45 protein-coding genes and 2 pseudogenes are annotated in these 50640 nt (G+C 63.2%); 31 read left to right on the forward strand and 16 right to left on the reverse strand.

The window, feature by feature from the left end; genetic code table 11:
• The 3 genes and pseudogenes from IVA82_RS37840 to IVA82_RS37850 form a co-directional block, all read right to left on the reverse strand.
• A pseudogene (locus IVA82_RS37840) lies at window positions 1–204 on the reverse strand (hypothetical protein); the annotation flags it as partial.
• Between the two features lie 216 nt (window positions 205–420).
• A complete protein-coding gene (locus IVA82_RS37845; RefSeq protein WP_247385015.1) occupies window positions 421–1560 on the reverse strand; it encodes an acyl-CoA dehydrogenase family protein in 1140 nt (379 codons plus the stop codon).
• A 151-nt stretch (window positions 1561–1711) separates the two neighbouring features.
• Window positions 1712–2926: an acyl-CoA dehydrogenase family protein gene (locus tag IVA82_RS37850; protein ID WP_247385016.1), complete on the reverse strand. Its 1215-nt coding sequence runs from the start codon at window positions 2924–2926 to the stop codon at window positions 1712–1714.
• Between the two features lie 158 nt (window positions 2927–3084).
• Here IVA82_RS37850 and IVA82_RS37855 point away from each other — a divergent pair, with 158 nt between their 5' ends.
• Together IVA82_RS37855 and IVA82_RS37860 are read left to right on the forward strand one after the other, a co-directional pair.
• Window positions 3085–3630 (forward strand): carboxymuconolactone decarboxylase family protein, encoded by a 546-nt coding sequence (locus IVA82_RS37855; RefSeq protein WP_247385017.1) that lies wholly within the window; start codon window positions 3085–3087, stop codon window positions 3628–3630.
• A gap of 109 nt (window positions 3631–3739) precedes the next feature.
• Window positions 3740–4234 (forward strand): VOC family protein, encoded by a 495-nt coding sequence (locus tag IVA82_RS37860; protein ID WP_247385018.1) that lies wholly within the window; start codon window positions 3740–3742, stop codon window positions 4232–4234.
• Window positions 4235–4289: 55 nt separating this feature from the next.
• Here IVA82_RS37860 and IVA82_RS37865 read toward each other — a convergent pair whose 3' ends face one another.
• Together IVA82_RS37865 and IVA82_RS37870 are read right to left on the reverse strand one after the other, a co-directional pair.
• Window positions 4290–5609 carry an MFS transporter gene (locus IVA82_RS37865; RefSeq protein WP_247385019.1) on the reverse strand — a complete coding sequence of 440 codons (1320 nt, stop codon included), beginning with the start codon at window positions 5607–5609 and terminating at the stop codon, window positions 4290–4292.
• A gap of 127 nt (window positions 5610–5736) precedes the next feature.
• Window positions 5737–6981, reverse strand: a complete 1245-nt coding sequence (locus IVA82_RS37870) for an MFS transporter (protein WP_247385020.1) — start codon at window positions 6979–6981, stop codon at window positions 5737–5739.
• Window positions 6982–7195: 214 nt separating this feature from the next.
• Here IVA82_RS37870 and IVA82_RS37875 point away from each other — a divergent pair, with 214 nt between their 5' ends.
• From IVA82_RS37875 to IVA82_RS37920, 10 genes are all read left to right on the forward strand, one after another.
• The gene (locus IVA82_RS37875) at window positions 7196–9265 is read left to right on the forward strand and encodes a prolyl oligopeptidase family serine peptidase (protein ID WP_247385021.1); all 2070 of its coding nucleotides are present in this window, start codon (window positions 7196–7198) and stop codon (window positions 9263–9265) included.
• 230 nt (window positions 9266–9495) lie between these two features.
• Complete coding sequence (locus tag IVA82_RS37880; RefSeq protein ID WP_247385073.1) at window positions 9496–10443, forward strand: aminoglycoside 3'-phosphotransferase/choline kinase family protein; 948 nt, start codon at window positions 9496–9498, stop codon at window positions 10441–10443.
• 345 nt (window positions 10444–10788) lie between these two features.
• Entirely contained in the window at window positions 10789–12411 is a 1623-nt protein-coding gene (locus IVA82_RS37885) for an ABC transporter substrate-binding protein (RefSeq protein ID WP_247385022.1), read from the forward strand.
• Window positions 12412–12639: 228 nt separating this feature from the next.
• Window positions 12640–13653 carry an ABC transporter permease gene (locus IVA82_RS37890; RefSeq protein ID WP_247385024.1) on the forward strand — a complete coding sequence of 338 codons (1014 nt, stop codon included), beginning with the start codon at window positions 12640–12642 and terminating at the stop codon, window positions 13651–13653.
• A 3-nt stretch (window positions 13654–13656) separates the two neighbouring features.
• The gene (locus IVA82_RS37895) at window positions 13657–14556 is read left to right on the forward strand and encodes an ABC transporter permease (RefSeq protein ID WP_247385025.1); all 900 of its coding nucleotides are present in this window, start codon (window positions 13657–13659) and stop codon (window positions 14554–14556) included.
• Window positions 14557–14890: 334 nt separating this feature from the next.
• Window positions 14891–16684 (forward strand): ABC transporter ATP-binding protein, encoded by a 1794-nt coding sequence (locus tag IVA82_RS37900; protein ID WP_247385035.1) that lies wholly within the window; start codon window positions 14891–14893, stop codon window positions 16682–16684.
• 19 nt (window positions 16685–16703) lie between these two features.
• Complete coding sequence (locus IVA82_RS37905) at window positions 16704–16883, forward strand: DUF4089 domain-containing protein (RefSeq protein ID WP_247385036.1); 180 nt, start codon at window positions 16704–16706, stop codon at window positions 16881–16883.
• Window positions 16884–16890: 7 nt separating this feature from the next.
• Entirely contained in the window at window positions 16891–18288 is a 1398-nt protein-coding gene (locus IVA82_RS37910; protein WP_247385038.1) for an AtzE family amidohydrolase, read from the forward strand.
• Between the two features lies 1 nt (window position 18289).
• Window positions 18290–18682: an oxalurate catabolism protein HpxZ gene (hpxZ, locus tag IVA82_RS37915; protein WP_247385039.1), complete on the forward strand. Its 393-nt coding sequence runs from the start codon at window positions 18290–18292 to the stop codon at window positions 18680–18682.
• Window positions 18683–18686: 4 nt separating this feature from the next.
• Window positions 18687–19409 (forward strand): GntR family transcriptional regulator, encoded by a 723-nt coding sequence (locus IVA82_RS37920; protein ID WP_247385041.1) that lies wholly within the window; start codon window positions 18687–18689, stop codon window positions 19407–19409.
• Window positions 19410–19426: 17 nt separating this feature from the next.
• Here the strand turns inward: IVA82_RS37920 and IVA82_RS37925 are convergent, their stop codons facing one another.
• On the reverse strand, window positions 19427–20977 hold the full coding sequence (locus tag IVA82_RS37925; protein ID WP_247385042.1) for an AMP-binding protein: 1551 nt from the start codon (window positions 20975–20977) through the stop codon (window positions 19427–19429).
• A gap of 17 nt (window positions 20978–20994) precedes the next feature.
• Window positions 20995–22149 (reverse strand): iron-containing alcohol dehydrogenase, encoded by a 1155-nt coding sequence (locus IVA82_RS37930; protein WP_247385043.1) that lies wholly within the window; start codon window positions 22147–22149, stop codon window positions 20995–20997.
• Window positions 22150–22683: 534 nt separating this feature from the next.
• Between IVA82_RS37930 and IVA82_RS37935 the strand changes: the two genes are divergently transcribed.
• From IVA82_RS37935 to IVA82_RS37945, 3 genes are all read left to right on the forward strand, one after another.
• Window positions 22684–23901, forward strand: a complete 1218-nt coding sequence (locus IVA82_RS37935; RefSeq protein WP_247385044.1) for an efflux RND transporter periplasmic adaptor subunit — start codon at window positions 22684–22686, stop codon at window positions 23899–23901.
• On the forward strand, window positions 23898–27056 hold the full coding sequence (locus tag IVA82_RS37940) for a multidrug efflux RND transporter permease subunit (RefSeq protein WP_247385045.1): 3159 nt from the start codon (window positions 23898–23900) through the stop codon (window positions 27054–27056). Before IVA82_RS37935 ends, IVA82_RS37940 begins: the two co-directional genes overlap by 4 nt.
• Window positions 27057–27365: 309 nt before the next feature.
• Window positions 27366–28559 carry an ABC transporter substrate-binding protein gene (locus tag IVA82_RS37945; RefSeq protein WP_247385046.1) on the forward strand — a complete coding sequence of 398 codons (1194 nt, stop codon included), beginning with the start codon at window positions 27366–27368 and terminating at the stop codon, window positions 28557–28559.
• Window positions 28560–28695: 136 nt separating this feature from the next.
• Here the strand turns inward: IVA82_RS37945 and atzF are convergent, their stop codons facing one another.
• Complete coding sequence (atzF, locus tag IVA82_RS37950; protein ID WP_247385047.1) at window positions 28696–30504, reverse strand: allophanate hydrolase; 1809 nt, start codon at window positions 30502–30504, stop codon at window positions 28696–28698.
• A gap of 194 nt (window positions 30505–30698) precedes the next feature.
• A complete protein-coding gene (locus IVA82_RS37955; protein WP_346658729.1) occupies window positions 30699–31205 on the reverse strand; it encodes a MarR family transcriptional regulator in 507 nt (168 codons plus the stop codon).
• Window positions 31206–31356: 151 nt separating this feature from the next.
• Between IVA82_RS37955 and IVA82_RS37960 the strand changes: the two genes are divergently transcribed.
• The 9 genes from IVA82_RS37960 to IVA82_RS38000 all read left to right on the forward strand — a co-directional run bounded on the left by IVA82_RS37960 (window position 31357) and on the right by IVA82_RS38000 (window position 40431).
• On the forward strand, window positions 31357–33210 hold the full coding sequence (locus IVA82_RS37960) for a feruloyl-CoA synthase (RefSeq protein WP_247385050.1): 1854 nt from the start codon (window positions 31357–31359) through the stop codon (window positions 33208–33210).
• Window positions 33211–33509: 299 nt separating this feature from the next.
• A complete protein-coding gene (locus IVA82_RS37965; RefSeq protein ID WP_247493808.1) occupies window positions 33510–34688 on the forward strand; it encodes a tyrosine-type recombinase/integrase in 1179 nt (392 codons plus the stop codon).
• Between the two features lie 166 nt (window positions 34689–34854).
• Window positions 34855–35526 (forward strand): hypothetical protein, encoded by a 672-nt coding sequence (locus IVA82_RS37970; RefSeq protein WP_247385053.1) that lies wholly within the window; start codon window positions 34855–34857, stop codon window positions 35524–35526.
• Between the two features lie 75 nt (window positions 35527–35601).
• Window positions 35602–35805, forward strand: coding sequence for a hypothetical protein (locus IVA82_RS37975; protein WP_247385054.1), 204 nt, complete (start codon window positions 35602–35604; stop codon window positions 35803–35805).
• A gap of 105 nt (window positions 35806–35910) precedes the next feature.
• Complete coding sequence (locus IVA82_RS37980; protein ID WP_247385055.1) at window positions 35911–37005, forward strand: RepB family DNA primase; 1095 nt, start codon at window positions 35911–35913, stop codon at window positions 37003–37005.
• Window positions 36920–38710: a DNA primase family protein gene (locus IVA82_RS37985; protein WP_247385056.1), complete on the forward strand. Its 1791-nt coding sequence runs from the start codon at window positions 36920–36922 to the stop codon at window positions 38708–38710. Before IVA82_RS37980 ends, IVA82_RS37985 begins: the two co-directional genes overlap by 86 nt.
• A gap of 414 nt (window positions 38711–39124) precedes the next feature.
• Window positions 39125–39472 carry a hypothetical protein gene (locus tag IVA82_RS37990; protein ID WP_247385057.1) on the forward strand — a complete coding sequence of 116 codons (348 nt, stop codon included), beginning with the start codon at window positions 39125–39127 and terminating at the stop codon, window positions 39470–39472.
• 150 nt (window positions 39473–39622) lie between these two features.
• The gene (locus tag IVA82_RS37995; protein ID WP_247385058.1) at window positions 39623–40078 is read left to right on the forward strand and encodes a hypothetical protein; all 456 of its coding nucleotides are present in this window, start codon (window positions 39623–39625) and stop codon (window positions 40076–40078) included.
• Between the two features lie 29 nt (window positions 40079–40107).
• A complete protein-coding gene (locus IVA82_RS38000) occupies window positions 40108–40431 on the forward strand; it encodes a hypothetical protein (RefSeq protein WP_247385059.1) in 324 nt (107 codons plus the stop codon).
• A gap of 58 nt (window positions 40432–40489) precedes the next feature.
• Here IVA82_RS38000 and IVA82_RS38005 read toward each other — a convergent pair whose 3' ends face one another.
• Window positions 40490–41431 (reverse strand): 2-dehydropantoate 2-reductase, encoded by a 942-nt coding sequence (locus tag IVA82_RS38005; protein WP_247385060.1) that lies wholly within the window; start codon window positions 41429–41431, stop codon window positions 40490–40492.
• Between the two features lie 368 nt (window positions 41432–41799).
• On the opposite strand from IVA82_RS38005, the gene IVA82_RS38010 reads away from it, so the two are divergent.
• The 3 genes from IVA82_RS38010 (at window position 41800) to IVA82_RS38020 (ending at window position 43491) form a co-directional block, all read left to right on the forward strand.
• Complete coding sequence (locus IVA82_RS38010; RefSeq protein WP_247493809.1) at window positions 41800–42456, forward strand: hypothetical protein; 657 nt, start codon at window positions 41800–41802, stop codon at window positions 42454–42456.
• On the forward strand, window positions 42453–42659 hold the full coding sequence (locus IVA82_RS38015) for a hypothetical protein (RefSeq protein WP_247385063.1): 207 nt from the start codon (window positions 42453–42455) through the stop codon (window positions 42657–42659). Before IVA82_RS38010 ends, IVA82_RS38015 begins: the two co-directional genes overlap by 4 nt.
• Before the next feature lie 106 nt (window positions 42660–42765).
• Window positions 42766–43491 (forward strand): hypothetical protein, encoded by a 726-nt coding sequence (locus IVA82_RS38020; protein ID WP_247385064.1) that lies wholly within the window; start codon window positions 42766–42768, stop codon window positions 43489–43491.
• Between the two features lie 240 nt (window positions 43492–43731).
• Here IVA82_RS38020 and IVA82_RS38025 read toward each other — a convergent pair whose 3' ends face one another.
• Window positions 43732–44496, reverse strand: a complete 765-nt coding sequence (locus IVA82_RS38025) for a transporter (RefSeq protein ID WP_247385065.1) — start codon at window positions 44494–44496, stop codon at window positions 43732–43734.
• A gap of 289 nt (window positions 44497–44785) precedes the next feature.
• Entirely contained in the window at window positions 44786–45208 is a 423-nt protein-coding gene (locus IVA82_RS38030; protein WP_346658728.1) for a hypothetical protein, read from the reverse strand.
• A gap of 159 nt (window positions 45209–45367) precedes the next feature.
• Between IVA82_RS38030 and IVA82_RS38035 the strand changes: the two genes are divergently transcribed.
• Window positions 45368–45622: a hypothetical protein gene (locus IVA82_RS38035; RefSeq protein ID WP_247385066.1), complete on the forward strand. Its 255-nt coding sequence runs from the start codon at window positions 45368–45370 to the stop codon at window positions 45620–45622.
• 12 nt (window positions 45623–45634) lie between these two features.
• Here the strand turns inward: IVA82_RS38035 and IVA82_RS38040 are convergent, their stop codons facing one another.
• The 3 genes from IVA82_RS38040 to IVA82_RS38050 all read right to left on the reverse strand — a co-directional run bounded on the left by IVA82_RS38040 (window position 45635) and on the right by IVA82_RS38050 (window position 46917).
• On the reverse strand, window positions 45635–45901 hold the full coding sequence (locus IVA82_RS38040; protein WP_247385067.1) for a hypothetical protein: 267 nt from the start codon (window positions 45899–45901) through the stop codon (window positions 45635–45637).
• A 20-nt stretch (window positions 45902–45921) separates the two neighbouring features.
• Window positions 45922–46104, reverse strand: coding sequence for a hypothetical protein (locus IVA82_RS38045; RefSeq protein WP_247385068.1), 183 nt, complete (start codon window positions 46102–46104; stop codon window positions 45922–45924).
• 285 nt (window positions 46105–46389) lie between these two features.
• A complete protein-coding gene (locus IVA82_RS38050; protein WP_247385069.1) occupies window positions 46390–46917 on the reverse strand; it encodes a hypothetical protein in 528 nt (175 codons plus the stop codon).
• A 1306-nt stretch (window positions 46918–48223) separates the two neighbouring features.
• Here IVA82_RS38050 and IVA82_RS38055 point away from each other — a divergent pair.
• Both IVA82_RS38055 and IVA82_RS38060 read left to right on the forward strand, forming a co-directional pair.
• On the forward strand, window positions 48224–48478 hold the full coding sequence (locus IVA82_RS38055; RefSeq protein ID WP_247385075.1) for a hypothetical protein: 255 nt from the start codon (window positions 48224–48226) through the stop codon (window positions 48476–48478).
• A gap of 156 nt (window positions 48479–48634) precedes the next feature.
• Window positions 48635–48901 carry a hypothetical protein gene (locus IVA82_RS38060; RefSeq protein ID WP_247493810.1) on the forward strand — a complete coding sequence of 89 codons (267 nt, stop codon included), beginning with the start codon at window positions 48635–48637 and terminating at the stop codon, window positions 48899–48901.
• 878 nt (window positions 48902–49779) lie between these two features.
• Here the strand turns inward: IVA82_RS38060 and IVA82_RS38065 are convergent.
• Window positions 49780–50145 (reverse strand): nuclear transport factor 2 family protein, encoded by a 366-nt coding sequence (locus tag IVA82_RS38065; RefSeq protein WP_247385071.1) that lies wholly within the window; start codon window positions 50143–50145, stop codon window positions 49780–49782.
• A 141-nt stretch (window positions 50146–50286) separates the two neighbouring features.
• Here IVA82_RS38065 and IVA82_RS38070 point away from each other — a divergent pair.
• Window positions 50287–50544, forward strand: a pseudogene (locus IVA82_RS38070) (transposase); the annotation flags it as partial.
• Window positions 50545–50640: the final 96 nt, after the last annotated feature.

Here is a 50640-nt window from a genome sequence, read left to right on the forward strand (position 1 = left end):
GCCCTCCTGCGCGGCCTTCCCTCGAGCCCGCAAAAGCACGCCAGATAGCGCCGCCATGTCCCCGCCATCGATCCGGTAACGACGCATCTTCTCGGCGCCGGGCATCATTATCCCCAGCTGCCACTTCGCTTTGCTCAGTTCGAAAGCCAAGTAAATCGTGGCATACTCGCTTCCGGCGGGTGCGTCAGTGTGATCAGTACGCATCGTTGATCCTCCAGGGTGAGTTGGTGGTCACAAACTCAATTTACCCCTGACCACCTGCCACCCCATAGGATCTACGGCTACGCTTTCATGCCTCATCCTGAGGAGCGCGCCCTCAGCGCGCGTCTCGAAGGACGAAAGGCCGAGGATGCAGCAGCGGGGGCCTTCATGGTTCGAGACGCCGCGAAGGCGCGGCTCCTCACCATGAGGGGTGAGAGCTCAATACCCCCGCGCCCTTGCCAGCTGCTCGGTGTGGTAGTTCGCATCGCCGAACAATTCCTCGCACACCCGCGCGCGCTTCATGAAGAAGCCGATGTCGAACTGGTCGGTCATGCCCATGCCGCCATGCATCTGCACGCCTTCCTGCACCGCGCGCGTGGCGGTGGTGCCGGCACGGGCTTTTGCCACCGCAACGGCCGACGCTGCCTTGGCAACATCGGCGTCCAGCGCCTGGAGCGCTTTCATCACGGCGGCGCGGGTGATCTCGATGTCGACATAGAGCTCGGCGGCGCGGTGCTGGAGCGCCTGGAATTCGCCGATCAGCTTGCCGAACTGCTTGCGGCTCTTCAGGTACTCGACGGTGCGGCCGAACACCTCTTCGCTCAAGCCCACCATCTCGGAGGCCACCGCGCCGCGGCCAATGTCGAGCACGCCATCGAGCAGGCCGGCGCCCTGATCGACCTCGCCGAGCACGCTGTCGGCGTCGACCTCGACATTCGCGAACTCGATCCGCGCGGCGTTGTGCGCGTCGACCATGATAGTGCGCTCGACGGCGACGCCCTTGGCTTTCGGATTGACCAGGAACAGCGTCAGGCCCTCGCGCTCTCCAGGAGAGCCCGCGGTGCGCGCCGCGACGATCAGGAGGTCGGCGACATGGCCGTCGACAACCAGCGCCTTGGCACCGCTCAGCTTGAAACCGTTGCCGGCGCGCACCGCCTGAAGACTGGTCTGGAGCGGGCGATGCTTGGCGCCCTCGTCGATCGCAAGCGTCGCGAGCAGCGAGCCGTTGGAGATCTTCGGCAAAAATTCCGACTTCTGCGCGGCATTGCCGCCGCGATTCAGCGCCGAGGCCGCGACCACGCTGGTGGCGAGGAACGGCGACGGCATCAGGGTGCGGCCGATCTCCTCCATCACCACGCCGGCCTCGACGAAGCCGAGACCGCTGCCGCCGAACTCTTCCGGCACCAGCAGCCCGGCAAAGCCCATCACGGCGAAGGAATGCCAAAATTCCTTGGAGAAACCAGTCGGATCCTTAGCGTCGCGCAAGTGCCGCAGATGCGACACCGGCGCCTTGTCGCTGATCAGCCCGCGGGCGGAGTCGCGGAGCATCGATTGTTCTTCGGTGAAGACGAGGGCCATGGTGGTGTTTCCGATTTGAAATCTAAGTTCGTCATTCCGGGATGCGCCGAAGGCGCAGGCCTGGAATCCATCGTGCGTCAGTGTTGGCGGAGGAACGGATTCCGGGCTCGCGACTTCGTCGCGCCCGGAATGACGGGTGGTAGCGTACGCCTCACGCCCCCGGCAGATCGAGGATGCGCTTGGCGACGATGCCGAGCATCACCTCGCTGGTGCCGCCCTCGATTGAGTTGGCCTTGGTGCGCAGCCAGGCGCGCGGACGGGCGCCTTGCCTCGAGCGCTCGTTCTCCCATTCCAACGCGTCGATGCCGCCGGCCGACATCAAGATCTCATAGCGGCGCTTGTTGAGCTCGGTGCCGTAATATTTCATCGCCGATGAGAACGCCGGATGCGCCTGTCCGGTCTTGGCGAGATCGACGGCGCGCTCGGCGCAGGCGGCGAGCGCGGCTTCGTCGACATCGAAGCTGGCGATCCGGCCGCGCAGCATTGCATCGTCCAGGCGGCCGACTGCGTCGGTGCCGACCGAGTCGGCCGCGATCTGGCCGAGCGGACGGCCGACGCCGCGTTCGCCCATGCCCGAGATCATCGCGCGCTCGTGCTGCAGCAGGTATTTCGCAACGTCCCAGCCGCGGTTGACGGTGCCGACGACATGCGACTTCGGCACGCGGACATTGTCAAAGAAGGTCTCGCAGAACGGGGAATAGCCGGAGATCAGGAGGATCGGCTTGGTCGTGACGCCCTTCGAGGCCATGTCGAACAGGATGAAGCTGATGCCGTCATGCTTCTTCGCGGTTGGATCGGTGCGCACCAGGCAGAAGATCCAGTCAGCGTAGTTGGCGTAGCTCGTCCAGATCTTCTGGCCGGTGATGACGAAATCGTCGCCGTCGCTCTCGGCGCGGGTCTGGAGCGAGGCGAGATCGGAGCCGGCATTCGGTTCGGAATAGCCCTGGCACCAGCGGATCAGGCCCGCCGCGATCTTCGGCAGATGCTCCTTCTTCTGCGCCTCGTTGCCGTATTTGAGCAGCGCCGGCCCGAGCATCCAGATGCCGAAGCTCGACAGCGGCGGCCGTGCGCCAATTCTTCCCATCTCGGCGCGCAGCACCTTGTGCTCGGCGGCGCTCAAGCCGCCGCCGCCATATTCCTTCGGCCAGTCCGGCACGGTCCAGCCCTTGTCGCGCATGTGCTCGAACCAGATGCGCTGCGGCTCGGAGGAGAATTTTGCATTGCGGCCGCCCCAGAAGACGTCGGAATCCGACGTTGCGGGCTTGCGCATTTCCGGCGGGCAGTTGGCCTCGAGCCAGGCGCGGGTCTCAACGCGGAAGGTTTCGAGATCGGCCGTCTCAGAGTCGCCCGCTCTAGAGTCTGTCATGGGTCGTTTCCATCGTTCGAAATCGGCTTGTTGCAGGAGACTCTGAGCCATCGCCCCGTGGAATTCAACCATTTCCATCACGCGCCGCCGCGCATGCCACGCCGCATTCGGCTATACTGGCCGGCACGGCGACGCTTGAAAATAAAGAGGAAACAACGATGCGCCTGAAACTACTTTCGCCTGGCGAAATGAGCGACAGCCAGCGGCAGACCTACGACGAGTCGATTGCCGGCAAACGCGGCAAGCCGCCGCCGCCGATGATGGCCTGGCTGAGCAGCCCGGAGATGGCCCGTCATGCCACACGACTCGGCGAGGTCCTGCGCTTCGACACGATCTTCCCCGCCAAGCTCTCTGAGATCGCGATCCTGGTGACGGCGCGGCACTGGACCGCACACTACGAATGGTACGCGCACAAGCGCCTGGCACTTGCCGGCGGCATGGATTCTGAAATCATCGACGCGATCCGCGACCGTCGCACGCCGGAGTTCGACGATCCCAAGGCTAAGGTGATCTACGATGTGGCGAAGTCGCTGCATGAGGGCCATGGCGTCGAGAAGGGCCTCTATGATGATGCGGTCAGGATGCTCGGCGAACGCGGCGTCGTCGAAGTGATCGGCCTGTGCGGCTACTACACGCTGGTGTCGATGACACTGAACACGTTCGAATTCGGCCTGCCGGAGGGCGAGGTGTCGGAGCTCGCTTGATCGCCGATCGGATGCACAGTTTCGCATCCGGAAACGCTGGGTTTCGGGATCGGCCAGTAGCACTGTCCCGGGGCTCGAATTAAGTGGAGTTGGTCAACGGAGCAACCGCATGCCGCAGAACCCCGCCGTCCACGCCGGCACCAGGATCGGCCACGTCCACCTCAAGGTCGCCGATCTCGATCGCGCGCTTGGGTTCTATTGCGGCGTGCTCGGCTTCGAGCTGATGCAGCGCATAGGCTCCGGTGCGGCCTTCATCTCGGCCGGCGGCTATCATCACCACATCGGGCTCAACACCTGGGAGAGCAAGGGCGGCTCGCCGCCGCCGCCGGGCACGACCGGGCTGTATCACACCGCGATCCTTTATCCGACGCGGCCGGCGCTGGCCGATGCGCTGCACCGCGTGCTCTCGGCCGGCATTGCGCTCGACGGCGCCAGCGACCATGGTGTCAGCGAGGCGCTCTATTTGCGCGATCCCGACGAGAACGGCGTCGAACTGTACTGGGACCGGCCTCGGGAGCGATGGCCGTTCGGGCCGGACGGCAAGCTTGCGATGGTCACCAAGCGGCTGGACGTCGAGGAGTTGTTGCGGCAGCGGGAGGCGTGAACTCCGCTGTCGCCCCACACTCGTCATTGCGAGCGGAGCGAAGCAATCCAGACTGTCACCGCGGAGGCAGCCTGGATTGCTTCGTCGCAAGGGCTCCTCGCAATGATGGAGGATGTGGAAGCGACGCCGCGCCTCTACAAAGTCTTAACGTGGGGGCACCCCCCCGCACCATGATCATCGCCGCGGCTACGACCTCCAGCGCGATGCAGAGGTAGAACGGCAGCGAATAGTCGCCGGAGAGATCGCGCAGGAAGCCGACCACGGCGGGGCCAAATGCATAGGTCACCTGGTTGATCGCGGTGTTGAGGCTGATCAGCACGCCGAACGAGGCGGAATCGAACTCCCGCTGCACGATCAGCGACGGCAGCGTGATGAGGTTGCCGACCGAGAAGCCGAACACCGCGCAAGCCGCAATCAGCACGTAGTCATTGTGCAAATTGATGACGACGAGGAGCGCCGCTGCCTGGCTCAGGAACGACAGCGCGGAGGCGAGGCGCTGGTTGAGGCGGTCGATCACCATCGAGAACAGCACGCGGCCGACCACCGCCATCGCGGTCAGCACCGCCACCGCGACCGCCGCGCGCTCGCGCCCGATCACGGGATCGAGGAACGAGATCAGGTGCACGATGAAGCCGACCTGCGCGAACAGCACCAGCGCGAACGCGATCGTCACGGTCAGGAAGCCGACGTCGCGCATTGCGTGCTTGCGGATCTGCGCCGACGATTGAGGCTTCGCTTTCTCGCTCCCACGCCAACCGTGGAGATCGGGCGGCCGGCCGACGACGATCAGGATCACCGGCACGAGCAACAGCAGCATGGCAGCGGCGACGGTAAACATCGCGCTGGCAAAGCCGATCTGGCCGATCAAGGTCACCAGCAGCGGCACGCCGACGATGCCGCCGAAACTCGCGCCGTTGAGCGCCAGGCTGATCGCCATGCCGCGCTTCCGGTCGAACCACAGGCTGATCGTGTTGGTGATCATGGCAAGGCTGGTGCCGGCCCAGCCGAAGGCGAGCACGGCGTTGGCCAGATAAAGCTGCCAGGGCTCCTGCACCGCGCCGATCGCAACCGCGGCCGCCGCCATCGCCAACGTGCCGGCGATCAGGCAGATGCGCGGACCGTATTTCCTGACGGCTTCGCCGACGAAGACGACGAGCAGCGCGCCGAACAGATAGAAGAACGTGGTGCCCGAGGAGATCAGCGAGGCCGACCAGCCGTGCGCGCGCTGGAGCTCGGCGACATAGACGCTCTGGCCGTAGAAGCCGAGGCCCCAGCCAAAGGTCGCGAGCAGGAAGCAGACCGCAACGATGCGCCAGCCTTCATAGCGGAGGGAGGATTCGTCGATGGATGGGTCGTGCCGGGGATTGTCGAGCATTTGCGCTTCTCCTCGTTTCCCCTGCGTTGGGCCGTCCGCTAATGACGACCATCATGTAACGATGCCGGGCCAGAAAAGCACTTCGACAGCGATCGAAGCATCAACGCTGCTGCCAGCCTCCCGCCAGTCAGATCGCGTCCGGGAACTCGCCCATCGCCGCTTCCAGCCGCGCCCTGCGGCGGCGAGCCCAGGAGACGAGCGAAAGCACGGCGAGGCCGAGCAGCACCGGCGGAAACACCACCATGTTCACGGCGGACCAGCCGAAATTGGCGAGCAGCTGGCCCGACGAGAACGAGCCGATCGCCATCATGCCGAACACCAGGAAATCGTTGAAGGCCTGCACCTTGTTGCGCTCCTGCGGGCGGTGCGTCTCCAGCACCAGCGCGGAGGCGCCGATGAAGGAGAAATTCCAGCCGACACCGAGCACGATCAGCGTGGCCCAGAAATGCATCGCGGTGATGCCGGAGAGACCGATCGTGGCGGCACCAGCCTCAAGCAGCAGGCCGGCCGCGACGATTCTGGGCGCGCCGAAGCGGGCGATCAGCGCGCCGGTGAAGAAGCTCGGCCCATACATGGCGACGATGTGCCATTGAATGCCGAAATTGGAATCGCTGAGACTGAGGCCGCACAGCTTCATGGCGAGCGGCGCCGAGGTCATCACCAGGTTCATCATGGGGTACGAGATGACGCCGCACAGCGCTGCTGCGACGAAGCGCGGCTGGGTCACGATCGAGAGCAGCGGCCGTCCGCCATGGAGATCAGCCGGAGCTGGCCTCGGCATGTCGACGCCGGCGACGATGCCCATCGCGACCAGCGCGACCGCAGCCTGCACCAGGAAGCTGAACGCGAACAGATAAGGCGACCAGACGTCCATGGTCCATTGCACGAGCTGCGGACCGAGCACGCCGGCGAACACGCCGCCGGCCATCACCCAGGACACTGCTTTGGGCCGGTACGCCGCGCTGGCGCCGTCGGCGGCGGCGAAGCGATAGGATTGCGCCACCGCGCCATAGAGGCCGCCGAGAAACGTCGCGACGCAGAACAGCGCAAACGAAGCATGCAGGATCGCGAACGAGCCGAGCAGGCCGGTGAGCGTACCGCAACCGGTGCCGATGACGAAGGCTGCGCGGCGGCCGAAGCGACGCGAGATCGCGCCGGTCGGCAGCGTGCCGGCAGCAAGCCCCGCCACATACATCGATATCGGCACGGTCGCGAACGACATGTCGGGTGCCAGCGTGGCGCCGACGATCGCGCCGGTGGCGAAGATCACCGCCGAATTGGCGCCGGTCAGCGCCTGTGCCGCGGCAAGGCGCACCACATTGGTCCGCACGCGGGCGGCGGCGATTTCGTCGGTTGCAGTCACGTCAAGCATTGGCATTTCCGCCCCAAGGGAGATCACAAGCGAGCTCGCAAGGGCATTGTTGATTCTCGGCACTATGGAGGGGCGCAGGAGGGTGAGCAACCGGCGCAAACGGGCGCAGGCCATGCCTCTGACGCAATCGGACGGATGATACCGGGCCGCGCTCTTGACGGCTTGCGCTCGATCAAATCCTATCCCGCCGCCCTTTGTTTGCGGAGTTTGCATCATGTCCATCGACGACAGGCCTACGCTTGGCAAGCCCGACGACGATCCCTGGCTCTGGCTGGAGGAGATCGAAGGCCCGCGTGCGCTCGATTTCGTCGAACGGCAGAACAGACTGACGCTCGACAAATTCGGCGGCAAGGCTTTCGAACGCGACCGTGACACGCTCGCGGCGATCTACGACCGGCCCGACAACATTCCCTATGTGGGACGTCGCGGCACGCATCTTCACAATCTCTGGAAGGACGCCGCCAATCCGCGCGGCCTGTGGCGGCGGACCACTCTGGCGGAGTTTCGCAAAGCCAGCCCGGCGTGGGAGATCATGCTGGACATCGACCAGCTTGCGGCGCGCGAAGGCGAAGACTGGCTGCTGAGCTCGATCAACTCGCAGCCGGGACAGCCGCGAGTCATCTTGAGTCTGTCGCGCGGTGGCAGCGACGCCGTCACCTTGCGGGAATTCGACGTCGATACGAAGAGCTTTGTCGCCGACGGCTTTACGCTGCCGGAAGCCAAGGGCGGCGTCGACTGGCTCGATCCGGACACGCTGCTGCTGTCTAGCGCTTATGGCGAGGGCATGACAACGAGCTCTGGATATTCAAGGACCGTTCGGTTGTGGCGGCGCGGCCAGCCTGTCGATCAGGCGCAAGTGATCTTCGAGACCACGGCCGATCATATGATGGTCTATGGCAGCGCCGACGACACCGGAGCTCGGCCGCGCACCTGGATCACCGACCAGATCGACTTCTTCAACTACGCCATCTGGCTGCGCGACGAAGCCGGCACCACGAAAAAGCTCGACCTGCCGACCGGAATCTGGCTACAGGCGCATAGCGACTGGTTTGCGATCAAGCTGCGCGAGGCCTGGTCGAGCGAAGGACGAACCTATGCCGCTGACGCCGTGCTCGGCATTTCGCTCCCGGCGTTCATGGCCGGCAGCCGCGACTTCACGCTGCTGTTCGAGCCCGGCCCGCGGCGCGCCTTACAAGGCTTCTTCTGGACCGCGGGCAAACTGGTGCTCTCGATCCTCGACGAGCTCAGGCCGCGATTCGAGATCTGCACGCCGTCCGCCACCGGCTGGAGCCGCGAGACGCTCGGCGGCCTTCCCGGCATCGGCGTCGTCGACATCTGGCCGCTCGATCGTCATCCGTCCGAGAGCAACGGCGATTTGCTCGCCAATGTGCAGGACCCGCTCGCGCCGCCGTCGCTGCTGTTGATCGAGCGCGGCGTGACAGGCCCGACCGTGCTGAAGCAGGCGCCGAAGACGTTCACCGCCGACGGCCTCGTCGTCACACAGCATGAGGCGATCTCGATCGACGGAGAGCGCATTCCCTATGTGCAGACCGGCCCTGCCGGCGAGACCGGCAATGCGCCGGTCTATATGACCGCCTATGGCGGCTTCGGGCTCGCGGTGAAGCCGTACTACAATGCCTCGCTCGGCAAGCTGTGGCTGGAGCGCGGCGGCACCGTCGTGCAGGCGAATTTGCGCGGCGGCGGCGAGTTCGGCACGCGCTGGCATGATGCCGGCCGGCTCGCCGGCAAGAAGCTGTCGCATGACGATTTCGCGGCCGTGGCCGCCGATCTCGTCCGCCGCGGCGTCACGAAAGCGAAGCGGATCGCCGCGCAGGGCGGATCGAACGGCGGCATTCTGATCACCAACATGCTGGTGCGCTATCCGGAGCGTTTCGGCGCGCTGTTCTGCACCATCCCGCTGATCGACATGCGCCGCTACACCAAGCTGCTCGCGGGCGCGAGCTGGATCGCCGAATATGGCGATCCCGACAAGGCCGAAGAATGGGAGTGGCTGAAGACCTACTCCGCCTATCACAACGCAAAGCCCGGCCAGTCCTATCCGCCGATCCTGATCGCCACCACGCGACGCGACGACCGCGTCCATCCCGGTCACGCGCGCAAGATGGCCGCAAAGCTCCAGGCGATGGGCTGTGAGGCTTATTTCTACGAGCCGGCGGCGGGCGGCCACGGCTACGGCAAAGACAACAAGGAGCGCGCTGGCTTCGAGGTGCTGGGCTATCAGTTTTTGAAGGACGAGATCGGCTGGCGGGACGGAGAGGGTTGAGGCCTCCCGTCCTGAGGTACAGGAGCTCGCGGCCATCCTTCGAGACGCCGCTGCGCGGCTCCTCCGGATGAGGCTAAGCGGCAAGGGGTCAGGACGAGGCTAAGCGGGCATCGGGGCCCGTCGAAATGGCTGCCGCGCACTCCGCCCTCATCCTGAGGAGCCCACCAAAAGCGGGCGTCTCGAAGGATGGGCCGCACCGAAAACTGCTTATGAAATGCATCAAGGTCGCGATGTCGATGACACTACCTCACTTCGCCGACGCAGAAAGCTTTCGCGCCTTTCGCTTCGACCCACCGCGATGGCTGCCGGTCGCGATCGACATCGCGCGCAGCCACGGGCTCGACGTCAGCTCGCCGCATGTGTTCGCGACCGGCGCCAATCTCGTCGTCGGATTTGGCGAGAAGCTGATCCTGAAAATCTTCCCACCGCTGCTCCTTGCGCAGTTCGTCTCCGAGCGCGGCTCGCTGACGCAGCTTGCAGGCCGCCTTCATCTGCCGATTCCGGGAATCGTCGCGGAAGGGATGCGCGACGGCTGGCCCTATCTGATCATCACGCGTCTTGCCGGCACGCTCGGCTCGGAGGTCTGGCCCTCGCTGCCGGAAGCGCAGAAGGAACGCGTGATGCGCCAGCTCGGCGAGACCATCGCAGCCGTGCAGCGCGCGCCGCTCGGACCGCTCGCGCAAATCGAGCCGCGCTGGGATGCGTTCATGCGCAGGCAGATGCAGGGTTGCCGCAGCAGGCACGAGCGTCTCGGCCTTGCGCCAAAATTCCTCGCCGGCCTCGACGATCTCCTGCGCGACGCAACTGATCTCATCCCGATAGACGCGCCGCCGGTGATCCTGATCGGCGAGTACATTCCAGAGAATTTTCTGCTCGCCTGCCGCGACGGCGAATGGTCGCTCGCCGGCCTGTTCGATTTCGGCGACGTGCTGACGGGATGGCGCGACTACGATTTGCTAGGCCCCAGCGCCTTCATGGCGGCGTGCCGGCCCGGCCGCGTGCGCAGCATGCTCGAAGGTTTTGGTTATGCGCAGCCGGACTATGCGCTCAAGCGACGCCTGATGGCCCTGATGCTGCTGCATCGCGCCAGCGATCTCAACAGCCACATCTGCATCGAGGGATGGCAGGATAAGGCGAACGATCTCGTCGAGCTCCAGGATCTGATCTGGCCGGGGTGAGCGCCTCCCTCTCCGTCATTCCGGGGCGCCGCGGAGCGGCGAGCCCGGAATCCATTTGCCCCTCGCGTTTTGCGGCCCGATGGATTCCGGGCTCGATGCTGTGCATCGCCCCGGAATGACAGGCAGCGCTTATTAAGCGGGCTCCGACTTCGGAGGGCCCAACAAATAGGCAATCATGCGTCTTTGTATGCAACTTTGGCGAGGGGCCGTTTGCTCTTGGCAGGCCGCATTTGAAAATTTCATCCGTGCCTTCAGCGCGTTAAGTCAGAATACGTCTCTTTCCATCCTTGGCACGAACCTTGCGAATCCAGTTCCAACCAGAAAACTTTGTGTTGGAGCATTTTCATGAAACGCCGCGATTTCCTCAAGTCCGCCACCGGATTGGCCGCTGGCGCGGCGCTTCCGGCCATGCCTTCGGTGATCTCGTCGGCCCAGGCCGATGCGCGCTCGGAGACGCTGCTGATCGTCTCCGAAGGTGGGCCCAATAATCTCGACATCCACGGCGTCGGCACCAACGTGCCCGGCTATGAAGTGTCCTGGAATTGCTACGATCGGCTGCTCAGCCACGAGATGAAGAGCGGGCCCGGCGGCGTGCCCTATTACGACCGCGACAAGTTCAAGGGCGAACTCGCCGAGGACATCAAGATCGACGACATGTCGGTCACCTTCAAGCTGAAGAAGAACGCCAAATTCCACGACGGCACGCCGGTAACGGCCAAGGACGTCAAGTGGTCGCTCGATCGTGCCGTCAGCGTCGGCGGCTTCCCGACCTTCCAGATGAGCGCGGGCTCGCTGACCAAGCCGGAGCAGTTCGTCGTGATCGACGATTACACCGTGCGGGTCGATTTCCTGAAGAAGGACAAGCTGACGATTCCCGATCTTGCGGTGATCGTGCCCTGCATCGTCAACTCCGAGCTGGTGAAGAAGAACGCCAGCGAAAAAGATCCCTGGGGCCTCGAATTCACCAAGCAGCAGACTGCGGGCTCCGGCGCCTACAAGGTGACGAAGTGGACTGCCGGCACCGAAGTGATCATGGAGCGCAACGAGGACTGGGTCGGCGGACCCTTGCCGAAGATCAAGCGCGTGATCTGGCGCATGGTGCCGCAAGCGGGTAACCGCCGCGCGCTCTTGGAGCGCGGCGACGCCGACATCTCCTACGAATTGCCGTTCAAGGATTTCCAGGAGATGAAGGCCAGCGGCAAGCTCAACGTGGTGTCGCTGCCGTTCTCCAACGGCATCCAGTATATCGGCATGAACGTCACCAAGCCGCCGTTCGACAATGTGAAAGTGCGGCAGGCCATCGCCTATGCGCTGCCGTACCAGAAGATCATGGATGCCGTGCTGTTCGGCCTCGGCAATCCCATGTTCGGCGCGGCAAAGGACAAGGCGACTGAAGTCGCCTGGCCGCAGCAGCACAAATACAACACCGACATGGAGAAGGCGAAGGCACTGCTGACTGAAGCCGGCTACGCCAACGGCTTCGAGACCACGATCTCGTTCGACCTCAACTTCGCCGGCGTCAACGAGCCGCTGTGCGTCCTGGTGCAGGAATCGCTCGCGCAGCTCGGCATCAAGACCACCATCAACAAGGTGCCCGGCGCCAACTGGCGCACCGAATTGAACAAGAAGGAAATGCCGCTCTTCACCAACGTGTTCTCGGGTTGGCTCGATTATCCCGAGTACTTCTTCTACTGGTGCTATCACGGCAACAATTCCGTCTTCAACACCATGAGCTACAAGTCGGCGGAGATGGACAAGCTGATCGACGGCGCTCGCGTTGCCGCCGCGACCGGCGACACCGCGACCTACGACACCGACGTCAAGGGCTTCGTCGATCTCGCCTACGCCGACGTTCCGCGCATCCCGCTGTACCAGCCCTTCGTCAACGTCGCGATGCAGAAGAACATCAGCGGCTACCAATACTGGTTCCACCGCCGCCTCGATTATCGCGCGATGGCGAAGGGGTGAGGGGGTCATGGCGCGCGACACGGCCGCGTCTCTCTGTATGTCTCCGACAAGTGAGGTGGGCAGCACTCTCTCATTCCCTCTCCCCTTGTGGGAGAGGGGCAGGGTGAGGGGTAGCCACGAACTCCGACCTAGCTTGGGGCTACCCCTCACCCCAACCCTCTCCCACAAGGGGAGAGGGGGCGCAGCGGTACGCGCGGCTCGATCTCATTTCCACACCAGGAGGTCGCCATGCTGACCATGATCGGCAAGCGCCTGATGTTCGCGATTCCCTCGCTGATCGGTGTCGTCATCGTCACCTTCCTGCTCACGCGAGCTCTGCCCGGCGATCCCGCTGCGTATTTCGCAGGTCCCGCCGCAACGAAGGAAGCCGTCGAGCAGATCCGCAAGAAGCTCGGCCTCGACAGGCCGCTGATCGAGCAGTTCTTCCGCTACACCAAGGATCTCGCCCATGGGGATTTCGGCAACTCGCTCACCACCGGACAGCCGGTCGCAGCCGAGATCCGCAGTCGCCTGCCGGCTTCGGCCGAGCTGACACTGCTCGGCCTGATCGTCTCGGTCGTGATCGCCATTCCCCTCGGCGTACTGGCGGCGACGCGGCCGGGATCATGGGTCGACCATCTCTGCCGGGTGACGACGACGGCCGGCGTATCGCTGCCAGTGTTCTTCACCGGCCTGGTGCTGGTCTACGTCTTCTATTTCCGGCTCGGCTGGTCGCCCGCGCCGCTCGGTCGGCTCGATGTGTTCTACAGCGCGCCGCCGACCGTGACCGGCTTCTATTTGATCGACACCCTGATCGCGCGCGACTTCGAGGCGTTCCGTTCGGCGGCCAGCCAGCTCATCCTGCCGGCAACGACGCTTGCAATCTTCTCGCTGGCGCCGATCGCGCGCATGACCCGCGCCTCGATGCTGGCGGTGCTGTCGTCGGAGTTCGTGCGCACCGCGCGTGCCAGCGGCCTGTCGCCCGCGACCGTCATCGTCACCTACGCCTTCCGCAACGCGATGCTTCCCGTCATCACCACGCTCAGCATGGTGTTCTCGTTCCTGCTCGGGGCCAACGTGCTGGTCGAAAAAGTGTTCGCCTGGCCCGGCATCGGCTCCTATGCGGTGGAAGCGCTGATCTCGTCGGACTTCGCGCCGGTGCAGGGCTTCGTGCTGACCATGGCGGTGATGTACGTGCTCTTGAATCTTGTGATCGACATTCTCTATGGCGTGATCGATCCACGCGTCAGGCTTGAGGGTTAAACCATGAGCACCGTTGCGCCTGCTGTTGAACCCGTCGGTCCCGCGCGCACCTCGGGACTGGTCGCGCTCCTCGAACAGACCCGCTATGTTCTCGGCGAGAACAAGGTCACGGGCTTTGCCTTCGCGCTCCTGATCGTGATCCTCATTGCCGCGATCTTCGGCCCCTATGTGGTGCCGTATGATCCGCTGGCGTCCGACACCGCGGCGTCGCTGAAGCCGCCCTCGGCCGCGCACTGGTTCGGCACTGATCAGCTCGGCCGCGACATCTTCAGCCGCGTCGTCGTGGCGACGCGGCTCGACACGTTCATCGCGGTCGCCTCCGTCGTGCTGGTGTTCCTGATGGGCGGGCTCGCCGGCATCGCCGCGGGCTATTTCGGCGGCTGGACCGACCGCATCGTCGGCCGCATCGCCGACACCATCATGGCATTCCCGCTGTTCGTCCTGGCGATGGGAATCGTCGCCGCGCTCGGCAACACCGTGCAGAATATCATCCTGGCGACAGCCATCGTCAACTTTCCGCTCTATGCCCGCGTCGCGCGCGCCGAAGCCAATGTTCGCCGCAATGCCGGCTTCGTTCAGGCGGCGCGGCTGTCCGGCAACGGCGAGTTTCGTATCCTGCTGGTGCATATTTTGCCGAACATCATGCCGATCATGATCGTGCAGATGTCGCTGACCATGGGCTACGCCATCCTCAATGCCGCCGGCCTCTCCTTCATCGGCCTCGGTGTCCGCCCACCGACCGCGGAATGGGGAATCATGGTCGCCGAGGGCGCCGGCTTCATGGTGTCAGGTGAATGGTGGATCGCATTGTTCCCCGGCCTGGCGCTGATGATCGCCGTGTTCTGCTTCAACCTCCTCGGCGACGGCCTGCGCGACATCGTCGACCCGCAGCGGAGGACGTGATGGTTGGTTTCATGGCTGTTCCAAAGCTTGCTGCTGCGCTCCCTCCCCCCTTGTGGGGGAGGGTTGGGGAGGAGGGTAGCCCAGCAAACGGTTTCGATGGTGCGGATGCTGCGGTGCTCGCAGCAGGAGAGAATCCCCGTGGGGTACCCCCCTCCCTGCCCTCGAGAGCGAGCTTCGCTCGCCTCGGACCCCACAAGGGTGGAGGGAATGAGGGAGGCGTGCCCGCCTCACGCACAAATTCTCGCCCAAAATTCTCTAATGAATCCAACCCCTTTCTACTGTGCATGGGGTTGTTTTCGCGGTTTTTTACTGGCGCCGCGGCCAGGGGGCATTCATGACCGCGCCGCCTCTACTCGACGTCCAGGACCTCACCGTCGAATTCACCACCCGCCGCGGCATCGTCAAGGCGGTGCAGCACGTCAATATCACCGTCGCCAAGGGCGAGACGCTTGCCATCGTCGGGGAGTCCGGCTCGGGCAAGTCGGTGACATCTTACGCGGTGATGCGGATCCTCGACCGTGCCGGGCGGATCGCCGAGGGCTCGGTGATGTTCTCCGGCATCGACGTCAAGGCCGCGAGCGAAGACCAGATGCGCGATTTGCGCGGCCGCGAAGTCTCGATGATCTTCCAGAACCCGCGCGCCGCGCTCAATCCGATCCGCAAGGTCGGTGACCAGATCGAGGACGTCTTGCGCACCCATGTGCAGCAGGCCATGGTTTCGGACCACGGAGAAAAGGCGATCGAGGCGCTGGAGCAGGTCAAGATCGCACGCCCGCGCGAGCGCTACCACGCCTATCCGTTCGAGCTCTCCGGCGGAATGTGCCAGCGCGTCGTCATCGCGCTCGCGCTCGCCTGCAATCCGCAGCTGCTGATCGCGGACGAGCCGACCACCGGCCTCGACGTCACCACCCAGAAGGCGGTGATGGACCTGATCGTCGAGCTGACCAAGCGCAAGGCGATGTCGACTATCCTGATCACCCATGATCTCGGCCTTGCCGCCGCCTATTGCGACCGCGTGGTGGTGATGGAGAAGGGCCGGGTGGTCGAGACCGCGAAAGCCGCCGACATCTTCGCCAATCCGCAGCACCCGTATACAAAGAAGCTGATGCGCGCCACGCCGCGGCTCGGTGTGTCGCTGCGCGATCTGTTGCCGGAGGAAGAGAGCGCGCCGCTATCCGCAGCTGTCATGGCCGGGCCTGACCCGGCCATCCATCATTCTTCGCAAGACTCGTCTCAATCGATGGACCCCCGGGTCAAGCCCGGGGGTGACGAGGTGAAGAAGACGGACGAGAAACCCCTCCTCCTCATCGAAAAGCTGATCAAGGAATATCCCCGCCAGGGCGCGACTGCGACGCTCGGCAAGCTGTTCGGCCGCAAGCCGCCGGTCGAGCCGGATATGTTCCGCGCCGTTGACGGCATCAGCTTCTCCGTCGGTCATGGCGAGAGCGTCGGCCTGGTCGGCGAATCCGGCTGCGGCAAATCGACGACGTCGATGATGGTGATGCGGCTGCTCGACCAGAGCTCCGGCCTCATCCAGTTCGACGGCGAGGAGATCGGCGGCATCCTGCCTGCGGCCTTCGCCCGGCTGCCGCAGCGCAGCCGCATCCAGATGGTGTTCCAGGATCCGACCGACAGCCTCAACCCGCGCTTCACCGCCGCGCGCGCCATCGCCGACCCGATCATGCAGCTCGGCGATATCAGGGGACGCGATGCGCTACGGGCGCGTTGCGAGGAGCTCGCGACCATGGTCGGGCTGCCGCTCAACCTGCTGGACCGGTTTCCGCACCAATTGTCCGGCGGCCAGAAGGCCCGCGTCGGCATCGCCCGTGCCATTGCCCTGCATCCCAAGCTCGTCATCCTGGACGAGCCGACGGCGGCGCTCGACGTCTCGGTCCAGGCCGTGATCCTCAATCTGCTCCAGGACCTCAAGGCGCGGCTAGGTATGAGCTATCTGTTCGTCTCGCATGATTTGAATGTAGTGCGCTTGTTGTGCGATCGTGTCATTGTGATGCGAGCGGGTCGAATCGTCGAAGAGGGATCTTCCGAGAAGGTCCTCAGCGATCCGCAGGACGACTACACCAAGGAGCTGCTGACGGCGATCCCGCATCCGCCGTTGCCGGCGCACTGAGAGCCTGTTTGGGAGCGTGATGGCCGAACCGCTGGACGACTATATCGACGCCGTCGCGAAAGCGCTGGCGCTGCCGATCGAGGAGGCCTGGAGGCCGGCCATTCGCGCCAATCTCGAGGTCTCGCTGCGCCTCGCCCGCCTCGTCGATGACTTCGCGCTGCCGGATGAGACCGAGCCGGCGCCCGTGTTCACAGCCTGACGCTGCCATGACCACCAAGCCAGATTTGACGGCCGCAGAGATCGCCAAGGCAGTGGCCGGCGGCCGATTGTCCGCGCTCGATGCCACCGAAGCCGCGCTCGCCCGCATCAAGCAGCACGACACCACCCTCAATTCCTTCACCGATGTCACCGCGGATCGCGCCCGCGCCAGGGCGCGCGCGATCGATGCCGACATCGCCGCTGGCAAGACGGTCGGCCCGCTTGCCGGTGTACCCTTCGCGGTGAAGAATCTGTTCGACGTTGCGGGCCTCACCACGCGCGCCGGCTCGAAGATCAACCGCGATCTCGCGCCGGCCAAGCGCGACGCCACGCTGATTGAGCGCATGCAAGCCGCCGGCGCAGTTCTCGTCGGTGCGCTCAACATGGGCGAATACGCCTACGACTTCACCGGTGAGAACGTCCATGACGGTCCCTCGCGCAATCCGCATGACACGACGCGGATGAGCGGCGGCTCCTCCGGCGGCTCGGGCAGCGCCGTCGGCGGCGCGCTGGTGCCGATCGCGCTCGGATCGGACACCAATGGTTCGATCCGCGTGCCGTCCTCGTTCTGCGGCATTTTTGGCCTGAAGCCGACCTACGGCCGGCTGTCGCGAGCCCGCTCGTTCCCGTTCGTCGCGAGCCTCGATCATCTCGGCCCGTTCGCGCGCTCCGTCACCGATCTCGCGCTCGCCTATGATGCGATGCAGGGCCCGGATGCCGACGATGCTGCCTGCACCACCACACGCGGTCTGGAGCCGACGGTGCCGCTGCTCGCCAATCCGGTTTCGGACCTGCGCATTGCGATCGCCGGCGGACACTTCCAGAACAATTTGTTTCCCGAGGCCGTCGAGGCCGTCAGCCGCGTTGCCAAGGCGCTCGGCGCCACGCAAGTGGTCGACGTCCCCGAAGCCTCGCGCGCCCGCGCGGCGGCTTACGTCATCACCACAACCGAAGGCGCCTCGCTGCATCTCGATCGGCTGCGCAAGCGCCCGAACGATTTCGATCCTGCGGTGCGCGACCGGCTGATCGCCGGCGCCATGGTGCCGGCGCCGATGGTTGATCGCGCGCAAAAATTCCGCCGCTGGTACCGAGCGCAGATTGCCGACATCTTCAAATCGGTCGACGTGCTGCTTGCGCCGGCAACGCCCTGCACAGCGCCGAAGCTGGGACAAGTCACGTTCAAGCTCGATGGCGTCGAGTTGCCGGTGCGCGCCAATATCGGCATCCACACCCAGCCGATCTCGTTCATCGGCTTGCCTGTGGTCGCAGTGCCGGTGCCGCTCGAACCGCTGCCGATCGGCGTGCAGATCATCACGGCGCCCTGGCGCGAGGACATCGCGCTGCGCGTCGCATACGCATTAGAACGGATGGGCGTGGTAGCTGCGCCAAGCCCACGAGGATTTTGAGATGGACATCGATCTTCCCGATGTGCTCGCGGAAGTCAAAGCCGCCTTCGATCGCTACGAGCAGGCGCTGATCAATAACGACGTCGCCGTGCTCGGCGAGCTCTTTCGCAACGATCCCCGCACGCTGCGGTACGGCATCGGCGAGAACCTCTACGGCTATGAGGCGATCTCGGGTTTTCGGGCCGGTCGCTCACCGGTCGGCCTCAATCGCCGCACGGCCAAGACTGTCATCACCAGCTATGGCCGCGACACCGCCGTGGCCTCGACCCTGTTCTATCGCGACACCATGCCGGGCAGGGTCGGCCGCCAGATGCAGACCTGGGTCCGCTTCCCGGAAGGCTGGCGCGTCGTCGCGGCCCATGTCAGCATCATCGACGAGCCGAAAGAGACCTGATCGTATGACGCTTGACGATTTCCCGCGGGGCATAGTACCGGCCGAGCCGGTGGTGCCACGCGTCGACCGTCCCTCGCCATCGGTGCAGAAGGTCACGCGTGCCGAGGAGCTGCGTCTTCAGCTCGCCGACGAGATCGTGCGCGGCGCCCTTGCTCCCGGCGCGCCGCTTGACGAAACCGACATTGCACGGCGCTTCAACGTCTCGCGTACGCCGGTGCGCGAGGCGCTGCGCCAGCTGGTGGCGAGCGGCCTCGTCGAATCGCGCGCCCATCGCGGCGCGGTGGTGGCGCAGCCTTCGGTCGAGCGGCTGACGAGCATGTTCGAGGCAATGGCCGAGCTCGAGGCGCTGTGCGCTGGCCTTGCCGCCGAGCGCATGTCCGCCGCCGAGCGTCACGGCCTCGAGGCCGTCCACGAGGAGCTGCGGGTGTTGAGCTACGCCGGCAATCCCGATCGCTTTCACGAGGTCAACGAGCGTTTCCACAACGCGATCTATGCAGGATCGCAGAACAGCTATATCGCCGAGATCACGCTCGCCACGCGCGTGCGCGTGCAGCCGTTCCGCCGCGCTCAGTTCCGCAATCTCGGACGCCTGGCCAAATCGCAGGCCGAGCACGACCGCGTCGTCGTCGCCATCATGCGCGGCGACAAGCAGGGCGCCGCCGCCGCCATGCGCGCGCACATCGAACTGGTGCGCGGGGAATACGAGATCTACGCGGTGTCGGTTTAAGTCCCGACTGTCGCCACTCACACGATCCGGGACGACTTGTTTCCCCAATACCGATCCCGCAGCAGCCGCTTGTAGAGCTTGCCCGTCGGCAGCCGCGGTAACTCCTTCTCGAAATCGACCGAGCGCGGCACCTTCTGGCGCGACAGCGACGCCCCGCAAAAGGCGATCAGTTCCTCGGCCAGTGCCGGCCCGGGCACCACGCCCGGCATCGGCTGCACCACCGCCTTCACCTCTTCGCCGAGATCGGGATTGGGCACGCCGAACACGGCGGCATCTGCGACCTTCGGATGCGTGATCAGCAGGTTCTCGCATTCCTGCGGATAGATGTTGACGCCGCCGGAGATGATCATGAAGGTCGCGCGGTCGGTGAGGTAGAGGAAGCGGTCCTCGTCGACATAGCCGACATCACCGACGGTGCTCATGCTGCCGTCGGCCGAGCGCGCCTCCTTGGTCTTCTCCGGATCGTTGAAATATTCGAACGGCGATGCCGTCTTGAACCACACCTGACCTGGCGTGCCGGTCGGGCACGCCTTCATAGTCTCGTCGAGAATATGGAGGTCGCCGAGCAGCACCTTGCCGACGGTGCCGCGATGGGCGAGCCATTCTTCGCTGTTGCAGGCGGTGAAGCCGAGGCCTTCGGTCGCGCCGTAATATTCGTGGATGATCGGCCCCCACCATTTGATCATGTCGTCCTTGACCAGGGCAGGGCAGGGCGCGGCGGCATGGATTGCGATCTCGAGCGAGGACAGGTCGTAGCGTGTGCGCAGCTCCTCCGGCAGCTTCAGCATCCGCGAGAACATCGTCGGCACCAGCTGGGTGTGGGTGACGCCCCATTTTTCCACGAGCTGGAGATACCGCTCGGGATCGAAATTCTCCATGATGATCACGGTGCCGCCCATGCGGATCGTCAGGTTCACGGCAGCCTGCGGCGCCGAGTGATAGAGCGGCGCCGGCGACAAATAGATCATGCCCTCGCGGTAGTGCCAAAGTTTTGCCAGGAAATCGAACAGCGGCAGATTGTGCTTCGGTGGCTCCTCCGGCAGCGGCCGCAGGATGCCCTTCGGCCGTCCCGTCGTGCCCGACGAATACAGCATCGCGGTGCCGAGCCATTCGTCCGCGATCGGTGTCTTTGGCAGACCGGCGGTCACCTCGGCAAGACCGACGATGCGATCGCTCTCGCCCGGACCGTCGGCCACGATGCAGAGCCTGACGTCGGGACAGACCTTGATCGCCTCGCGTGCGATGTCGAGCTTCGTCACCGACGTGATCAGGATCTTCGACTGGCTGTTGACGAGCAGATAGGCAAGCTCGCTCGCGGTCAGGAAGGAATTGACGCAGGTGTAGTACAGGCCGGATCGCTCGCCGGCGCCGCAGGCTTCGAGATAGCGAGAATTGTTCTCCATGAAGATCGAATAATGATCGAGCCGCTTCATGCCCTGTTTGCGGAACAGCTGCGCCAGCCGGTTGCTGCGCGCATCGAGCTCGCGATAGGTGACGGCCTCGCCGCTCGCAGCCATGATGAAGGCGGGCTGCAGCGGACGCAGGCGGGCGTGGTGACCAGTGTACATCAGTCCTCCGGCTTGGATTATGCGGCGAGAAGCAGGATTTCGCGCAGCTCGGCCGGCCCATCGATCCTGCGCGGATTGCGCGGCACCCAGGGCGTGCGCATCGCCTGCTCGGCAATGGCATTGAAGTGCGCGGGCGAGACGCGCACTTCGGCGAGGCTGCGCGGCATGCCGAGCGAGCGGATGAAGGCGTCTAGCACGTCGGCGGCATCCCGGCCGGGAAAGCCCATCGCGGCGGCGACGATGATCTGCCGTTCGGCATTGTCGCGCGCATTCCAGCGCATCACCGCCGGGAGCATGACGCAGGAGGTGTAGCCGTGCGGCACGTCGAAGGCGGCGCCGAGCACGTAGCCGATGCCGTGGCTTGCGCCCATCGGCACACCGGCTGAAAGCGCGCCCATCGATAGCCAGGTGCCGATCTGCGCATCCATCCGAGCGTCGAGATCGGCAGGGTTGGCCTTCACCCGCGGCAGGGCATCAGCGAGCATGGCCAGGCCCTTCACCGATTGCGCGTCGGCATAGGGGTGGGTCTCGCGCGAGCAGATCGCCTCGACGCAATGGTCGACGGCGCGAATGCCGGTCGAGAGAAACAGCCATTCCGGCGTGTGCACGGTGATGGCGGGATCGAGGATGGTCGCACGCGGCACCGTGAGCGGATGCCGCAGCATCTGCTTCACATGCGTGCGGAGGTCGGTGACGCCCGCGATTGAACTGAACTCGCCGCCGGCGATCGTGGTCGGCACGCTGATCTGCCGCACCGTCGGCGTGGTCATCTCCGGCGCGACGCCCTTGTGCACGCGAATGCGCTCGATGCCATCGACGTCGTCGATGCCGTTGGCGAGGCAGAGCTGCACCGCCTTGGCGCCGTCGGTGATCGAACCGCCACCCACGGTGACGATCAAATCGGCGCCCGCCTCGCGCGCCGCATGGGTCGCGGCGATCACCGCTTCGCGCGGGGTGTGCGCCGGCATGGCGTCGAACAGCCCGGCGCAGCGCGTGCCCAGCGCCTCCCTGATCTTCTCGATTTCATCGGTCTGCCGGTTGAGCGTGCCGGAGACCATCAGGAAGGCGCGGCGCGTCCCCAGCCGATCCATCTGTGCGACGATAGCGCCGGCCGCGGCATGGCCGAACACAACCTCCTCGATCGCGCCGTAAACGACACGTCCCTGGTGCACGGCTGTCCTCCCGAACAATTCGTCCTGTTTTTTGTACGCGTAGTCTAGCCGAGCGGCCGTCATCCGTCATGTGCGAAGACGCTGGCCTGGTCGTCACCCTCCCCTGGAGGGGGAGGGTCGATCGCGCGCAGCGCGAGCGGGGTGGGGTGATCTCTCCACACGGACAGTGTTCAACGCGGAGAGACTGTCACCCCACCCCGCATCGCATTCCGCTTCGCTGCATGCGATACGACCCTCCCCCTCCAGGGGAGGGTGGCACCTTGCATGGGGCTCGAGTGCGATGATGTGGGATCTCTCAGTACACAGCACCTGCCGCATTCATGAGCACAGCGAATAGGTGCATTCGCGTCCCGCCCGCTAATCGCCGCGTGCGAGGGCGTCTATCTCTGTGTCAACCCATCCGCCCGGCTAGGGTAGCCCACCAGAGATGGCGCCCACGCTCGTCTTGAAGAGTCCATCATTGAAACCCATCTTGTGAGACCCGCGGGTAGGCGAGTACCCTGATGCTTCTGCGGCTTTATGCGAGGACCTGGGATGAGTGGACCGGACGGAAGCGAGCAATTTGTCAAAACGCACGATTTCGTTTCGCCTCGACCTCGCGCAATCGCCGGGCTGCTTGCCGCGGCATTCGCCCTTGCCGGCTGTGGACAGCCGGCCACCCAGGCCGCAGCTCCGCCGCCGCCGGCGGTGACCGTCGCCCAGCCGGTCAAACGCACCGTCACCGATTGGGACGAATTCACCGGCCGCTTCGAGGCGATGGAGGAGGTGCAGGTGCGCCCCCGCGTCGGCGGCTTCGTCAACTCCGTCGAATTCCAGGATGGCGCGATCGTGCATCAGGGCGATCTGCTTTACGTCATCGACCCGCGACCGTTCGAGGCCGTGGCGGAGCAGGCGGACGGCCAGCTTTCGGACGCGCGCGCCAGGGTGGAGCTTGCCAAGCGCGAACTCGACCGCGGCCTCAACCTGGTGCAGACCAGCGCCGTCTCCGAGCAGGTCGTCGACCAGCGCCGCCAGGCCCTGCAGGCCGCGCACGCTGCAGAGGTGCAGGCCGAAGGCGCGCTCAAGGCCGCCAAGCTCAACATCGAGTTCACGCACGTGACGGCGCCGCTGACAGGGCGCGTAAGCCGCCATCTCGTCAGTCCCGGCAATCTCGTGCAGGGCAGCGACAACGGCACGTCGACGCTGCTGACCTCGATCGTGACGCTCGATCCGATCTACGTCTATTTCGACATGGATGAGGCGACATTCATCAAGTACAGCAAGCTGTGGTTCGAAGGCAGGCGCCCGAGCTCGCGAGATACGGCAAACCCGGTGCAGGTAATGCTGGCCGGCGAGACCAAGCCTTCGCATGAGGGCACCATCAACTTCCTCGACAACCGCCTCGATGTCTCGACCGGCACGCTGCGCAGCCGCGCGGTCGTCAAGAATACCGATCTGTCGATCTTGCCCGGCCAGTTCGGCCGCGTGCGGTTGATCGGCAGCGCGCCCTACGAGGCGCTGCTGATTCCCGACGTCGCGGTCGCGACCGACCAGTCGCGCAAGATCGTGTTCGTGGTCAAGCCGGACGACACCGTCGAGGCGCGCCCCGTGGTGCTCGGACCGCTCGATGACGGCCTGCGCGTGATCCGCGAAGGGTTGAAGGCCGAGGACCGCATCATCGTCAACGGCATCCAGCGCGCCCGCGTAGGCGCCAAGGTCGCTCCGTCTCCCGCGCAAGCACCGGCCGGTGGCAAGCCTGGTGACAAGCCATGAATCTTGGCCGCCTCTCCATCAACCAGCCCATCCTGGCGATGGTGCTGTCGATCGTGCTCTTGATCGTCGGCGCGCTCGCCTACACCACGCTGCCGGTCTCCGAATATCCGCAGGTGGTGCCGCCGACGGTGGTGGTGACCACGCAATATCCCGGCGCGTCCGCGCAGACCGTGTCGGATACAGTCGCCGCTCCGATCGAGCAGGAGATCAACGGCGTCGAAGACATGCTGTATCTCTACAGCCAGGCGACCTCGAACGGCCAGCTCACCATCACCGTCACCTTCAAGCTCGGTACCGACCTCGACAAGGCCCAGGTGCTGGTGCAGAACCGCGTCGCGATCGCGCAGCCGCGTCTGCCCGAGGAAGTGCAGCGCAACGGCGTCACCACGCGCAAGAACTCGCCCGACATCCTGATGGTCGTGTTCATGCTGTCGCCCGATGACACCTTCGACCAGCTCTACATCTCCAACTACGCACTGCTCCAGGTCCGCGACCAGCTGCTGCGGCTCGACGGCGTCGGCGACATCCAGATTTTCGGCGCGCGCGATTATTCGATGCGGCTGTGGCTCGACCCTGACCGCATCGCCAATCTCGGCCTGACCTCGGCCGAAGTGCTCGCGGCGATCCGTGCGCAGAACGTGCAGATCGCAGGCGGCCAGATCGCCGAGCCTCCGATCGCCGACCGCGCCTTCCAGCCGAACCTCACCTTCACCGGGCGCCTGAAGGACCAGAGGCAGTTCGAGGATATTTTGATCAAGGCCGGCTCCGACGGCCGCACGGTGCGTTTGCGCGACGTCGCCCGCATAGAGCTCGGCGCGCTTGCCTACACCACCAACAGCTTCCTGCTGCGCAAATCGGCGGTCGCCATGCTGGTGACGCAGCGGCCGGGGTCGAACGCGCTTGCGACGGCCAAAAACATCTCCGACACGATGACGAAGCTCAAGGCAAATTTTCCGAAAGGCCTTGATTACAATATCGGCTACAACCCGACCGAGTTCATCGCCCAATCCGTCCACGAGCTGATCAAGACCATTTACGAAGCCATGCTGCTGGTGGTCGTCGTGGTGCTGGTGTTCCTGCAAGGATGGCGGCCTGCGATCATTCCGATCATCGCCATACCGGTCTCGCTGGTCGGCACCTTCGCGGTGATGGCGGCGCTCGGTTTCTCCATCAACAATCTGACGCTGTTCGGCCTCGTGCTCGCCGTCGGCATCGTGGTCGACGACGCCATCGTCGTGGTCGAGAATGTCGAGCGCCACCTCGAGCACGACATGAGTCGGCGCGACGCCGCGCTCAAGACCATGGAGGAGGTCGGCAGCGCGCTGGTCTCGATCGCGCTGGTGCTGTGCGCGGTGTTCGTCCCGACCGCATTCCTCGGCGGCATTTCCGGGCAATTCTTCCAGCAATTCGCCGTCACCATCGCGGTCGCGACCGCGATCTCCTGCTTCTGCTCGCTGACGCTGTCGCCGGCCCTGGCCTCGCAGATCCTGGTGCCGCACGAAGAGAAGCGGCCGCCGGCGCGCTGGAATGTCGTGGCGCGCGGTTGGGACGCCTTCACCGAAGTCTTCAACCGCGTGTTCGACCGCCTGGCGCATGGTTATGCGGGCCTTGCCAATTTCGTGATCCGGCATGCGGTGGTGATGATCCTGATCTACGTCGTGCTGATCGGCAGCGCCGGCTGGCTGATAGGCACCACGCCGCAGGGCTTCATCCCGGCGCAGGACCGCGGCTACGTCATCGTCTCGGTGCAATTGCCAGGCGCGGCATCGCTGGCGCGCACCACCGAGGTGGTGCGTGAGATCGAGCGGATTTCGCTGGACACACCGGGCATCGTCCGCGTCGCCGCCTTCGCCGGCTTCTCGGGCGCCACCCGCACACAGGCCGGCAATGCGGCGGCGCTGTTTCCGGTGTTCGACGAGCCCGAGACGCGCCTGAAGAAAGGACTATCCGCGAACGCCATCACCGCCGAACTGCGCAAGCGTCTCGCCGCGATCCAGGGCGCCTTCATCATCGTCATTCCGCCACCGGCCGTGCCCGGCATCGGCACCGGCGGCGGCTTCACCATCCGCATCCAGGACCGGCAAGGCCGAGGTCCGGAACTGCTTGCGTCCGCGACCGACGAACTCGTCGCCGCCGCCCGCAAGTCGCCGAGTCTCACTTCGGTGTTCTCGCCATTCACGGCCAACACGCCGCAGCTGTTCGTCGACATCGACCGCACCAAGGCGCAGAAGCTCGGCGTTCCCATCGCCAACATCAACGACACGATCCAGACCTATTTCGGATCGACCTATGTCAACGACTTCAACCTGTTCGGACGCACCTATCATGTCACCGCCCAGTCCGACCAGCCGTTCCGCAAGGAGCCCAGCGACCTGGCGCGGCTGCGCACTCGTAACGCGTCCGGCGACATGGTGATGCTTGGCAGTGTCGTCGACTTCAAGGACGTCTCGGGCCCCGACCGCGTCGCGCGCTACAATCTTTATGCAGCGTCAGAATTGCAGGGCGAGCCGGCGCCGGGCACAAGCTCCACCACTGCGCTCAACAGCATCAAGAAGCTCGCGGACGACACCTTGCCGAGCGGCTTCACCTTCGAGTGGACCGATCTGTCCTATCAGCAGGTCACCGGTGGCAACGCCGGTCTCTACGTGTTTCCGATCTGCGTGCTGTTCGTCTATCTTGTCCTTGCCGCGCAGTATGGCAGCTGGACCTTGCCGTTCGCGGTGATCCTGATCGTGCCGATGTGTCTGTTGGCTGCGACCATCGGCGTGCGCATCATGGGGCAGGACGTCAACATCCTCACGCAGATTGGCTTCGTCGTGCTGGTGGGGCTGGCGGCGAAGAACGCGATCCTGATCGTCGAGTTCGCCCGCGACATCGAGCTCGAAGGCAAGCCGCGATTGGAGGCGGTGATCGATGCCTGCCGCTTGCGGCTGCGGCCGATCCTGATGACGTCGTTCGCCTTCATCCTCGGCGTGCTGCCACTGGTGATCTCGTCCGGCTCTGGCTCGGAAATGCGGCAAGCCGTCGGCGTCGCCGTCTTCTTCGGCATGATCGGCGTCACCCTGTTCGGCCTTCTGTTCACCCCGATCTTCTACGTGGTGGTGCGGAATCTGGCGGAGGGGAAAAACGTCAAGAAGCCGGAGCTAGTGACCTGATGGGACGCAATTGGCCGCCGTGCATCCACATCCTCGCTGTCGTCCCGGACAAGCGTAAGCGCAGATCCGGGACCCATATCCCCAGGGGGCGGTTTGGCGACGATTGGCAACTGCCAGCTAACCCCAAACTCAATCCTGTGGGTATGGGTCCCGGATCTACGCGCGCTTGAGGCGCGCTTGTCCGGGACGACAGCTGTTTTGTGGCACGCGTCTTCATACTAACGACCAACATGCAATGGATGGGCAGGGGCGGGGTTCTTCACTAGTATCCGCGCGATTTCAAAACAGAAAACTGCTGGGAGCTTAAATATGAAATCAGCCCTTCTGGCCGCTGTCGCAACTTCCGCTTTGTTGCTGGCGGCGCCGGCCTCCGCCCAAGGCGTCAAGATCGGCATCCTCAACGATCAGTCCGGCGTCTACGCCGATTATGGCGGCAAATGGTCGGTCGAGGCCGCCAAAATGGCGATCGAGGATTTTGGCGGCGAGGTGCTGGGCCAGAAGGTCGAGCTCGTCACCGCCGACCACCAGAACAAGCCGGACCTCGCGAGCTCGATCGCGCGCCGCTGGTATGACGTCGAGAACGTCGACATGATCACGGAGCTGACGACCTCTTCGGTCGCGCTCGCGATCCACGAGCTCTCCAAGGAAAAGAAGAAGATCGACATCGTCGTCGGCGCCGCCACCTCGCGCCTCACCGGCGACGCCTGCCAGCCCTACGGCTTCCACTGGGCCTATGACACCCGCGCGCTTGCGGTCGGCACCGGCGGCGCGCTGACCAAGGCCGGCGGCGACACCTGGTTCTTCCTCACCGCGGACTACGCCTTCGGCTACGCGCTGGAGAAGGACACCAGCGAGATCGTCACCGCCAATGGCGGCAAGGTGGTCGGCTCGGTGCGCGTGCCGCTGAACTCCTCGGACTTCTCCTCCTTCCTGCTGCAGGCACAGAGCTCCAAGGCCAAGATCGTCGGGCTCGCCAATGCTGGCCTCGACACCACCAACTCGATCAAGCAAGCGTCCGAGTTCGGCATCGTCTCCGGCGGCCAGAAGCTCGCCGGCCTGTTGATGACGCTGGCCGAGGTGAACGGCCTCGGCCTGCAGGCCGCCCAAAGTCTGGTGCTGACAGAAGGCTATTACTGGGATCTCAACGACAAGACGCGCAATCTCGGCGAGCGCTTCTTCAAGCGTACCGGCAGGATGCCGAGCATGATTCACGCCGGCACTTACTCTGCGGCGCTCTCCTATCTCAAGGCGGTCAAAGCCGCCGGCACCAAGGATCCGGATGCCGTCGCCAAGAAGCTGAAAGAGCTGCCGGTCGACGACGACTTTGCGCAAGGCGGCAAGGTGCTAGAGAACGGCCGCATGGTCCATGACATGTATCTGTTCGAAGTCAAGAAGCCCTCGGAGTCGAAGAAGCCATGGGACTATTACAAGCTGCTCGCAACAGTCCCCGGCGACAAGGCCTTCTTCACCGCCAAGGAAAGCGGCTGCCCACTGACGAAGTGATGTGTATGGCCCTGGCGAAAGCCAGGAGCCATTATCCCGATCCCGGCTGGCAATTGTTGAAACACGGGGGACTTCATCCTTCCAATGACCGCGTTCTGCGGTTGATGGCGGTGACGAGCCCCCGCAGCGTGCAGATCTACGCCGTCGCCGCTTCCGCCATATACGCGCGCCAGCCGCCATAGGCGGTGATGTCGCGGGCTTCGCCCAGCACTTCCGGCTCGACGAGAAACCCCTTCACGGCACGGCCATCGGCAAGCCGGATCGTGCCGATCGCCATCGGCGCGGGAATCGCATTCACGAACCTGCCGAAGGCTGACGACGACAACGACCAGACCTCGAGTTCGATCGAGGCTCCCTTGCCGGCCGCGACGCGCAGCATGCCGGGCTTGGGCGGGGTGGTCTGAAGCGCATAGAGGTTGTAGTCCGGCGCGGTCCTGGTCGCTTCGACCAGGCGTCCGTTCAGCGCCTTCAATTCGCCGTTCAGCGCCATCCCGGACAGATGCGCGCCGACGACGGCGATCGGAATCTCATCGCCGCTGGTTGGGGGAAGCGGCGCGAGCGGTGCTTGCGCCACGCCCTTGGCGCCGAGGGTCAGCCTGGTGTCGGCATGGAAGACGCGGCCGATGCTCGCGAGCAGCGCGTCGCGACCTGCGGGCGCAAGAAGCGTGATGCCGAACGGAATGCCGTCGGCGCGCATCGAAGCCGGCAGCGCGAGGCCGCAGAGATCGAGCAGGTTGACGAAGTTGGTGTAGGTGCCGAGCCGGCTGTTGAGCTCGATCGGATTGGCCAGCTCCTGCGCGATCGTATACGCAGTCGGTGCCGTCGGCAGCACCAGCGCGTCGAGGTTGGCGAAGGCGCGCTCGGCGATCTTGCGCAGACCCTGCAAGCGGTAGAGCGCGGAGAAGGTGTCGGCCGCCGTGAGCCGCGAGCCGGCGGCCGTGATCTCGCGCGTCACCGGATGGATCGAATCAGGAGCAGAGGCGAGCAGGTTGCGGATAACAAGATAGCGCTCGGCGACCCACGGCCCTTCATAGAGCAGGCGCGCCGTTTCGTAGAACGGCTCGAGGTCGAATTCGACCAGTGTCGCGCCGAGTGCGGTCCAGCGCTTCAGCGCATCGCCGTAGGCCGTCTCCGCTTTCTTGTCGCCGAAGAAGATCAACTGCCCGTTGCGCGGCACGCCGAGGCGGAGGTTGGCCGGGAATGGCGTGATCGCGCCCAGCGGCCGGTCGCGCGAGAACGGATCAGCCTGATCCGGCCCCGCCATCACGGACAGCGCGAGCGCGGCATCGTCCACCGTCAGCGCGAACACCGAGATGCAGTCGAGCGTGCGGCAGGCCGGCACGAGCCCGGCGGTCGAGATCATGCCGAGGCTCGGCTTCAGCCCGACGATGTTGTTGAGCATCGCCGGCACGCGCCCGCTGCCCGCAGTGTCCGTGCCGAGCGACAGCGGCACGAGGCCGGCACCGACGGCGGTCGCCGATCCCGAGCTCGATCCGCCGGGAATCAAATCCTCGCGGATCGAATTCCGGGGGATGCCGTAGGGCGAGCGCACGCCGACGAGGCCGGTTGCGAACTGGTCCAGATTGGTCTTGCCGATGATGATGGCGCCGGCGGCGCGCAGGCGCTCCACCGCGGTCGCGTTGTGCGCCGGCGCGTAGGAGAACGCAGGACAGGCCGCCGTGGTCGCAAAGCCCAGCGCATCGATATTGTCCTTCACCGCGACCGGCACGCCGTAGAGCGGCAGGCTGGCGGCGTCTTTTCGCGCGGCCAGTGTCTCGGCTTCCGCGATCGCATCCGCCTCGTCGCGCAGGCTGATGAAGACGGCAGGATCGTTGTGGTCGCGGATGCGCTGGTAGCTGCGCGCGACCGTCTGCGCGGGCGTAACCGTGCCGGCGCGATGCGCGGCCACAATCGCGGCGATCGTTTCAGGCTGCTCAGCCCCCATGGCGACGAAACTCCGGCAACTTGTCTTCACCCGGATTGAAGCAAGCGATGTGCCATTGTGTACAGAATCCGGGCAGCGCGGCTGCTCCGGATATTATCGGGGGATCAGTGGGTTGGGGGATATTTCGAGTGCCTGGCAGGCGGTCGTGCCAGCGCCCCGTTACGGGCATTTGCTCAAATTCTGGGCAGGGGCGATCAAGTGAAGCAGGCAAGGATCTGGAGCAGCTGCTCGCGGTTCGCCTTGCCGATCTTCTCTTCCACATGCCGCTCATGTGCGGCGGCCAGCCGCTTGAACCTGGCCAGCGCCGTATCGCCCTGCGCGGTGAGGTGCAGGGCGTGGGAACGGCGGTCTGTCTTCGACTTGATCCGCTTAACCAGCCTGCGCTGCTCAAGGCTGTCGAGCAGATGCACGAGGCGCGCGCGCTCGATGCCGAGCCGTTTTGCCACCGCCATCTGGGAGAGGCCCGGGTTGGCGCCGATCACCGTCAGCACCGAATATTGCGTCGGCCGGATATCGACCTCACTGAGCGTCTTGATGAAATCCTGAAAAATCCACAGCTGGAAACGCCGCACGGCGTAGCCGGCATGCCCGACCAGGGCATCGAGGCCGATTTCGTCGACGTCATCCCGCAGCGCAGCGCCGTTTCCCGCTCGTTTGCGCGGCGAAGTGCTTGTGTCCGTCCGGGCTAAGCTGGCTGTCACGTGATGTCTCCTGCCTGCGCTTCCTTGTAGCGCCTCGAGGACGCAAGAGGAAGATTGTTGTTGACGACAACAATTGCTGTGCTCAACATTATCGCCAAGCAGCCCGGAACGAGGCTGCGCCCGGTCCCGGATCCGGGCGAGGAGGAAACACATGACAGCCGCCCCACGCGGTGAGGCTTCGAGCCTGTTCGCAACGCCCAAGACCGTCGCCGAGCACCGCGCCGACGGCAGCATCGTGCTGCGCTCGTCCGAGCCCTTGCGCGAGAGCGCGCGCTGCATCGGCGACTGGCTGGAATATTGGGCGCGGCAAACGCCGGACAAGGTCTTCCTCGCCGAGCGCAGCCATGCCGAAGCGCGCTGGACCACCGTTACCTATGCGCAGACGCTGCGGCAGGCGCGTGCGGCGGCGTCATGGATTTTGGCGCAGGGCCTCAGTATCGAGCGCCCGCTCGTGATCCTCTCGGACAACAGTATCGACCACGCGCTGATGGCGCTCGCCGCCCAGCATGTCGGCGTGCCCTCGGCCGCGATCTCGCCGGCCTATTCGCTGATGTCGAAAGACTTCGATAAGCTCAAGAGCATGATCACGCTGCTCGAGCCCGGCGCGATCTATGTCTCCGCGACAAAACCGTTCGCCGCGGCGCTCGCCGCAATCAAGCCGCTGCACCAGGCGCAGATCATCAGCGGCAATGCCGACGATGCAGACGCGCTCGCGTTCCGCGCCATCGCGGCAACGCCGGAAACGCCTGATGTCGCAACAGCCTTCGCCGCGGTGACACTGGACACGATTGCAAAATTCCTGTTCACCTCGGGCTCGACCGGCACACCAAAGGCCGTCGTCAACACCCAGCGCATGCTGACCTCGAGCCAACAGGCCAAGGCGCAGACCTGGACGTTTCTCGAACAGGCTCACGGCGATCTCGTGATCCTCGACTGGTTGCCATGGAGCCACACCTTCGGCGCCAACCACAATTTCAACCTCGTGCTGCGCAACGGCGGCTCGCTCTATATCGACGGCGGCAAGCCCGCGCCCGGCCTGTTTGCGACATCACTCGCCAATTTGAAAAGCGTGATGCCGACGGTCTATTTCAACGTACCGCGCGGCTTCGACATGCTGATCGCGGCGCTGCGCAGTGACGAGGAGTTGCGCCGCCGCTTCTTCGGCGAGGTGAAGTTCGCTTTCTATGCCGGCGCCGCGCTGCCGCAGAATCTGTGGGACGCGCTCGAACGGCTTTCCGTCGAGACCGTCGGGCGGCCGATGCCGATGGTCTCGGCCTGGGGCTCGACCGAGACCTCGCCGCTCGCAACCGACTGCCACTTCCTCGCAGAACGCTCCGGCAATATCGGCGTGCCGATTCCCGGTACCGAGCTGAAGCTCGTCGCCTCCGGCGACAAGCTGGAGGTGCGCGTGCGTGGTCCCAACGTCACGCCGGGCTATTGGAAAGCGCCGGAACTGACGCAGCAGGCGTTCGACGAGGAGGGCTTTTATCTCATCGGCGATGCGGTGAAATTCGCTGACCCCGCGCGGCCCGAGCGCGGCCTGTTCTTTGACGGCCGCGTCGCGGAGGATTTCAAGCTCAATTCCGGCACCTGGGTCAATGTCGGCACGCTGCGCGTCGCCGGCATTTCGGCCCTTTCTCCGCTTGCGCAGGACATCGTGGTGGCCGGCCATGGCGACGACGAGGTGTGTTTCCTGGTGTTCCCGAATCTAGCTGCCTGCCGGGCCCTCGCCGGCCTGCCCGAGGGCGCGGGTGTGGACGACATGCTGACGCATGACAACGTCAGGAACGCGATCGCGCAGGGCCTGGCAAAGCTGAAGCAGCAGAGCACCAACTCCTCCGGTCACGCCACGCGCGCGCTGCTGCTCGCCGAACCGCCATCCGTCGACGGCGGCGAGATCACTGACAAGGGCTACATCAACCAGCGCGCCGTGCTGACGCGCCGTGCGGATGCAGTGGCGCGCTTGAATGACGATGCGTCGGGCGAGTGGATCGGCTGCAATTGATCGCTTGCGCTGTGCCTCTCCCCTTGTGGGAGAAGGTGGCGCGAAGCGCCGGATGAGGGGGTATGTCTCCGCGAATTCAATGGTGAGGGTCTCACTCGCTGAGAGAGACCCCTCACCCGTCTTCGATGCTACGCATCGAAGCCACCCTCTCCCACAAGGGGAGAAAGTGCACTCCATAGCGCTCCATACGGCTCCACGCAACTCCACTAAGCGATTGTGATTGCTGATTTTATCTCTACTGCGCTACAGTGGGCTCCATACTCCTGCACCCCCATCGCGGGGACATTTTGAGGGACACCATGGCCCGCCGGACACGTTCTGCATTTCTGGAAAACCGTACTGCACGCTTGAAGCTCGTGACGAGAAAGAAGCCTTACACGGCGCTGATCGCGCCCGGCATCTTTCTCGCTTATCGCCGCAACGCGAGCGTTGGCACATGGTCAGTGAAGTGCAACGGCTGGCTCAAGCGCTTCGCCCTCGCCGATGACCACGAAGATGCCAACGGCGAAACCGTCATGAACTATTGGCAGGCGCTCGACCATGCCAAGAGTTTGGCGCGTGCCGGCGAAGGCAACAGCGAGCAGCCGATCAGTGTCGGCGAGGCCATTGACGCCTACGAAGCCGATCTCGAAACGCGCGGCGGGCGCAAGTACAACGCCACCCAACTCCGCCTGCATCTGACCGATGGCTTGAAGAGTAAGGCGGTCGCACTGCTGACCGAGCGGGAGCTGCGCGACTGGCGCGCCGGCCTGGTCAAGGCCGGCCTGAAGCCCTCATCCGCCGATCGCATCGGGCGTTCGCTGAAGGCCGCGCTGGCGCTGGCTGCCAGGAGCGACAAGCGGATCACCAATGCCGCCGCGTGGAGGAACGGTCTGAAGAAGTTGCCCGATGCCGAGGTCGCTCGCAACGTGATCCTGCCCGATCAAACGGTCACCGCCCTGGTTAGCGGATCATATGATGAAGATCGGGAGTTCGGTCTTCTGGTCGACGTTCTGGCCGAGACCGGCGCCCGCGAAAGTCAGGTCTTCCGGCTGACCCCGGCCGATTTGCAAGACCATCTGACCGCGCCGCGCTTGATGATCCCGACCAGCCGTAAAGGCAAGAACCGCAAGATCGAATATCGGCCGTTGCCGATCTCGACGCGGCTGGCGCAGGCGCTGCGTAAGCAGGCTGCCGGCCGGGCGGCGCATGCTTTGCTGTTCGAGAAGATGTGGAACTTGGCAACGACGTTCCGTCCGGTCGTCGAGCATCTCGGGCTTGGCCCAGACGTGACGCCCTATGCACTGCGGCACAGCTCCATCGTCCGACAACTTCTGAAGGGCGTGCCGACCCGCGTGGTCGCCGCGCATCATGACACGTCGGTTGCGATGATCGAGAAGAACTACAGCCGGTACATCATTGGCGATCCGAGTGAAGCGCTGACGCGGGCGACGTTGCTCGATTTTGAGAAACCGCTCAGCTTGGTACAAGCGGCCTAGTCTTCACTCGATCGTGAGCGCCAGCACTGGCGCCGATCCTCGTTAGCTCGCGCCTATAGCTTTTCGACCCTGCGCCGGTCATTCCGACGCATCCCCGAAGTGCTCTTATCACGCATGGGCTCAGCCCGGCGATCACCCCGACCATAACCGGACGGAGGCATTCGCCGTGCTCAGAAGTACTAGCCGTAACGCCGAAACAGACCTCTTTACTCAGCTCACGCAGGAGACATGGGAGGCCATCCAGGCAGTTCGCCGCAAATGGCCCGACGGGATCAACTGGCCAGAAGTTCGCCGTGCAATAGACGAAGCTTTCCGAGAGTTTTCAGAAGTCGAGACCCTGAGAGAGCAAAGGAGGCGATCTGTAGAGTACAAAGCGGCTCTCGACACTGCACAGCGAACCCTCGGCAGTCTGAGGGTAAAGTTACAGCAACCGGAGAGCTTGTCGCCCACGGGGAGGGACTTGGATGGATTACCTGATCCCGATCTCAAATTGCACGAGGCCCGGCTCGCCGAGCTGCGCGCGCAATATGAAAAATGGTCCACACCTTTCGGCGGCAGAAATAACCGAAATCGCGAGAGGCTGGAAAACAGGCTGCTGTCCATCTGGGAGGAGCAACTTCACGGACGGCTCGGATCCTCAAAGAACAAGGTTCAGGAACCGATCGGTCCATTGATCCGCTTCTTGAAGCTGACGCTCACCGCAATAACCGGAACGCGGCTCGGTCCACACGGCATCAGAAGCATTATCGACAAAGCAAAGAAACGGCGTCGGCGCGGCTCTTCCAAAAAACGGAAGCCAGTGGCGCGCCCATTGCGTCGCCAGGGTCAGAAGAACTGACGGTTCAAAACCCCCCGTCACGTCTCCTCCATCACGCTCTACGGTCCTCGATGCTGACACTGGAGGACAGTAGAAATGGCAGTCAAACCGAGCACCGCATCCGAGCGCGCGGCCTTCACCATCAAGGAGTTTTGCGAGGCTCATCGCATTTCAGAAGCGATGTATTTCAAGCTCTGCAAAATCGGTCTCGGCCCGCGCGTGATGCGTGCCGGGCGCCGCGTGACGATCAGCATGGAGGCGGCCATCGATTGGCGGCGCTCACGCGAGAACGCGGCCTGATCCAAAAACGCGAAGGCCCGCCGTGGTCAGCGGCGGGACCTTCAATTTCCGGAACACCAAGTGAGCGCTTGGTTCATCTTCATGTGAACTTTGGGAAATCCACGCATGTTTAATAGCACACAATTCGATGCGTTTACAAAGTACTACGAGGATTACGCTGCCAGCGTGACCGAGATCATCGACCGCGCGCCCCTCTTCGCGCCGTGGGAACAGCGCCTGCCCCGCGCGGAGAACAGTGGGCTGGATGGTGACGCGCCACGGCTCGCCAGCCCTGTCGACTTTCTGAAAGCGCTGTTCGCCAACACCACGGGGCCGGTCTATACCTGCTCATTCTCCAACGAGCGCGGCGCGGGCGCCGAGCGCCACGTCGTCAGCCGCCATCCAGGCCACGTCAACAGCTTCATGGAGAAGTGGGACAAGGCTGGCCGCGGCATGTTCTTCTGTATCAGCACGCAGAAGGAGAACACGGAGCACCGCAGGAAGGAGAATTGCAAGGAGACCAACGCCGGCCATGTCGACATCGACTTCAAGGGTTTCGACGGACTCGGCGCCGACCCGCGCGGCGAGGTGCTGAAGCAGCTCAAGCGGCTGAAGTATCGGCCGAGCGCGATCGTGTTCTCCGGCAACGGCATCCACGTCTATTATTTCTTCAAAGAACCGGTCGACACCCAGGACAACAGGGACCGCCTGGAGGCGTTCTATCGCCAGCTCGCCGATGTCATGGCCGGCGATCTTGCGGTGTGCGAGGTCTCGCGCGTGGTGCGGCTGCCCGGCTCGCACAACAGCAAGGACGGCGCCAGCACCCCCGTCGAGATTATCGAGCTGCACCCCGATCGGCGCTATGACCTCGAAGAGCTGGAGGACTGGCTCTCCGAGCAGTCGCCGGTCATGCTGCGCAAGGGCCGCGAGATGGGCCGCACCGTGGCCGAGACCCACTTCGACTTCTTTGCCGAATACGCAAAGATGCAGGGCATCAAGCCGCCGATCGATGTCGAGGCGCGCTTGAACGCCATGATCTACATGGGCGGCGGCGAGAACTCGATCCATCAGACCCAGATCGAATGCGCGGCCTCGATGCTGTCGCGCGGGCACGCCCATCGACGAGGTGGTGCGCGTGATCTTGGCAGCGACCAGGGTCGCTGCCGGCTCCTATGGCGTGCGCTGGAACTGGCGCATCGAGGAGCGCAACATCCGCCGTGACTGCGAGGGCTGGATCAAGAAACATCCGCCCGAGGAGAAGAAGATCAAGGCCGCTGAGCGCGCCGGCGTCGAGCGGCGCGAGCGGCTGACCGTGATCGACGGCGGCGCCAGCAAGCCGCAGACGGACGGCGCCAACGCGCTGATGCCGGCCATCATCAAGAAGGCCGAGGAGCACATCACGCTCGGCAAGGCCGTGCTGGCGCATATCCGCGCAAATGGCGAGGCGCTCATCAACACCAAGCACGGCGCTTGGTTCTACTCTGGCGGGGTCTGGGAGCGGCGCGTCGAGAACCAATGGCTCAACGTCCGGATCGAGCACATCTGCGCCGGCTTCAGCTTCAAGAGCGGCAGCAAGCTCATCAACGAAACCCGCAACTGGATCGAGCGTCAACCCGAACTGTGGCGCGACGGCGACTTGCCCTGGGACCAACACGGCAAAATCCCGACGCGCTCCGGGCTGATCGATCCGAAGTCGGGCGCGCTGGAGCCGGCGCGGCCGGATCACTTCTGTACGTGGCGCGTCGAGGTCGATTATGACCCCGAGGCGAGGTGCCCGTGGTGGCAGACCATGCTGGCCGACATGTTTGGCGATCGGGCCGACCACGAGCGTGACGCCCTGGTCGGGGTGGTGCAGGAGCTGGTCGGCTGTTCGCTGATCGACAAGAAGCCGCGTGCGCTGTCAAAGGCGTGCGTGTTCTGGGGGATCGAGAACCGCGCCAAGTCCGGCGTGCTCGATGTCGTCACCGGGCTGTTCGGCAACAATCCGATCGGCGCCGGCATCGGCAACATCGAAGGCACGCACGGCCTGATGCCGTTCCAGCGCCGGGCTCCGTGGGTGCTGCATGAAGCCTTCGGCGGCCAGTGGCATTTCTCGGCAACGGTCAAATCGATCATCACGCAGGAACCGGTGATGATCAACATCAAGAATGGGCCGATGCCGACGCAGATCGTGCGCTCGCCGATCTTCTGGGCCACCAACTTCCAGCCGCAATTCAAGGAAGCGACCAAGGCGATCGTCAGCCGCATGATCGTGATCGAAGTGACCAGAGCGTTCGTCGAGGCCGCGCCGATCGGCGCCGCCGCCGAGGCGATCCGGCGCGGCTTCTCCAAGCCCGGCGAGTTCGTGGTCGCCACCGAGCTGCCGGGCGTGCTCAATTGGGCGATTGGCGGGCTTCAGAGGGCGCTGGCGCGCGGTTCGATCGCCAGCACCGACAGCATCGCCGCGACCGCCAAAGCCATCCACCAAGACAGCAACCTCGTGGCGGGCTTCTTGGAGGAGTGTGTCGAGTTCGATCCCATGGCCCGCCTCAAGACCGCCGACTTCTGTCTGGCGCATTCGGCGTGGTGGATGGAACTGAAGGGCGAGGACCGACGCCTGCCGAGCAACGAGGCGATCGGCAAGGCGCTCAGGGCTATCGGCGACCCGCGCGTCTGCACGCACAGGGACGACATGCGTGACGGCACCGGCCGCTACTACAGCGGCATCGCGCTCAAAAAGGCCGGGCTCGCCTATCACAAGATCGCCTACGAGAGCCGGCTGTTCGAGGGCAAGGTCGGCAAGGCGACCGATCCGCAGCGCGAAGTCAACTCGCTGATCCCGGCAACGTGGGACACGCGCGAGAGCGTCATCAAAATGCGCGAGCATCACGCAGAGCGGGTCACGAATGACCGGAACGATGGTGGTCAAGAAGCTCCGGGTCACTGACCAGTGACCCGGAGAAGGGCAATGAGCCGCAAACGGTCATTGAGACGGTCACCGACCGAAGTCGTTAGGTTAATTCGTGTTTTGAGCTGTTGTGACCGTAATGACCATTGTTGATCCTCTTAAATGGAAGAATTGAGAAATGGAGAGGAGGAAGGGAAAAGGCGGAGAGAAAGAGAGGTTTTAGAAAAAGAGGAGTTTTTCGGGTCAGGCCAGTCATCGGTCACGGCGGCGTCGAGCTGCGCTCGCGAGCCGGCGAGATCGTCGCAACGGTACACATAGCCGCATTTGCTTTGGGCCTTCTGGCACCAAGCCGACGCGGTAGTAAGGAGGTCCAACAACGGAGCACTGATCGTAGTGGCGGCGGACGTTAAGTCCGAAGGCAAACCAACGCGTGAACATCAACGAGGTTAGACAATGAATGAAATCCAAGGCGACCAGTGCGCCACCGGCATCACCGAGCAGCCGGAGACGATCCTTGCGGGCCAGAAGCGAGCGCGCTCGTCTGCTGGGTCGATCCGTGCTGCCTTCCAAGCTCGGCCGAAGCTCCGAGAGATCAAGAACGTGCTTTCGGACATCTACCAGGTCGCCTTTCTTGCTTATGACCTCGTTGAGGGGTTCTCCGAGGAAAGTGAACTGGAGACGGCCTCGGCATACTGGGAATACCTGAAGCTCGCCGGAGAGGACTGCGGTGATCGGACGAATGAGATGGAGCTGGCGATCAAAACGTTAACGGCGATCCTCGCAGCCAAGCCCAACGCCTAGCAGTCGAAGGCAGCACGTAGCGGCGCCCGCCGGTCAGACCGACCGGCGGGATAGAGACTAAAAGGTTCTTCCTACAAGGGGGCCGATGCGGGTGGCGCGGCCGCCCTGGGGGTGGCTAGAGCTAGGTTTTTCTAAAGGGTGCACATTTGTATGGCGACGATTTTGGAAGTTTGTAGCTGGTGCGGCATCAGCCGGACCACCTTCCATGATGCCGTGAGAAGGGGCGTTATAGCCAAAAAGCCGCGTGGCGAACACGACGTTCGGGAAGTCGCGCGTGCTTTGATCAAAGATCGGCAAGCCGTGACGGGCGGTCATGGCGATCTCGCAGCGAAGCTCAAATTGTCAGAGGCGCGCGCCGCGCTTGCCCGGGAGCAGACGGCCGCCCTCAAACTTAAAAACGCTGTCGCGCGCCGCGAATACGTCAGCCTCGCGGTCCTCCGGCGCGAGGTGGAAACGATGTTCGCGGTGCTGCGCGAACGGCTCATGTCGATCCCTGGCAAGATCGCAACATCCTGTGAAATGCGCGAGCGGCAGGATGTCGAGGAAATCATGCGCGACGAGGTTTACGAGCTGCTGGATGAGCTGAGCAAACCATCCCGCGCTTAGACGGTCCTACCAAGTAACAGGAGGTTAGAATGACGAATAGCCTGCCGCACCGCGCAGTCGCTGAGACGCCGAACGGCGATGACCACCCTGCCGTTACGGCTCTGCAGCGCACGCTTGCTCAGTTGGAAGCCAGGGTCGCTCAGCTCGAACAGCCGGCCGCACAATGGTTGCCGCTGAAGGCTGCCGCTCATGACGCGGACGTCAAGTACGAGACCGCCCGCAAGTGGGCGGAGCGTGGCCTGATCGAGGCCCGTCGGGAGGGCAAGCGGTGGCTTGTCAACTTGGTCAGCCTGAAGGCACGTAAAGACCGGTGGCTTCGCGGATCAGGTTTCGGTTGCGAAGCCGACCAATAATGCTCTGTCCGAGCCTTTCGGTTCGTGACCCAATTCGGACAAACGAGCGCACGACGCACTAGCTCGGGAATGCGATTTTGCCGCGAGCGTGCAATTCCTGCGGTAAGAGGCAATCATAGATGTGCGCGTGAGCAGGAGTGGGGACTTGTGCCTCGCGGCCGAGACGTACCACCGCTCCATTCCAATATTCCAGCTCGCTCGGCTTGCCGTCGACAATATCGCGTTGCAGGGAGGTAGTGCCGCCGGGCGGCAGGCCATCGTAGAACTTCATGGTGTCGGCGACTGCCGTAACCGACATCGCAATTTTTCGCCCGCGTGCGACGGCCACGACTTCTTCGAGGCACTGCTCAAGGAGTCGGCGCGTTTCCGGAACAGATCGCGTGACGCCGATCGGTGCCCTTGCAATAGCGCCGACGCCACCGAACGACGTCACCATCAGGAATTTGTCCCACAGCGCCTTGACGATGTTGGGAGGGACCTCGACAGGAACTCCGGCCCTCGCAAACGCTTCGCGCAATCTTTCAACGCGCTCGCTGCGGTGGTTATCGAGTTCGCCAAACTTAATAAAATTGTTGCCGCCGGCGCTGCGGATATGACCCGGGCCCGCGACCCAGCTCAGTGTCCCACACATGCCCCCAAGTACATGGTCCGCGCCCAGTACGGCCGAAAGCTGCGATGCGGCCTCGACGCCATTTTGCAACGGCACTACGAATGTGCCACCGTCGACGAGGGGCCGAAGGGCCTGGGCCGCGTCGGGCACCTGCCAAGCCTTAACGCCGACAAGCACGACGTCCGCGCTGGTTTCCGTCGCCGGATTGTCCGTCGCCTCGACCGGGCAAATGACGGTGTCGCCCTTGGGCGTTTCCAGGCGCAGTCCTTTGGCACGTAGCGCCTTGAGATGCTCGCCGCGCGCAACGAAAACCACTTGTTCACCAGACAGCGCCAATTGCGCGCCGAAATATCCGCCGGCGCCTCCGGTGCCATAAACAACAACGCGCATCAAAGCCTCCCGATGTGACCGATGGGTCGCTCGCTCCACGGCGCTTGCGGGCTACCGCGGAGCGCCGCGCCATTGCAGATACAAGCCTATCGCATTTCTGCCCGAAGGCGTATCTCGCAACGGCCGCTATTGTCCCATCTCGGACCTTCGCGCCGTCCCCTCGTTGGGCTGCTCTCGGCCGCATACCGGAAACACGGCTAACGGGATAAGAAGCACCAAGCAGCTCACGGCAGCGGTGCTGTGCCCATTGGATTTGGTTGGAAATCAGTCCGCGCGACGCACCTAAAGTTTGCCTAGATTTATCCTGGCAAACAGGAGTTGGGGGCCAAGCAATGGCACTATTTAAATCAGCCAATCCCGAAAAGACGGTGCAGCGCGACATCGACACAGCCAGCAGAAACCGCGAGCGCGTTTCTGCTCAGCTCGTCGAGTTCGAGCAGGCGATCACGCGTCACGCGGCTGCTGCGAGGCAAGCCGCGCTGACTGGCGATGACGCCGCCCTTGACCAGGCGGAAGCCGCACTGCGCGCCGCACAGGACCGTAGCACCACCTTGAAGGCGGCTCTCACGGAAGTTGATCAGCAGTTGGAGGCCCTTGAGCGTACCAAGACTGAGATGGAGGATCGCAAGGTGCGTGCCGAGACCGCCGCCGAGATCGAGCTTCTTGTGCGCAAGCTGACCGAAGTCGGCGCGGAATTCAACAGCACCGCAGAGCGCCTCTCCGAGTATACGGCTCGTGCCGTGCCGGTGGTTTTCGAGGCGCTCGGGCTCGACAAATTCATGGCAATCTGTCGCGCGGAGGTGCCATCGGCACTGGAACTGGTCAGCACGTTGCTGCGCGCGCATGCCGATGCCATCGTCTGTGGCAGGGCACCCGCCACGCTGCCGCGCGCGGAGGAGCCGGCGCCGAAGCTCCAGCTCACAGCGAAACCCGCTCCCCCCGTTGTGCCCGATCCGGTGCTGGTCGCGGCGAACTTCCAGCGGGTTGATCGCGGTCCTGACCGCGTCTTGATGGTGCAGCCGTGAAAGCCGCACCGCCGGGCTGGGAGCCCCACCTCATCACGCATCGGATCGATGGTTGGCTGATCGACCCCAAACACGAAGACCGCATCCCGGCCGCCGTGGCCGAGATGATCGCCCGCGCGATGCCGCAGCCCGGCGATGACACCGTCGCTGCGATCTACGCGCGCATGCTCGTGCGGCACAGGAAGGTGCTTGGTAATGTCTGAACGCAATTCGGCCGAGGAAGGGAACGCGCAGTTTGTGACCGCTCTCGCCGGGTCGGAGGCCGCTGCCGGCGTCGGAGGCACGACCGACAACGGCAGCGGCCTCGATGTGGAGATCGAGCGGTACGGCCAATTGCTTGCGGCGATCGGGCGCACGGCGGATGACGACGTGCGGATCAGCGTCCACGAAAGCGGTCATGCTCTCGCCGCCCGGCTGCTCGGGAAGCCTCTCGGCGGAGCGACCATCGATCCCGATCCGAACGGCAACTATGGTGGCCTTGTTTGGGGGCCGCGCTACAGTGTTGCATATGGAAAGCGTGATGATCGGGATGACGTGCCGGAGCTTTGCGATACGTTGCGGGATGTGATGCCGCAAGACGGCGAACCGCGCGATGCTGCCGCCGATGTCTACCTGCACGTGTTGAACCGTTGCATCGAACTTGTCGCGGCCTCGGTCGCCGAGCGCATGCTGCTTGACGGCGAACCTGTGCCTTCCATCAGTGATACGATCAAGTACGCGTCGATGATTTGTCGGTCGGCAGAAGCGATCGAGCGGTTTGTCCGTCTCTGCGAGACCATGGCCGATGATCTGTTGCGGCCTCACAGGGATGTTCTCGGTGCACTTGCGGCCGCGTTGCGCATTCGTCGCACGCTGAACGGCGCCGAGATCGATAGGATCATCGCGGAGTTTGAGGCGCACAAGGCGCTGGCGGCTGAGCACCGGCGGCGCGCAGATTGGCGCAAGGCCGAGGTTGAGGCCGAGCACTTTCGGGCGCAATGTGTTCATATCGGTGCCGCAGCGGTGCCACGTTCTGCACCGGATCGGATGCGGTAATCGGCGACTTAAGGATCGGAAGGCCGGCGGATGTACCCGTGCCTGATGATCTTGAAAGGCCCCGACGTGCAACGCGTCGGGGCCATTATTTTGCGCGGTAATATGCAGATGTCGGCTCTTTGGCACGAAGCAAAACGTAATCTGCGGGTAACATGTTTTGCGCCTTCCCAGAAAAGGTGCAAGCAAGCACATCGACAGAAAGTACGGACGCCTGCTAGTTGGAGGCTAGGTCTATATGGATCAGGGCCCGAAGACGGCGGAGACTCCAGCCAAAACGCGCCATGTCGGGGTTGCTTGAATTCCGTTGTAGTCGTTAACGACCGGAATGCCGACCATCACGTAGCTCGACCAGTTCTCGACCGTCAGGCGCAGACCCGGCGAAATGAATATCGTGTTGCCACCTGAGTTTGGATCGGCGATGCCGAAGGTGCGCTGCTTGTCGTGCCACTCGCCATTGATCTCAAGCAAAGCGTCGAGGGCAACATGACCGTGCGGAGCGGCCACCATGGGGGTCTTGGTCACCATCCGCGAGCGATCGTGACCAGCATGTGCATAGGCAGCACGCGGGTCATGGGAATGCGGCTCGCTCGCCGTTTCGCCGAACAGTCGGTAGGCCAACGCGCCATTATAGAGAAACCGGTTGCCGAGATTGGTGTCTTGAGTCCCGGTCCCGGTTGCAATCGCGAGTACGTTGGCGTGAAAGCTCAAGGCGGGATACAATTGCTGGCTGAGGGCGACACCGAACAAGCCATCCCAAGACCCCGATCCGGGCTGAAACTCGGCCTCGAAGATTTCCCCAAATGGATCGACCAGGTTGGTCGCGCCCGTCGGGGCCTTGGCGCCGAACAGCACCGCCGCCTGCGTTCCACTCACCCGGTTGTTCAGAAAGCGATATTGGCCTAGCACGGTCACATCGCCAAACCCCGATGTGTTGCCGCGGTCACGGACGGAGGCGCCGTCGGCCGGATCCTCCTGCACGCCTTCGAGAATACCGGTGCGGCGCACCCATGGACGTCGTTACCGATATTGGCGAGCAGAGTTGGATTGCTCAGTTGCTTTAGCCGGAGATAGTCAACGAACGCGGAAAACGCGAACTGGCCCTGATCGAGGGTGCCAGCGCCGATGGTGAAAATGCCGCCGGCACCACCGATGCCGCCGATGCCTGGATGATGCGCCGATGCGGCGCTCGCGCTGATCGCCGTGGATGCAACCAGAGCCGCAGTGAATAAGAGTCGATTGGTCATTGTCCGCCCCCTTTGACATCACGCGCGGCATCCATTGTACGTTAATTCTGTCACTTCCGATATTGGTCCAATACCTTCGGCACGCCGCGCCAGCAGGCGCTCCAAGCTCGTCTTCCGCATCGACAGGGGAGCATGCGGAGGCCGTTTCGGCCAGAATATCGAAAGCACAAAACTGCACCTCGTGATCGTGCTTGCGGGAGTGAAGGGCATTGAAATCGGAGATGCCATCGACGCCAAGCACGACCGCTTCGCCGTCGAGCACAAAGTGTTTCTGCCTGATCTTGCGCGCGGCCCTCGACGATCCAGGGATAGCGGCTGGTCCAATTGTGGCCCCCGCGCGTGATCAGGCGCACGCGGTCGCCGTCGCGCTCCAAGCGGAGGCGATACCCGTCGTATTTTACTTGGTGAAGCCAATCGGGGCCGTCCGGGACTGTTGTGCCCTTGGTCGGCAGGCAAAACTCAAATGAACGCATGCGGGAAAAATAGGCATTCTCGGCTGGTTTGGGAGTGGAACCTGCCGGTACGCCGCCTTAACCTTCGTTCATCTCGCGGAGCTTGAACGACAGCTCGTGCGCCGGTCCGGCGCCGGACCGCGAAATAGTTTGTTAGCTTGTGCGTGTGAAACTTGGGTCGTGCCGATTACCGTCGATTGCGGCACACGGAATGGGGATGCCGGCCCCGGCTGTCTCCCCAACCTGCGGCTGGGGGCCGTTTTGAACTTGCGCAGCATTGTTCAACCCCGGTCCACAACTATGATTAAGGGTATTGCTATCGCGCTATTTGGGCTGACCATTCTTTCACAGCTCGATCAGGCGTTCTTCTATGGCCGACATAGTGACGCGGCGCTCAGGCTTGTGCGCGAGATCAGCCGCGGTTTTGGGCTGTAGGCACATCACACGTCAGTAGTGCGTTGCGGCGAGATGTCCGGAGTCGGCTGTAGAGCGGAAGTTACGTCCAGGAGGCGAGCCGGCGCGATTGACCAAGGCGGGCTCCCACCCCTCCAAGCGAACTACCACCGCATCCGCTACATCGTAAGCGGCGGCAAATCTAATCAGGTAACGGCGTTTCCTCTTTACCATGCTCAGGAGATCATGGTCTTCCCGCCGATCGTGCTTGCCGCCGGTTTGATCCTGATCGAGTTCAGGAACGTTGCGGCCCGCAATCATGGCCAAGATCCCAGCGAGACTCAGCGGCAGGCACCATCATCCTGGTGGCGACGCACCGATAGTGCGGCATTGACGGGCCCTTCCATCAACTCATCGTCGGTAATGACTTCATACGAGCCCGCCGGTAACAGCCGCTCGATACTCGCGATCCGGAATGGATTTGAAAACCACTGTTTTACGTCGCGATCGGACCGCTGTTTCATCGTCATTCTCGCACATTGGCTACGGCACGCCGCCGCCATAGCGGCTACCTTCGTTGACGTTTGCTAATGCCGCACGCCGCAGTTCGCTTTGATCGCGCTCACCGGTCGCAGCACGTGCGAGGATGTTCTGTACAATCTGCAAACGGTTTGAGGTCGTGAGCAACAGGCAATACGTTGACTACTCAGTTCTATGACTTGCTTCGTTTGCTCCGACTTGTCCGTGCGCCTCTCACTGTCGCGCCGCTCAAAAAGAGACCAATGGCGTCAGTGCAATTGCAGCGGAAGTTACTCGCCATCATCTTCGAGTACGCCGTTGCGAGCGATGGAGCCTCCCGCAATTTGAAGCGAAGAACCAATCGCCCAACAGCATGCGATCAGAATGATCGAACCTTGAGACAGGACCTGATCAAGGACAATCATGCTGACAGACAGAAACGCCGCAATCGCGGCAACGAATGTGCCTACCGCACTAAAAATCTCAGCCGCATCGGTACCGCGGTTCCGCTCTTCCGGGAGTCTCGAAGTCGATCCCTGAGCAGGACCGCTAGGCAGATCGATGCCGATGTAGAAGCTGAAAGCTCCGTAGAGCATCATCAACAAGATGAACCAGCCGCTTCCAAACATTTCGTTTTCTAGGCGCATCAATGCTGCGGCCACGTACACGCCGCACGCCCCTCCAACCGCAGCGAGTCCAATCCTTTCAAGGAGATGCGCCGATTTGATGAGAGCAGACGGAGCTACCCATATCGTAGCCGCGACATAAGTGTACTTTGCCACAGATAATGCATTGGGAACTACATTGCTCATTTTCATGTTGTTCCTCCTTTAACCGGGTAGCCGACGGCGCGCGACATGGTCAGCAGACTGCGGGGATGGGTGCACTTCACATCTTTGGAACAGCAACTTTGGAAAGAGTTTGCCGATCAATCAACGGCACTGGCTGCCATTTAAATGGAGGCGGTGACTTCGGTGCGTCGCCGTTTTGGGCAGCTGTCAGGCAAGAAATCCGCTTGCCTGCTAAAGGAGTCCTACTCCGCTTCAGGTCCAACGCCTAATGAATAGTGACTGCTAATCAAGGCGGTGTGAAAAATCCAAGAGGCGGCAATGTCGCTCGTGGTGATTGCAGTGAGCCTTAGGATCGGCCGCTGGGTGCGCAATGGTTTGAGGCGGCGCCGCCAATGCGTTGAGCTGCACCGGATGTTAGCAACCGGACTAAAGCAAAAACGGATACAGTCCGTTTCGAATACCGAAGTAATAGAGCGTCGCATGAAATCACAGAGGGCCGCCAGCGTGACTGCTAGCATGAGCAATCCCAAGCCGCCCGTGATCGCCACCATCATTGCCACGGCGACGAACATGCGACCTAACTGTCAGCGGATGGCGACCTGGTTGGCGGGAGGGACCGCTTGGTCTTCGCCGCTTCGGCCTTCTCGAAAAACTCCAGAGCCAAGATATGCATGGCCTGCGCTTTTTTTGGATCAGACTCGGCAAGAGCGAACCGGGAGGCGACCTCGGCTTGCCTTAAATAGTAATCGACAGATTGCACCCGCCATTCTCCCGCGTGAACGCGGCGGCTAACGCGACTTCAGAGCATTTGTTCCCGGCCGGAAGCGACTGCTCGGTGCGCGGCGGATAAGGAAGAAGCGAGCGGCGCGACTGCATGGCAGGTCAGTTGCGAAGGGCGCGGCCAAAATGAGACAACCATAGCGCAGACTGGGGCGGTTCCTTCGCGTCATATCGTGCAGAGCTAAACTCCTCCGTAGATCTATGCTGCAAACCGGAGGCTGACCCTCATATTCGACACTTGTAAGAGCCGGAAATTGGCGCTACTTAACGTTGAGAATGTTATCCGTGACAAGTGTGTGCGCGGCAACTGAATTCGATCTGTGGGGGCACAAAGTTGAGCCGACGCGCGGTTGGAAGATCCGAGCACGAATTGCAAGAGATGACGCAGATGCTGGCGAGCCTATGCAAAGCCGCGCAACGACTCCCCGAGGGACCAGAGCGACAGAATGCAATAAGGGAGATCGATGGATTTCAGAGGCGGCTGGCCGCGTTAGTTGCGCGCCCTCTAGGCTGAGGTTCCTGTCGGGGCGCCGGTGCGGGGCACGCCGTGTTGATGTCCCTGCAATTCCACCGTGCCGTCGAGCGCATGGAAATATGGAGCGCAAGCAGCGACGACTTTTCGTTCGTGATCACATATGAGAGCCCCGCCGGTCCCGGATTTCACGGGCGCTCCGGCTATGTGGCATCATGGCGCCCGGTTGATCAGAGCCGTGGCGCGATCAAGATCGGCGGCTCTCCATTCAAGACGTTCGCGGAGGCCGAGGAAGCCTGTAACGCCGTACTGAAACATCTGACCAAGCCAGATTGAGTGTGAAGACAAAGAGCCTTCTGCCGTGCGCCCGGCGCGGACAGGCGCGGTCGCGATGTGTGTCTGTGCCCCAATTCCCACACTTGCGACCAAAAGGGCATCCGTTTGTCACCTTTCGAACAGACAGGCCAAATCCACTCCGTTCCAACTCCACTATTGGAAGCAGTCATCGGTTGGGGAGGCGAAATGGAACGTTCCCTGTTAATTGAGATGACGCGCGACAAATATGTCGAGGGTGCAAGCAACGAGCCTTCGATCATCTCGACCCGAGGCGATCTTAAGAACGCGGTCGCCTCGTTTGTCCGCAATATGAACGCGCGTCCCGATTGCGAATTGCCCTTCTACTTGGCAACGCTTGGCGTATCGCTGCTAACGGCGAACGATGCGCTCGGCTGGAGGACGCTCATTGAAGGATTGAGGTGATGGTTCGAATGATAAATATGCGGGATCGGCAATGACGGAGCGCGACAAGGGGGCTCCTCCATCCAGGTTCTTGGTTCGGCAGGGGTTCAAGGGCTGGATGGTTTACGATCGGCAACGTAGGGGGCCAGCGGTTGTTGGGATCAGTCTGGCGGTCAATTTGACCAAGGAACAAGCCGAGCGCATCGAGCGGACGCTAATGGATAAGCGCGAACGTGGGATCATCCCCGATTAGGACAGCGTCCAGCGTCATTCTATTACGGCCTATTACGGCGTTGGGTGGATTGTGTGCAACATGATAGGGGGCTTAATGACATATTGTATAGTCGTCAGAGCATCTGGACGAGAGCTAGATCGCTTGCGGACACATGCTGCGCAGATTGCGCGCGATCAGAAATCAGATTGGTGGGTGGAGACAACTGAGAAAGGAAAAACATTTTGCTTTGAGCACGCAAACGCGAGGGCCTCATTCAGGGCGGACTGCGAAAGAGACAGTATTCAGTTCAGCGAAGTCTAATCGGCGCTAAGAGATTGAGAGGCCAATTATCGAAAGCAGCTCCCGAAGTGCTCTCGATCGTCAGGCGAGACGCTCGAAATCCACGCCACGCGCGTCCGCCTATGGGGCATCGATCTAGCACGTCAGGCGGTAGCTGCGTGCCGGGCGACGGCGGCATGCCCCAGCGCATCAGCGTATCGCGTGTCTAGCTTCCGTGTTGCGGATGCCGCGCGGGATTGCATTAAGACGCGGGGGATCGCCCCAAGTTGCCCACACAGAGCGATGTCGGGGTGAAAGGTTTGGGCGCGAATTTCGCAAAACATGGAAGCCGCCTTCCATAGGCGACTTCCGATAATTCAATCACGAATGCTAGACGATGAGCGTGTTAGTCTTTCGGTGGCGGCGCTTTTGGGAACGCCGCGAGCACGCGAATTTTCCAACTACCGGCTTCGCGCACGTCCGTCGCTGTCCAAAGTCCCTTGAAATCCATAGGCTCGCCAGATGCATTCTTGCCGGTCAGATGGAACTGACCGACTGCAATCAGGGTGTCAGGCCCGACAGGCGAAACCTGATCTACGGTTATCTCGTTGTGATCGAACCCCGCTTTGAACACGCCTGCATATGTCTCTGCGATGTTCGTGTGAGGCCCGGCTGCGTTAATCATCATGCCGCCGTTTGCATAGAGCGCCGCAATTCCTGCTCCGTTCTGCTTGTTGAAGTTCTCCGCATAGGCGGCCCCAATCTTTTCCACCTCTTGCTTGAGGCTCTGATCTCCGTCAGCGGCAACAGAGGGCGAAGCGAGGGTAGAGCCGGCTCCGGAAATCTGCACAGGACGTTAAGTGGAGTTTCTGCCTGACGACGGGCACGATAGGCCCGCGAATCAGGAGAGACGATGAGCAGACGAGCACGCCGGAATCACTCACCGGCCTTCAAGGCGAAGGTGGCTCTGGCCGCCGTCAAAGGCGATCGGACGATAGCCCAACTGGCCGAGCATTTTGACGTTCACCCCAATCAGATTACGGCGTGGAAATCGCAGCTTGAGGGCAATGCTTCCGGGATTTTCGGACCAGGGGGCGGGCCGCCGGCCGCGCCCGCAGTCGATGTGAAGTCGCTGCATGCCAAGATCGGAGAGCTGACGCTGGAGAATGATTCCTAAGAAACGGCAGCAACTACTTTCGGCTCCAAGGGCTGGAGAACAAAGCCGAATGCCTTGGCACGCCGATGCAAATTGTTGACCACTCGCGTC

Origin of the sequence: Bradyrhizobium sp. 142, from assembly GCF_023074015.1 — a bacterium.
Classification (GTDB): domain Bacteria; phylum Pseudomonadota; class Alphaproteobacteria; order Rhizobiales; family Xanthobacteraceae; genus Bradyrhizobium.

Excerpts from the sequence above, each read along its gene's own strand:
- IVA82_RS37845 (WP_247385015.1), bottom strand. The coding sequence starts at position 1,560 with ATGGCCCTCGTCTTCACCGAAGAACAATCGATGCTCCGCGACTCCGCC.
- IVA82_RS37850 (WP_247385016.1), bottom strand. The coding sequence starts at position 2,926 with ATGACAGACTCTAGAGCGGGCGACTCTGAGACGGCCGATCTCGAAACC.
- IVA82_RS37855 (WP_247385017.1), top strand. The coding sequence starts at position 3,085 with ATGCGCCTGAAACTACTTTCGCCTGGCGAAATGAGCGACAGCCAGCGG.
- IVA82_RS37860 (WP_247385018.1), top strand. The coding sequence starts at position 3,740 with ATGCCGCAGAACCCCGCCGTCCACGCCGGCACCAGGATCGGCCACGTC.
- IVA82_RS37865 (WP_247385019.1), bottom strand. The coding sequence starts at position 5,609 with ATGCTCGACAATCCCCGGCACGACCCATCCATCGACGAATCCTCCCTC.
- IVA82_RS37870 (WP_247385020.1), bottom strand. The coding sequence starts at position 6,981 with ATGCTTGACGTGACTGCAACCGACGAAATCGCCGCCGCCCGCGTGCGG.
- IVA82_RS37875 (WP_247385021.1), top strand. The coding sequence starts at position 7,196 with ATGTCCATCGACGACAGGCCTACGCTTGGCAAGCCCGACGACGATCCC.
- IVA82_RS37880 (WP_247385073.1), top strand. The coding sequence starts at position 9,496 with ATGTCGATGACACTACCTCACTTCGCCGACGCAGAAAGCTTTCGCGCC.
- IVA82_RS37885 (WP_247385022.1), top strand. The coding sequence starts at position 10,789 with ATGAAACGCCGCGATTTCCTCAAGTCCGCCACCGGATTGGCCGCTGGC.
- IVA82_RS37890 (WP_247385024.1), top strand. The coding sequence starts at position 12,640 with ATGCTGACCATGATCGGCAAGCGCCTGATGTTCGCGATTCCCTCGCTG.
- IVA82_RS37895 (WP_247385025.1), top strand. The coding sequence starts at position 13,657 with ATGAGCACCGTTGCGCCTGCTGTTGAACCCGTCGGTCCCGCGCGCACC.
- IVA82_RS37900 (WP_247385035.1), top strand. The coding sequence starts at position 14,891 with ATGACCGCGCCGCCTCTACTCGACGTCCAGGACCTCACCGTCGAATTC.
- IVA82_RS37905 (WP_247385036.1), top strand. The coding sequence starts at position 16,704 with ATGGCCGAACCGCTGGACGACTATATCGACGCCGTCGCGAAAGCGCTG.
- IVA82_RS37910 (WP_247385038.1), top strand. The coding sequence starts at position 16,891 with ATGACCACCAAGCCAGATTTGACGGCCGCAGAGATCGCCAAGGCAGTG.
- hpxZ (WP_247385039.1), top strand. The coding sequence starts at position 18,290 with ATGGACATCGATCTTCCCGATGTGCTCGCGGAAGTCAAAGCCGCCTTC.
- IVA82_RS37920 (WP_247385041.1), top strand. The coding sequence starts at position 18,687 with ATGACGCTTGACGATTTCCCGCGGGGCATAGTACCGGCCGAGCCGGTG.
- IVA82_RS37925 (WP_247385042.1), bottom strand. The coding sequence starts at position 20,977 with ATGTACACTGGTCACCACGCCCGCCTGCGTCCGCTGCAGCCCGCCTTC.
- IVA82_RS37935 (WP_247385044.1), top strand. The coding sequence starts at position 22,684 with ATGAGTGGACCGGACGGAAGCGAGCAATTTGTCAAAACGCACGATTTC.
- IVA82_RS37940 (WP_247385045.1), top strand. The coding sequence starts at position 23,898 with ATGAATCTTGGCCGCCTCTCCATCAACCAGCCCATCCTGGCGATGGTG.
- IVA82_RS37945 (WP_247385046.1), top strand. The coding sequence starts at position 27,366 with ATGAAATCAGCCCTTCTGGCCGCTGTCGCAACTTCCGCTTTGTTGCTG.
- atzF (WP_247385047.1), bottom strand. The coding sequence starts at position 30,504 with ATGGGGGCTGAGCAGCCTGAAACGATCGCCGCGATTGTGGCCGCGCAT.
- IVA82_RS37960 (WP_247385050.1), top strand. The coding sequence starts at position 31,357 with ATGACAGCCGCCCCACGCGGTGAGGCTTCGAGCCTGTTCGCAACGCCC.
- IVA82_RS37965 (WP_247493808.1), top strand. The coding sequence starts at position 33,510 with ATGGCCCGCCGGACACGTTCTGCATTTCTGGAAAACCGTACTGCACGC.
- IVA82_RS37975 (WP_247385054.1), top strand. The coding sequence starts at position 35,602 with ATGGCAGTCAAACCGAGCACCGCATCCGAGCGCGCGGCCTTCACCATC.
- IVA82_RS37980 (WP_247385055.1), top strand. The coding sequence starts at position 35,911 with ATGTTTAATAGCACACAATTCGATGCGTTTACAAAGTACTACGAGGAT.
- IVA82_RS37990 (WP_247385057.1), top strand. The coding sequence starts at position 39,125 with ATGAATGAAATCCAAGGCGACCAGTGCGCCACCGGCATCACCGAGCAG.
- IVA82_RS37995 (WP_247385058.1), top strand. The coding sequence starts at position 39,623 with ATGGCGACGATTTTGGAAGTTTGTAGCTGGTGCGGCATCAGCCGGACC.
- IVA82_RS38000 (WP_247385059.1), top strand. The coding sequence starts at position 40,108 with ATGACGAATAGCCTGCCGCACCGCGCAGTCGCTGAGACGCCGAACGGC.
- IVA82_RS38005 (WP_247385060.1), bottom strand. The coding sequence starts at position 41,431 with ATGCGCGTTGTTGTTTATGGCACCGGAGGCGCCGGCGGATATTTCGGC.
- IVA82_RS38030 (WP_346658728.1), bottom strand. The coding sequence starts at position 45,208 with ATGCGTTCATTTGAGTTTTGCCTGCCGACCAAGGGCACAACAGTCCCG.
- IVA82_RS38040 (WP_247385067.1), bottom strand. The coding sequence starts at position 45,901 with ATGATTGCGGGCCGCAACGTTCCTGAACTCGATCAGGATCAAACCGGC.
- IVA82_RS38045 (WP_247385068.1), bottom strand. The coding sequence starts at position 46,104 with ATGAAACAGCGGTCCGATCGCGACGTAAAACAGTGGTTTTCAAATCCA.
- IVA82_RS38050 (WP_247385069.1), bottom strand. The coding sequence starts at position 46,917 with ATGAAAATGAGCAATGTAGTTCCCAATGCATTATCTGTGGCAAAGTAC.
- IVA82_RS38055 (WP_247385075.1), top strand. The coding sequence starts at position 48,224 with ATGTCCCTGCAATTCCACCGTGCCGTCGAGCGCATGGAAATATGGAGC.